We start from the raw sequence: 57,671 nt of genomic DNA on the forward strand, positions 1-57,671 counted from the left end.
CCGCGCCCCCCCCGCCGCCGCGCCCCCCCCCCCCCCCCCCCCCCCCCCCCCCCCCCGGGGGGGGGGGCCCCCCGCCGCGGGGGGCCCGCCCCCCCCCCCCCCCCCGCGCGGGTGTGAGAGTGCCGTGGTGCGGGATCGCGAGCGGTGAACCGCCCCTCTCGCGGGGGCGGTCACCGACAGGCGTCAGTGGTGACGGTGGCCCTCGTGGTGACCGCGTCCCCACATGGCGGTGTCGAGGACCCGGCCGTTGTCGTTGCGCAGGGTGGCGGTGTCACGGTGGTTGTCCCAGACGTAGTCGCGGCGGTCCTGGTAGACGTCGCGGCTGGTGTCGTGGCCCATGCCCGTGTGGACCTTGACCGCCGAGTGGCCCTCAAGGCGCATGGCGTGGAAGCGGTAGCGGGCGCCGTCGCTCGCCGTGAGGGTGAAGCCGCGCAGGTTGACGGCGTGACGCCCGGTGTTCATGACCTCCACCCACTCGCCGTTGAGGCTCCGGTTCGAGCGGTCGTCGCGGCCCGGGCTGTTGTACTGCACCTGGCCGATGACCACGGTGGAACGGTCGGCGTGCCGGTGGTGGCCGTCCGCCGCGGCGGGCAGGGCGGCGGCCCCGATCAGGGTGCCCGCGGCGAGGGCGGTGGCGAGGATACGGCGGTTGGTACGCGAAGCAGTCATGTGCGTGCTCTCTCAAGGACAAGCCCCGGACAGGCTTTGGTCGGACCGGTGACGGGGCGGGCCAGGTTCCCGGCTGGTGCCGAGGAGCCACACTCTGTCCCGCCGGATCGATCAAGGCCCGCCGACCCGACGCTTTTTACGAATTCAGGACATTTCCGTAACTACTCCTTATGTCAACTCCCCAGCGTTGGTACGCCACCCACTCGGCCGCGCCGCCGCTCTGTAACAGAGCCACGCGTCACGCGTCGCGCCGACGGACGACCGGCCCCCTGCTCGGACCGGGCGTCAACCCTGGGCAACCGCCGTTACCACCGACCGGGGACGTGGCCGCTTGTGGTGGCGCGGCGGCTGTCGCGGTGGCGCGGTGTGCGGTGCGGTGGGTGTGCGGCGCGGTGGGTGTGCGGTGCGGGCCCGTCGCCGAGCGCCGCGTCCACCCCCGCTCCGGCACTCAGCCCACCGCCGCCGTCCCGCGTTCCAGCCTCGCCACGTGCCTGCGCAGGGCCAGCGAGAACAACCAGGCCGCCAGGAACAGGGCGGTCGCGATGGCCAGGGTGCACCACCGCAGATCCTTCGAGACCACGAATCCCGGGCCGAGGCCGGGGTGTACCGAGTTCAGCAGGACGTGGAAGAACAGCGTCAGGGCGATCAGGTAGAGGCCGTACCACGCCGGTTTGCTCCAGCTCTTCAGGGCGCTTCCGTCCATGCCGGACAGCGGCAGCATGCCGAACACCACGACCTCGATACCGCCGACGACCATCAGCCCCACCGTGCACGCGAGCGCGTGGTGCAGGCCGTCGGGCCGGGCCGTACGACCCGCCTCGACCAAAGGCGTGCCAAGGACCCACACCAGCAGGGAGGCGCTCAGGACGCAGCTGCCTCCGATCATCACCGCCTGCCCCTTCGGCATGGTGTGGCGCGAGGGACCCGGGGCGGGCGGTGTGGTGCCGAGCACCATGTAGACAGCCACCAGGCCGTACACGTACGGCACGGGGAACGCCAGGCCGCGCGAGAGCGCCGCCATCAGCGCCGCGATGACCAGCCCGGCCGGAACCACCCTCAGCTCGGCCCGTATACCGCCCCGCCCGGGGCGCAGCAGGGAGTCCTTCGTCTTCTCGTACGTCACCAGGACCAGCAGGGTGCCCACTGCCGCTCCCAGCACCTTGCCCGCGGTGGATCCGTTCCAGTGGGCGGTGGCGTCGGCCCAGACGACGAGCGCCCCACCGAGCAGGGCGAAGCAGCCCATCCGGACCCAGTCCGGCAGCCGGGCCGCGCTCATCGACACCTGCCGCTCCGCCCGGCGTCGGCGCCACCAGCGGCTGAGCGCGTTGTCCGCCAACTGCGAGGGGAAGGCCTTTTCAAGGAGCAGCACGAGCAGCAGGAACCACGCGGCCATACCCACCGACGCCGCGATGTCCCTGAGCGCCCAGGACACCTCCGCCGGGGTGCGCATACTGCCCACCAGTCCGACCGCGCGGCCGTGGTGCCCGCCCTTCCCGTCCCCGTCGGGTGGTTTCGGGGATCCGCTGGGTCCGGGGGACGGCCCGGGCCCGGCCCCGTCGTCGTGCGAGGCGGTGGGACCGCGGTCGGGCGCGTCCGAGGCGGAGGGGGTGGAAGCGGTGGGCAGCGGTGTGATCCCCGGCAGGACGGGCTTGGGCAGGACGCCGGTCCCGGACTCCTCGTGGTGGGCGGCCGGCGCGCCCTGGGGCAGGTAGTACGCCGTGAAGGGTTCGGGCGGCAGGTCGATGGTCCCGGCCCGTTCCACCGCGCGTCCGGGACAGTCCAGGTCCACCTGCTGATGGCCCCTCAGGTCCAGGGGGACGAAGGCGTGGAGGTCGATGAACCTCCAGCGGCCCGGCGCCGCGTCACCCTTGTACGAGTCCGCGTCCAGCCAGGGGTCGAGCAGCCCCTTGCCGCCGATCAGGATCCTCCCCCAGGTGCAGGCGGCGGGGTAGTCCGTCATATGGATGGTGATCTCGTACTTCCCCGTGGGCGGCCGGGTGACGGGGGGTGGGTGCACCGTGAAGGTCTGCGAGGCGGAGAGGGTTTCCGCGGCCCCCACTTGAGCGTCCACCGGCCGAGCACCCGCCGCGCCTCCGCCACCAGTGGGCGCGGCTTCGCAGGTGGCCGTCACCCTGTACGTACCCGCACCGGCGCCCGCTGGGACGGTGAGGGAACCGGAGAGTTCGCCGTCCGTCCCGGTGCTCGCGCCCGAGCCGGGCAGCGCGGCCGTGTCCCAGAGGAGACGGGCGGGGCTCCGGCACAGGAACCCCGTACCGGCGACTTCCACCTTCGTCCCGGGCGTCCCGGAGCCGGGTGACAGGGTGAGGGCCGGGGTGGGGAGCGGGGGTTGGACCACCGGGGCCGCCACCACCTCGTAGGTACTCCTCTGGGTCATGGCGGGGCGTCCGTCGCAGGTCGCGATCGTCTCGTACCGTCCCGGCCGCGCCTTCTCGGACACCTTCACCGGCTGCGAGAACCCGCCGGAGGCGTCGGTGCGGAGGGCGATCGGGGGTGCTGTGCCTCCGGTCAGGGTGAGCGTGCCCGCCCGTGTCTCACCGTCCGTCCCGCAGTCGAACCGACTGCCGGACACGACCACGGACCCGCCCTGCTGCACCTTCCTCGGGTCCACCGAGAGGAGCGGCGGCAGAGCGGGAGGGTGGGTGACCGGCGAGGTCGGCGGGGGCTTGATGGGTTGTGCCGTGGACTTGGACGGCTTGGGCCGGGACGGGACGGGCTCGGAGGGGCCGGGCTGAGGCGTGGTCGTATCCGGTCCGGACGGTGAGGTCGGCCCCGATGGTGCCACCACCTTTGAAGGTGACTGGGCTGCCAGGGACTTGGTGGGCAGGGACCCAGCCGCGGAGGGCGAGAGGGCGGGTTCCGACAGCGAACGTTGCCGGGCGGCCGCCGCGGCCACCAGCCCCGTAACACCCCGCACACCACTCGCGTGGCCCGGTGTCGCCAGGCCCACGAGCGACACCGCTGTGAGCAGCACCGTCACTACCGCCACCGGTAATCCGCGCGTCTTGCGCCTGCGTCCCACAGCGTCCCCCTCGTAACCGCACGGCCTCCTCGGCCGTCCCCGTTCGGGTGCACTTGTTTGACGCTCCGGCGCCACCTCTTCGTTTCCCTCTCGGGTACGGCGCACGGAAGTGCGGGGGGCGGAAAGAGGCACTCTCCGCACGCCCCCAGGGCCGACAACCGTGTCCAACCCGCCGCCTCCGCGACGTCGGTGTGCGGCCCGCGGTGTCTCCAACGTGTGAATCTTGTGCACACCCACCTGTGCTGTTGCCGCAGAGATGGGTAGCATCCGGCGGCAACATCCAGCACGAGGAAAGCGAATTCTCATGGCGGACGAGCCGGACACCACCACACTCAAGGACCAGTACGCGGCGCGCGTCACCGCCGACCTGGAGGCCAACCAGCAGGACCAGGCACGCATCCGCGCGGAACTCGAGACGCTGAAGGGGCAACTCGAAGCCCTGGAGCGGGACCACGGTCTGCTGCAAACCATGCAGCACACCCTCGTCAGCACCGCCGGCGCGGCGGCGCAGGCGTCGGCGGCGGCCGAAACGGGCAAGGCGACGCGCAAGCGCACCACCAAGGCGCAGTCCACCACCAAGGCACCGGCCCCCGCCGCGGCGTCCGCCTCCGCTGCCACACCCACCGCGGCGGTGCCCAAGCCCCGCAAGGCACGTGCCCAGAAGCCGGAGGCGAAGGAGGCCGAGGAGGCGGCGGCGAAGCCCAGGACCACCAAGGGGGCCAAGGGCGCCAAGGCGGCTCAGAGCCCCAAGAAGGCCGCCGCCCAGGCGAAGAAGTCGACCCGTAAGAGCGCGGAAGGCGGTGGGCCCACCCTGCGTGAGGTGGTGCTCGGTCTCTTCGCGGGCCACCAGGAGCCGCGTACGGTCGCGGACATCCTCACCGAACTGACCACCGCCCACCCGGACCGCAAGACCAGCCCCCAGGTGGTCCGCAACACCCTCGAAGCCCTCGTCGCCAAGGGCGAGTTGGAGCGCGAGCGCAAGCAGGGCTCCGTCTTCTACACGGCCCGTGGCGCCTCGGCCAGTGGTGTCCCGGCGCCCGCCGAGAAGTCGGAGGAGAAGACCGAGGCTCCCACCGCCGGGGCCGAAGCCGTGGCCGCCCCCGCCACGGCTTCCGCGCCGGCGCCCGCGACCGTCTGACGGGAACGCGCGGCCACCACGTCGTAGCCACCCCGGTGCCCAGCTTTCCGCAACGGGGTGGCCACGTCCGTCTCAGCCGCTCTCGCTCATTCCCGGCCGTAACCCGGCTCGGGGTTCACGGTGATCATCCCGTCCCCCGCACCGGAGCCGACGGAGCCATCCGAACCGTCCGAGCCATCCGAGGCGTCTGAACCACCGGTTTCCTGCCCCTGCCCCTGCCCCTGCCCCTGGTCCTGGTCCTGGCCCTGGTCCTGACCTTGGCCTTGGTTCTGCCCCTGCTCCTGACCTCCGGCCCCGATCGTCGCCCCCGTGGCCGCCAACGCGCTCGTCACCGGCTGGAAGAACGTCTCGCCTCCCGCGGTGCAGTTTCCGCTGCCGCCGGAGGTGAGTCCGATCGCGTTGCCGTCGGCGGTGAACAGGGACCCACCGCTGTCGCCCGGCTCGGCGCACACGTCGGTCTGGATCAATCCGCTGACCGTGCCCTCGGGGTAGTTCACCGTGGCGTCGAGGCCGGTGACCGTGCCGTCGTGCAGACCGGTCGTGCTGCCCATGCGCAGGACGCGCTGCCCCACGGTCGCGTCGGCCGCGCCGGTGATCTCGACCGGCTTCCCCGACCCCGTGTCGACCGCGCTGGGTGCCTGCGTGCCGGCGTCGTCGTAGGTGAGCAGGGAGAAGTCGCCGGTGCCGGGGAAGGTCGCCTTCTGGACGGTGGCGGCGGGGGCTCCGCCCGCGCTCAGTGACCACTGCTTGGACGCGACACCGCAGTGGCCCGCCGTGAGAAACCCCGGCCTGCCGTCCTGGGTCGTGACGTTGAAACCCAGCGAGCAGCGCGCGCCGCCGCCGAAGATGGCGTCACCGCCCTCGCTGAACGCCTTGAACTGCCCGGCCGACTTCTGGATCCGGGCGGTGTCCGCGCCGAGGGCGCGTACGGCCTTCTCCAGTCTGGTCCACCGCGCTCCCTTCACTGTCCGGTCCGCCGAGACCACGATGCGGTTGGTCCGGGGGTCGACGGCCCAGGCGGTCCCGGGGATGGTCGCCGTCCGGGCGAGGGTGTGCGCTGCCGAGCGGAGTTCGGCCGCGCTGTTGCGGACCGCGCGCGGAACCGCCCCTGCCTTCTTCACCTGGGCGTCGGCGTTGCGGTCGTTACCGGCGATGTTCACGATGACCCGCTGCTTGGCGGGGTCGTAGTACGAACCCGCGAAGGTGTCGCCGAGCTGTTGGGCGAGTCCGCGTACCGCGACCGCCGCCGCGGCGGTGTTCGTCCTTCCGTTCGCGGCCCCGGGCGGGGATGCGGACTGTGGCTGTGACGCGTTCGCACGTGGGAGCAGTACGGCCGCCGCGATGAGGCCCGCCGCCCCCGCCCCCGCCATCACGGCCCGCCGCTTGGGTATGCGCCTGTGAGTCAACTCGCCGCCTCCTGGGATCTGTTCCGTAACCGATCGGAATCGGTGGAAGGTGTGCGGTCCTAGGTACGGATGGGGCGGCTGTGGTGTTCACCATCGTTGCGAAAGAACACCCTTGGCGTCGGATCGGCAAAGGTCGGTGTGGCGCCCGTGGCACTCGGCCCAGGGACGACAACCGCGTACGGACCAGGGCTTCGGCCCGCCCCATCACCGGCCCGCGAACCTCCCGCTCACCTCGGTCAGAAGACGGCGTGCGTCCGCGCCGAGGTGGGGACCCGCGAGCCACGCGGCCGGGCGGGAGCCGAGCGAGGTGTTGGAGACGAGGACCAGTCCTCCGTCACCGCGGCGCACCAGCCAGCCACCGCCGGACGATCCCTCGGTCATGGTGCAGCCCATGCGGTACATGTCCGGCTGTTCGGCCGCGACCGAGAACGATCCCGGCCGGTCGGCGCAGTGGAAGAGGGACGAGCCGTCGAAGGGGCGGCCGGCCGGATACCCCACGATGTCGACGGGGCTCCGGGACCCGGACAGCTCGGCGTCGAAGCCGACGTCCGCCGCCGCCCCGGCCGTCTCCTCCAGCGACCTCGTCCGCCCGGCCGCCTGGCGTACGTGCAGTACGGCGAAGTCGAAGGCCGCCCCCGCTCCGGCGCCGGCCGTACCCTGGTCGATCCACTGCTGGGACGTCTGCGCCCAGTCCGCCCACCAGATGCCCAGCGGCGCGGCACTGTTGGTGGAGTCCGCCGCCACGGGGCCGCGCTTGTCGAAAGCGGGGACGAAGACGATGTTCCTCAGCCATCCGCCGTCCTTGCCGGAGTGGACGCAGTGCCCGGCCGTCCACACCAGGTTGGACCGGCCGGGGTGGACGGGGTCACGCACCACGGTGCCGGAGCACGCGGCGGGGCCCTTGGGTGTGTCGAAGAAGAGACGGCCCGCGGTGGGTTCGTGGTCACCGTACGGGCGGGAGACGGGGCGTGCGGGCACGGCGTCCGGCTCGGGGTCGGAGACACCGCGGGGCATGTGCCTGCCGTCGAAGGCACGCTCGCCCTCGGTGGCGCCCGCCATCCGCTCCGGCCCCCACAGTTCGTCCACCACGGGGTTGACGAAGTCCGCGGCGCCCCGCAGCCACCTCCCCACGCTCCAGTCCTGCCAGCCGCCGGGCGTCCGGCCCGGGTCGGCCCGCCGCGCGGCCCCGGCCGGCCCGGCGGAGCCGATCGGGCCCGAACCGCCGTGCGCACCGGTGGAGTTCTTGGTGACGGTGTACGCGAGTCCACCGGCCACCACGGCGACGAGCAACCAGACGGCCGGCCCCCGGAGGCGACGGCGGAGACGGCCGACCATGCGGAGACGGCGAAAAGGCATGGGCTCCTCCTCGGACGCGACACGCTACTGCCCGGTTGATACGGCACCGCGCCCCCGGGCGTTCAACCGCGCGGGCCGTTCGGCCGACCGGAGGGTGGCGGGCCCCGGCCGTTCACGCGCCCCGGACCGTTCCTGTGCCGGGGCCCGGCGGCCGCCCCGCCTCAGACGACGTCCAACCGCACCGAGATCCGCTTCAGCCTGCGCAGTTCGTTCTCGCTGAGGCCGCCCCACACCCCGCGCTTCTCGTTGTTCGACAGGGCCCACTCCAGACACGCGGCGGTCACCGGGCATCTGCGGCAGATCGCCTTGGCCTCGGCCAGCTGCTGGTCCGCGCAACGCCTGCTGTACGACGGGAAGAACAGCTCCGGGTCCTCAGTACGGCACGCCGCACGCTTTCGCCAGTTCACAAAAAGACTCCCTCCTCGGCAACGAGTGACGCGATCGACTCCCGTAGGGGTCTTGCGCGTTGTTACGTCGGCCGCTGACGGACCGTTCAACGTGAACCGCGTCCGGGGAGTGCGCCTCACCGCCGGACGAATACACCGATGCCGTTGGCGACCGCGCGTTCGAAGCTGCCGGGCGGCCGGTTCCGTACGACGACGCCCGGGTCGTCCGGGCCACGGGTGGCCAGGGTGGAGGAGCCGCCGCCGTCCAGGTTGACCGCGTCGTCGGCGCCCATGTCCGCTAGCAGCCGGGCGAGTTCGGGCAGGGTGAGGCCCGCGTCGCTCTCGGCCGCGCCGTTGAGGGTGACGAGGTAGAGACGGTGTCCGTGGCCGCCGATCCCCGCGCCGGTGCGTGTGGCGGCCGTGCGGTCGTCGAGCCCCTCCAGCGGGGTACCGGCCCGCAGCACCGGCATACCGCCCACGGCGAACGCCAGCGGCCCCTGGGAACTGCGCAGCCGGTAGCCGAGCGTGGCCCGGTCGCCCGGCCTGAGCGCGCGCAGGGCCGACGCCCCCTGCTCACGCCCCACCAGGACGGCCGTACCGGCCGGGATCGGTCCCGAGCCCAGGGTGTCGGAGGTACTGATGACGCGCCCCCGCCGCACCGTCACCTCGTACGTGTCCGTGGTGCAGGGAGCGCCGCGCACCGCGTCGGTCCCGCACGCCGCCCGCGCCCGCGAGGCCGGGCCCCACTTCGTGGTGAAGGCACCCACCCCGTCCACCGGCACGGCGTACTGGTTGAGTCCGGCCAGGCGCAGCCGGCCCCGGCGGGTGTCGACCGCGCCCTCCAGCGTGAGCCGGTCCAGGCGTCCGGTGCGGGCCGGGCCGACGCCGATGACGTCCCGGGCGCTGGTGCCCGGTGGCAGGGCGGGGCCGAACCGCTGGCCGTCGGGGACGGCGGCCTTCAGCGTCCGGCCGGAGGCGACGGCCGGGCCGGAGGGGGCGCCGGTGGCCTCCACTCCGGGGTGCTGGGTCTCGCTGATGTTGAAGAAGTCCCCGTTGACGGCGGCGACCGCGCCCCGGGCGTCGGCCATCGCGGTCACCTTCTCCCGGGCGGCCACCGCACCGGGGGTGAGGAGGTCCACCTGGACGTGGGGGTTGTTCAGCTCCGCCACCACGAGGTGACCACGCGTCAGCCCGTGGGACGCGGTGACGGTGAAGCTCCGGTAGGAGACGCCGGGGGCGACGGCCACCGAGCGCCCGTACCCGACGGCCGGAGCGCCCCGCGCCGCGCCCGGTACGAGCGCGCCCTGGGCCATGACCATCCCGAGCGCGGCGATCCCCGTCACCGCCGTGCGTGTCCAGCCCCAGGACCACCCCATCGCGCCTCATCTCCTGAGACCCACTCGGCATCGGCGGTCGCAGCCTAGCGAGGAGCGCGGCGGTCCACGGGCAGGCTCGACGCGATGGCCGGAAACACCCCCCGGCGGCCGTCCGGCGGCCATGACGGCTCAGGGACCGGGCGCAGCCGCAGTACGCTGGACAAGCGTCCAGCTCCCCCGGGAACGGTGCTGCACCCGGCCGCGTCCCCCACGGTGGCGAAGCGGAAATCTCGGCAGACCTGGAGAAGCACATGAGCACTTCACCAACCGGGGACACCCCGGGTGAAGTTCATGGCACCCCGCCCCCGGCGCCCGCGACGGTGGTGACACCGGAGATCACCCACGCGGAGTGCCGCAAGTGCGGGACGCGTGTGGCCGGGCTCGACGGGCGGTACGCCTGTGGGGTGTGCGGGTGGACCAACGACTGGTCCGAGGGGCACCGGCCGCTGCCGCGCGCCGAGGACGACCCCGACTTCCCCGGTCCGGGCGTCGTCCCGGACAACCCCCTGGCGGACTGAGCCGGACCGGGCCCCGCCTCCATCGGCAGCCGCCCCGCACCCCACCGGGCGGTACTCGCGGCGGCGGCGCTGGTGCGGGCCTGGCGGACCACACCCCGTACGCACTGATCGTGCTGCTCGTGTCGCGGGTGCGGCACCGCCACCGGCGCCCGCGCTGCCCTGTTCGCGGCGGTCGCCCTGGCGGCCTGGTCCGCGGGGAGTCGGGCGGTGCCGCTCGTCTCACGCCGACTGCTGGTGCCAGGCGTCCTGGAAGTTGCGGCGTGCGCGGTGCAGCCGGGAGCGGACGGTGCCGACGGGGAGGGCGAGGGTCCGCGCCATCTCCTCCTCGTTCATGCCGTAGACGGCGCGCAGCATGAGGACCTGCCGGTGGTGGTCGGGCAGCCGGTCCATGGCGTCGCAGATGTGGACGGTGTCCAGGGGGTTGCCGTCCAGGGCACGGTCGGTCAGGTCGTCGGTGGGGCCCTGGCTGAGCCGTTTCGAGGTGCGGACCGCCTCCCGTACGGTGACGGCGCGGACCCATCCGTAGAAGGCCTCGGGTTCGCGCAGCCCCCGGATGCCGCGGAATATGGCGAGCATGGCCTCCTGGGCGGCGTCGGAGCTGTGGCTCTGGGCGATCGGCAGACAGAGCCGGCCGACGAAGGGGGCGATGTGCAGGAGGATGTCGTTCATGGCCCGGTCGTCCCCGGCCTGGGCGCGCGGCAGCAGGGCCGTGGTGACGGGGGCCTGCGTGTCGTTCAAGGTGGTCACCGCGGAAGTACTCCTGGACTCGGTCTGCTCGTACGGATGCGGGGCGGGCGCGGGCCGGGTGTCGGCGGCGCGCATCTCAGGCGGGCACCGCCACCGCGCCCTCGGTGTCGTCGCGTCCGGCGGCGAAGGCGAGCAGGGAGGTGTGCAGGGCGGAGCGCAGCTCCTCCATCTGCTCGTGGGTGAAGCATCCGGCGCTGTAGGGGAGTTCGATGCCGAGCCTGCCGTCGAAGGAGACCACGCAGACCATCACCGGGCCGCGTCCCGCTTCGGGGAAGTAGTGCTCGCGCGCGGGGGCGAGGCGTACGTCGGTGACCTCGAGGCCGGCGGGGGCGGCCGGGCCGGGGACCCGGCCCATGTTGGTCACGATGACGCTGGTGGCGAGGAGCGCGGGGTGCCGCGGGACCTGGGGCAGGAGGTGGAGCTCCTGGAGGTGGTCGCCGCGTTCGAGGGCCGTGTGCAGGTGCTCGGTGATCCGGCGGGCCAGCGCCAGTGGGTCGGCGTCGTGTGCCACGTCGAGCACGTCCAGGCAGGAGGTGACCGCGGGCACCATCACCTCGCGGGCCAGCGGCGGGGTGAGCCGGGAGCGCAGGTCGACGGGGGACATACAGCCGAGCGTGCGCGTCCCGGGCTCGCCGGTGAGGCGGTGGCGGACGGCGGTCAGCGCCGCGGCGGCGATCAGTCCGTGCACCGACACGCCCTCGGCCTTCGCGAAACGCAGCAGCCGCGCGGTGTCCTCGCGCTCCAACACAACGCGCCCGACCGCCAGTTCGGGTTCTCCGGGGGCGCGCTCGGCGCCCACGGCCTCGTACGGCAGCAAGGCGACGGGCCGCTGCCGGGTTTGCTCGATACGGCGCGCGAGATACTCCTCGGCCTCCGGCGCGGAGGCGGCGGGCAGCAGTTCGGAGACGGGTGCGGGCCACTGCTCGTCGCACTCCCCCGCCGCGCCGGGCGCTTCACCCCCGGCCAGCCTGGTGTAGGTGTCCCACAGCGCGTTCTGGAGGGCGATGGCGCTGTGGCCGTCGGTGATGGTGTGGTCGACGCTGAGCATCACGGTGTGCTCGTCGCCGCCGCGCAGCAGGACGGCCCGGACCAGGGGGCCGCCGACGGGCAGCGGGGTGTTGAACTCCTCGGTGAAGGAGCGGGGTTCGCCGTCGCGCACCAGCAGTGCCGGCACCTCGTGCGCCGCCAGCGGCTGGAGCACGGGGATCCCGTCCTCGGTGGCGATCCGGCAGCGCAGCGAGGGGTGCTCGGCGACCTTGGCGGCGAACGCCGCGGCGAGCAGCTCCTCGTCGAGGTCACCGCGGACGGTGCAGGAGAGCACGGCACGGCTCCGCTGCGCCACATAGAGGGTTTCGACCGGGCATAACCTGCGCTGCATCCCCATGACCTTTCGACTTTCCTTTCCCGGCGGTACACCGGGCCCGGCCGCGCCCCGGCCGCCCGGAAAAGGCCGCTCGCACGGATTGAAGGGAGCGGGGCGCAGGCATACGAATACGGAATCCTTCTCCCATTGCGCCCCGGCCGTATTGCCCGATGCACGGATCCCGAATCGCGCTTCAGTGAAGCCGCAATTCCATTCTCCCGCAAGGGCTTCGGGAAAGCCTGTGAAGTGACCTATCCCTCAACCGCCGCGGGACAGGCCCGCTTCCGCAGTCGGGGCAATACCCACACCGCCCCGAGCACTAACCGGACCGGAGCCCTCTGCTGCGGAACGGAGGGCGATTTGGCTCAACATCGGCTCTCGAAGGAGCCCACCCACCGCTCGTATACAGCGACTTCCCCCAAGGGGCACTTGCCAACAGCACGGTCTCGCGGCACGGTATGGCCGGTTCATCAACGCAAGGTCAACTCCAGAAGCTGGCCAGATCCGTACCACCGTGTTCATGACACCCAATGGCCTCCAGCGCTCAATATCGCGGCTTTTGACGGTCCGTCGGAAGACACGCCCGGCAGATCATCCCCTTGACCCGTCGACTTCCCCTCATGCAGGGTTGCTGTTCCGAGGAGGGTCGCGCCCCGTCACGGCACTGCCTGCTCTCACCGGAGTTCCGCACCCGCGGCGGCATTCCTGTGATGCATTCCCCATTCCGTTCCCGTGCCCATTTCCGCTCTTCCGGCGGGCGGATCGCGCAACGTCGCCCAGCGGCTTCCCGGCGAGGGCCCGCCGGCTCCTTCCGCGTGCCGAGAACGTCAAAGACGCCTAATGAGGGTTGGTGCCATGTCTGTCCAGGAGGACACCAGTAGCCCGCTGACCGGGGCCCAGCAGGGGCTCTGGTACGCCCAGCGGCTCGACCCCGCGAACGCCGCCTACAACACCGCCGAGTACGTGGAGATCCACGGCCCCGTGGACACCGCGCTCTTCGAGACCGCGCTGCGCCGCACGGTCGGTGAGGCGGGCACCTTCGCCCTGCTCTTCACCGAAACGGCCGACGGGCCGCGCGCAACGCCGACGACGGGGGACGACTGGCCGCTGCACCTGGTGGACGTCAGCGGTGCGGACGACCCGCGCGCGGCGGCCGAGGCCTGGATACGCGCCGACATGGCGACGGCGGCCGACCTCGGCGCGGGCCCGCTCTTCACCCAAGCCCTCTTCACGGTGGCCCCCGACCGCTTCTTCTGGTTCCTGCGGGCCCACCACATCCTCCTCGACGGCTACAGCTACAAGCTCGTCGCCCGGCGGCTGTCCGAGGTCTACACCGCGCTCGCGGACGGCCGGGAGGTGCCCCCGGCTCCGTTCGCCCCGGTGAGCCGGCTGCTCGACGAGGAGAGGGCCTACCGCGCCTCCGACCGGTTCGTCCGCGACCGTGCCCACTGGACCGGCCGGTTCGCCGACGCCCCGGGCGCCACCGGGCTCACCGAGGGCACCGCACCGCCCGCCGCCTCCTTCCTGCGCCGCACCGCGCTGCTCTCCACCGCCGACACCGAGCGCCTGGCCATCGCCGCCGCCCGGCTGGGCGGGGCACGCAACGACCTCGTGGTCGCGGCCGTCGCCGCCTATGTGCACCGGGTCACCGCCGAGCGGGACATCGTGCTGGGCCTGCCCACCATGAGCCGGCTCGGCTCCACGGCGCTGCGCACACCCGGCACGGCGTCCAACATCCTGCCGCTGCGCCTGGCCGTCACCCCCGCCACCACGGCCGGGGAACTGGTCGCGGCGGTCGCCGCCGGGTTGCGCGACTTACGCAGGCACCAGCAGTACCGCGCCGAGGACCTGCGCCGCGACCTCAAACTCGTCGGCGGGGCGCGGCGGTTGTACGGACCGGTCGTCAACCTCGTCCCGTTCGACGAGGAACCGCCCTTCGGCGGGCACCGCACCACCTCGCACCATCTGTCCGGCGGCGCCGTCGAGGACCTCCAGATCAGCGTCCGGCCCGGCGCGGGCGGCGACGGTCTGTGGATCGCCTTCGACGCCAACCCGGCCCTCTACACCGAAGCCGAACTCGACGAGCACCGAAGGCGGTTGCTGCTCCTGCTCGACCAGCTCACCGAGGCCGACACCACCCTGCCGCTGGCGCGCACGAGCCTGCTGCTCCCCGGCGAGAGCCCGGTCCACACCCCCGTCGAGCCCGTGCGCACCGCCCCCGACGCCGTGCTGGCCACCCGCTTCGAGGCCCAGGCCGCACGCACCCCGCACGCCGTGGCCGTCACCTGCGAGGGCGCCTCACTGACGTATGCCGGGCTCAACGCCCGTGCCAACCGGATCGCCCGCCTCCTCGTCGAGCGCGGGGCCGGCCCCGGCGAGGTGGTGGCCCTGGCGCTGCCCCGCTCCCTGGAGCTCGTGGTCGCCCTGCTGGCCGTGCTCAAGTCCGGCGCCGCGTATCTGCCGCTGGACCCCGGCTATCCGGCCGAACGCATCCGCGCGGTGGCCGGTGACGCCGTACCCGCTCTGCTCGTCACCGACGCGGCCACCGCGCCGGCCCTTCCCCCGACCGGCGCCACCGCTCTGGTCCTGGGCGACCCGGACCTGGAAGCCGACCTGGCCGGGCGGCCCGACACCGACCTCACCGACGCCGAGCGCACCGCGCCGCTCTCCCCCGGCGACCCGGCGTACATCATCCACACCTCCGGCTCCACCGGCCGCCCCAAGGGCGTGGTGATCCCGCACTCCAACGTCGTGCGGCTCTTCGAGACCTCCGCCGCCCACTTCGACTTCGGCCCGGACGACGTGTGGACCCTCTTCCACTCGTACGCCTTCGACTTCTCCGTCTGGGAGATCTGGGGGCCGCTGCTGCACGGCGGCCGGCTCGTCGTCGTCCCGTACGCCACCAGCCGCTCCCCGCGCGACTTCCTGCGGCTGCTGCGCGAGCAGGGCGTCACGGTCCTCAACCAGACGCCCTCCGCCTTCCAGCAGCTCGTCGAGGCCGACCGGGAGGCCGGCGACGGGGACGGCCCGCTCGCCCTGCGCCTGGTGGTGTTCGGCGGCGAGGCCCTGGAGCCCGCGCATCTGCGTCCCTGGCTGGAGCGGCACGGCGACGCCTCCCCCGCCCTGGTCAACATGTACGGGATCACCGAGACCACCGTGCACGTCACCCATCAGCGCGTCACCCGCGAGCTGATCGAGGACCCGCGCGGCCGCAGCGTGATCGGCACCCCGCTGCCGGACCTGCGTGTCCACGTCCTCGACCACTGCCTCCAGCCCGTCGTGCCGGGGCGGGTGGGTGAGATGTACGTGGCGGGACCCGGACTCGCCCTCGGCTACCTCGGCCGCCCCGAGCTGACCGCCGAGCGGTTCGTCGCCGACCCCTTCGGCGCCCCGGGCGAGCGGATGTACCGCACCGGTGACCTGGCCCGGCGCGCGGCCGACGGCACCCTGGAGTACGCGGGGCGCTCGGACCACCAGGTGAAGATCCGCGGCTTCCGTATCGAACCCGGCGAGATCGAGGCCCTCCTCGTCGGCCACCCGGACGTGGCCCGCGCCGCCGTGGTGGCACAGGAGTCGCGGGGAGCGGCCGACCGGATCCTGGTGGCCTACGCCGTCCCCGCCCCCGGGGCGCGTCCCGAACCGGCGCTGCTGCGGGCCCATCTGGCCGGGTCGCTGCCCGAGCACATGGTGCCCAGCGCGTGTGTGGTCCTGGACGCGCTGCCGCTGACCGCCAACGGCAAGCTGGACACCAAGGCCCTGCCCGCCCCCGACTTCGCCGCCGCGGCCACCGGCCGGGCCCCGGCCTCCGGCTCCCAGACACTCGTGTGCCGCCTCTACGAGGAGCTGCTGGGGCTGTCCGAGGGGACGGTCGGTGCCGAGGACAACTTCTTCGACCTCGGCGGACACTCGCTGCTCGCCACCCGGCTGATGACCCGGCTGCGCGCGGCCACCGGCGCCGAGGTCTCCATGGCCGACTTCTTCGCCCGCCCCACCCCGGCGGCGCTGGCCGACCGCGTCCCCGCCGGGGGCGGCCGGGCGGCGAGGCCGCCGCTGGTGCGCGCGGAGCGGCCGGATCCGCTGCCGCTGTCGGCCACCCAGCAGAGCATGTGGTTCCTCAACCGGCTGGACGGGGCCGCCGCCACGTACAACATCCCGCTGGTCGTCCCGATGGAGCGGGAGATCGACGTGGACGCGCTGCGCGCGGCGCTCGCCGACGTCACCGACCGGCACGAGAGCCTGCGCACCCTGCTGCCGGAGACCGGCGGCGCCCCGCGCCAGGAGATACACCCGCCCGGCTCCCCGCGTCCCGTACTGCACGTCGTGGACTGTCCCGCGCGGGAGGTGGAGGCGTATGTCGCCCTGGCGCGCGGACACCGCTTCGACCTCACCCGGGACCGGCCGCTGTGGGCCGGTCTCTACGGGACGGGAGCGGCCCGGACACTGGTGGTCGTCCTCCACCACAGCGCGGCCGACGGCTGGTCGCTGCGCCCGCTGGCCGAGGACCTGTCCACCGCGTACGCCGCCCGCGCCGAGGGCCGCGACCCGGGCTGGGACGAACTGCCCGTCCAGTACGCCGACTACACCCTCTGGCAACGCGCGCTGCTCGAAGGGACGGACGGACACGAGGGGTTGAGTGGGCGTCAGCTCGCCTTCTGGAAGGAGGCGCTCGACGGTCTGCCGGTGGAGCTCCCGCTCCCCACCGACCGGCCCCGCCCCCAGACCCCGGCCCGCCGGGGCGCCCATCTCACCCTCGACGTCGCCCCCGGTCCGCACCGCGCGCTGCTGCGGCTCGCCGACGAGAGCGGCGCGAGCCTGTTCATGGTGCTGCAAAGCGCCCTCGCCGCCCTCCTCACCCGCTGGGGCGCGGGCACGGACATCCCCATCGGCACCCCGGTGGCGGGACGCGCCGACGAGGCACTGGACGACCTGATCGGCCTGATGGCCACCTCGCTGGTCCTGCGCACCGACACCTCCGGCGACCCAACCTTCCGCGAACTGCTCGCCCGCGTACGGGACGTCGACCTCGCCGCCTACGACCACCAGGACCTCCCCTTCGACCGGCTCGTGGAGGAGCTCAACCCGCCCCGCACGCCCGCCCGCCACCCGCTCTTCCAGGTCATGCTGGCCCTGCAGAACAACACCGAGGCCGTGCTGCGGCTGGGCGGCAACGAGGCGCCGCTGCGGCCCAGTGCCACCGGCACCGCCAAGTTCGACCTGTTCGTGGACGTGGTGGAGCACCGCGGCGAGGACGGCTCCGCGAACGGACTCGTCTGCCACATCGAGTACGCCGCCGACCTGTTCGACCACACCACCGTGGACCGCGCCGCCCACGCCCTGCACGCGCTCCTGGCCACTGTCGCGGACGACCCCGGGGTGCGCCTCGGCGCGCTGCCCGCCCCGGATCGCGCCACGGGGTCCGAGGAGCCGGCGGACACGGCGTTCGACGCGGCGGAGCTGGAGCGCGCGCTGCTCGCCCGGGGCGATCTGCGCGACGCGGTCGCCGTGCGGGATGCGGACGGCCGGGCGGCCGTGTTCGCCGTGCCGACCCGGGCCGCCGCCGCCGAACAGGCGGCCCGCACCCTGCGGCGCACCGCAACGGACTCCGCACCCGCCCCTCGGATCGCGGCCGTCAGCGATCTGCCCAGGCACGCCGACGGCACCCTGGACACCGAGGCCCTCGGCCGGCTGCCCTTCATCGACACCGAGGCCGCCGAGCGGTGGGAGCACGGCCTGGCCGCCCTGCCGGGCGTGCGCGCGGCGACCGTGGCCCTGGAGGAGATCACCGAGCCGCTCGGCCGGCTCTACGTCGGCTCCTCCGGCGTACGCGCCGACGCCCCCGCGCACTCACCCGGTGACAGCGCCGCCACCGCCGTGCCCGCGCTCAGCGAGGGGCCCGAGCTGCCGGAGCCCACGGTGGGCAGCTGGGCCGAGGCGCTGCGGCGGGCGGCCACGGGCGGCCCCCACGCCGAGGTCGTCCACGTCCGTGCCGACGGCAGCGAGACCCGGCGCAGCTATGCCTCGCTGATCGAGGAGGCCTCCCGCGTCCTGGGCGGTCTGCGCAAGCTCGGGCTGCGCCCCGGCGACCAGGTGATCCTCCAGTGCGAGGACACCGAGGACTTCCTCGCCACGCTGTGGGGCTGCGTCCTGGGCGGCTTCGTGACCGTACCGCTGACCGTCCCCGTCTCGTACGCGACGGCCTCGGCGCCCGTGGCGAAGCTGGAGGGGGTGTGGGAGATGCTGCACCGCCCCTGGGTGATCACCTCCGCCCCGGGTGAGGAGGGGCTGCGCGACCTGGCGCGGCGGCGCGAGTGGCAGGGGCTGCGGCTCACCACGACCGACGCGCTGCGCGCCGGACCGCCCGACCAGGACTGGCACCCCGCGCGGCCCGACGACGCGGTGCTGATGCTGCTGACCTCGGGGAGCACCGGGCTGCCCAAGGCGGTCCGGCTCAGCCACCGCAACGTGCTGACCCGGGCCGCGGCCACCGCCACCCTCAACTCCCTGACCGAGCACGACGTCTCGGTCAACTGGATCCCGCTGGACCACGTCACCGGTGTGGTCATGTTCCATCTGCGCGACGTCTATCTGGGCTGCCGCCAGGTGCACGCGCCGACCTCCTGGATCCTGGAGGACCCGCTGCGCTGGATGGATCTGGCGCACCGGCACCGGGCCACCGTCACCTGGGCGCCCAACTTCGCCTTCGGCCTGGTCAGCGAGCAGGCACACCGTATGTCCGGGCGGCCCTGGGACCTCTCCCCGATGCGGCTGGTGATGAACGCGGGCGAGGTCGTCGTCGCGGCCACCGCCCGGCGCTGGCTGGAGGTGATGAAGCCGTTCGGGCTGCCGCAGGACGTCATGCACCCGTGCTGGGGCATGTCCGAGACGTCGTCGGTGGTCACCGACACCGTGCTCGCGGCCGAACCGCTGCCCGGGGAGGAGGCGTTCGTCAGCTGCGGGCTGCCCTACCCCGGCTTCGCCATGCGGATCGTGGACGACCAGGACCGTGTCGTCGCCGAGGGCACCGCGGGCCGGCTCCAGGTCCGCGGCACCACCGTGACCTCCGGCTACCACGACAACCCGAAGGTGAACGCCGAGTCGTTCACCCCCGAGGGCTGGTTCGAGACCGGTGACCTGGCGTTCCTGCGCGCGGGCGAGCTCTACATCACCGGCCGCGCCAAGGACGTCATCATCGTCAACGGCGTCAACCACTACAGCCACGAGATCGAGACCTGCGTCGAGGAACTGCCCTTCGTGGTACGGAGTTTCACCGCGGCCTGCGCGGTGCGCACCGACCCGGCGGCGGGCACCGACGAGCTCGCGCTCTTCTTCCACCTGGAGGAGGGCACGGACACCGAGCGGGCGCTGCGGGCGATCCGGGGCAAGGTGACCCGCGAGATCGGCATCAGCCCGGCGCATCTGATGCCGGTCGAGGCGGCCGTGATCCCCAAGACGGAGATCGGCAAGATCCAGCGCACCCAGTTGCGCAAGCGGTTCGAGGCGGGCGAGTTCGACCCGGTCGCCCAGGCCTCGGAGATCCTGCTCGGCAGCACCGCGACCGTGCCGGACTGGTTCCTGCGCCCGGTGTGGCAGCGCGCCGAGCGTGTCCACGCCCCGGCCGCGCCGGGCGGCCACACCCTGGTGCTGGCCGGGCGCCACACCCCGGCCGCCGAGGTGGCGGACGCCGTCGCGGACCTGCTGCGCCGGGGCGGCGGCCGGTGCACGGTGGTCACCGCCGGTGCGGAGTTCACCCGGAGCGACGCCGCCTCCTACCGGGTGCGCGTCGATGCCGCCGAGGACTACGGCCGCCTGCTGGACGCCCTCGCGGCGGACGACCGCCCCGTGCAGACCGTCCTGCATCTGGGCGCGCTCGGCGACGGGAGCGGTGAGCCGGAGAGCGTGGACGATCTCCTTGAGGCCCAGCGCGACGGCGCCGACGCGCTGCTCTGCCTCGCTCAGGCCCTGTCCACCCGTCACGAGGACGGCCGCCGGGTCGCCCTGTACTTCGTGGGCGCCGGCTGCCAGGCGGTGGGTGCGCACGAGCGCGCCTCCTACGCCCACGGGGCCGTCGGCGGGCTCCTCAAGAGCCTGCGCGAGGAGCTGCCCTGGCTGAGCACCGTCCAGGTGGACCTGGCGCCCGGGGGCAGCGCCGGCGAGCGGGCCGGGGTGCTGCTCGCCGAGGCCGCGGCTCCCGTGGCCGACGCCGAGGTGGCTTTCCGCGACGGGCAGCGCTGGATCCGCCGTCTGACCCCCCTGCCCGACCCGCCGCCTCGTGCCCCCGCGCCCGCCGTCGAAGGGTTCTGCCTGGTCAGCGGCGGTCTGGGCGGGGTCGCCGGACGCCTCGCCGAGCACCTGCTGAAGACCCCCGGCACCCGGCTGCTCCTGGTCGGGCGTACCCAGCTGCCCGACGAGGACGCCTGGGACAAGCACCTCGCCGAAGGCGGGCCGCTCGCCCGCCGCATCCAGACGTACCGGAGCCTGCGCGAGCTGGGCGAAGTGCGGTACGCGAGCGCCGACATCACCGACCCGGACGCGCTGCGCGCCGTTGCCGACGAGGCGAGCGCGGCCTGGTCGCTGCCGTTGGGCCGGATCGTGCATCTGGCGGGCCGCTTCGAGCAGCGGGCGGTGGCCGATCTTTCCCTGGACGAGTGGCGGGCGGCGCTCGCCGCCAAGGTCACCGGCGGCTGGGTGCTGCACCGCCTCGCCCAGGAGCGGTCGGTCCGCTCCTTCGTCTCCTTCTCCTCGGTGAACGGCTACTTCGGCGGCTCCATGAGCAGCTCCTACGCCGCCGCCAACGCGTTCCTCGATGCCCTCGCCGCCCATCAGCGCGGCGCCGGTCTGGACGCGCAGAGCCTGGCCTGGAGCATGTGGGACGAGCTCGGCATGAGCGAGGGCTATGGACTCAAGTCGCTGACGGAGGCGCGCGGTTACCGGGTCCTGGACGCCCCCGCCGCCCTGCGCTCCTTCGACCTGGCCCGCACACTGGACGAGCCGCACCTGCTGATCGGCACCGACCGGTCGCTGCCCTGGGTGCGCGGCCACGTCCGGGCGGCACCGCGCCCGGTGCACCGCCTCGCGGGCCGGGTGGCCCTGGAGGACGACGCGGACATCGGCGCGCTGTACACGGCGGCCGCGACGTGTGCCGAGGCGGCCGGGGCGGGCGGCGACTGGGTGCTGCGCGCGGCAGGCTCCTCCCCGGCCGAGGCACCGGGGAGTGACGACCCGGCCGAGGGGCCGCGCCGGCTGGAGAAGATCCTCAGCGCCATCTGGTGCCGTGTCCTGGAGCGCGACCGGGTCGGTGCCGAGGAGAACTTCTTCGACCTCGGTGGCCACTCGCTGCTCCTGGTCCGCGCCCAGGGCGCGGTCAACGAGGAGCTGGGCTGCGAGCTGAGCGTGGTGGACCTGTTCACCCACCCCAGCGTCCGGGCCCTGGCCCGCCACCTCACCGCCATCGGCGTCGGGACCACCGCCACGGATACCGCACCGACGGCGGTGGGCAGCGCCCCGCCCACCGGACTCGACCGCGTACGGCAGCGGGCCGAGCGCCAGCGGGCCGCGCGGGCCGCCCGCCGCCCCGCCCCGAACACCCCGCACACCGAGCACGAAGGACCCCGCAACGATGGATGAGACAGACCGGCCGGAGTACGGGCCCCAGACGGCGGTCGCGGTCGTCGCCATGGCGGCACGCTTCCCCGGCGCCGACACGGTCGAGGAGTTCTGGGAGAACCTGGCGGCCGGCCGGGAGTCGATCCGGCCCGTCACCGACGAGGAGTTCCTCGCGGCGGGCGGCGACCCCGCGCACCTGTCCGACCCCGACCTGGTGCGGATGGCCTCGGTGGTCGAGGGCATCGACCGCTTCGACTCCGCCTTCTTCGGCTACAGCCCGGCCGAGGCCGAGGTCGTCGACCCGCAGCAGCGCCTCCTGCTGGAGTGCGCCTACCACGCCCTGGAGGAGGCGGGATACGCGGGCGGACACGGCGACCTCCAGGTGGGGGTGTACGCGGGAGCGGGCGACAGCCGCTACTACCCCGGGCACGTCCACCCCCGCTTCGCCGGGCAGAGCGCCTCGGTGGCCCTGGTCCACGCCGCCACCGGCAACTCACTGGGCACCCTGGCCACCCGTATCTCCTACGAACTGGGGCTCACCGGGCCCAGCCTCTCCCTCCAGACGGCGTGCTCCACCGCCCTCGTCGCGATCCACACCGCCTGCCAGGACCTGATCGACTACCGCTGCGACGTCGCCCTGGCGGGGGCCGCGTCGCTCAACCCGTCGGCGCTGCTCGGCTACCGGCACGTGCCCGACGGGCCGTTCTCTCCGGACGGCCGCTGCCGGGCGTTCGCCGCGGACGCGGCGGGCACCTCCTCGGGCGACGGTGTCGGCATGGTCGTCCTCAAGCGCCTGGAGGACGCCCTCGCCGACGGCGACCGCATCCGCGCGGTGGTGCGGGGTTCGGCCATCAACAACGACGGCCGCCGCAAGGTCGGGTTCACCGCGCCCAGCACCGAGGGCCAGGCGGAGGCGATCCTCGCCGCCCAGGTCGCCGCGGGCGTCGACGCCGACTCGATCGGCTACGTGGAGGCCCACGGCACCGCCACCAGGATCGGGGACCCCATCGAAGTGGCCGCCCTGACCCGGGCGTTCCGCGAGAGCAGTGACCGCGAGCGGTTCTGCGCCCTGGGGTCGGTCAAGAGCAACATCGGGCATCTGGGCGCCGCCGCCGGGATCGCCGGATTCATCAAGATCGTGCTGGCGCTCGAGCACCGGCAGATACCGCCGACCCTCCACTTCGAGCGGCCCAACCCGCTGATCGACTTCGCGACGAGCCCGTTCCGGGTGCCGACCGCGCTTGAGGAGTGGGCCTCCGGGGCCGCGCCGCGCCGGGCCGCCGTCAGCGCGTTCGGCGTCGGTGGCACCAACGCCCATGTGATCGTGGAGGAGGCACCTGCCACCGCACCCGCCGCGGCGCCGATCCGCGAGCAGGACGAGCGGTGGCACGTCCTGCCGCTCTCCGCCCGCACCCCCGGTGCCCTGCGCGGCCAGGCCGCGAACCTCGGCCGCCATCTGACCGCACACCCCGGCCTCGACCTCGCCGACGTCGCCCACACCCTGCGCGTCGACCGCCCCGCCATGCCCCACCGGGCCGCGGTGGCCGCGCGGAGCACCGAGCAGGCCGCGCGGGTCCTGCTGCACCCGCTCCAGGCCCCCGCCGAGGTGCGCGGCGAAGAGGCCCCGCCGGTGGCCTTCCTGCTGCCCGGCGGCGGCACCCAGTACATCGGCATGGGCGCGGAGCTCTACCGGGAGCTGCCGGTCTACCGGGACGCCGTGGACCGCTGCGCCGCCGTGCTGCGGCCCGTGACCGGCCGTGATCTGCGCACCGCGCTGTACGAGCACACCGAACCCGGCGGCGTGGACGCCTTCCTGGCCCTGGTGGTCACCGAATACGCCCTGGCCACCGCGTTGATGGAACACGGTGTACAACCGGCCGCGTTCATCGGGCACTCGCTGGGCGAGTACACCGCCGCCACGCTCGCCGGGGTGATGACCCTGGAGGAGATGCTGCCGCTGGCCGCGGAGCGGATCCGGCTCATCACCTCGGCGGGGGGCGCCACCGTCGGCGTCGCCCTGGGCGAGGAGGCCCTGCGCGGCTACCTCACCGGCGACCTGTCGCTGGGCGCCGTCAACGGACCGGCCGCCTGTACGGTCGCGGGGCGCGAGGAGGCCGTGGCGGCGCTGGAGGCACGGCTGCTCGCGGACGGGGTCGCCTTCCGCCGGCTGCGGATGCCCGCGGCCGCGCACTCCCACGTCCTGGACCCGATCCTGCCCGGCTTCGCGGACGCCCTGCGGACCGTGACGCTGCGGGCGCCCACCATCCCGTACATCACCAACGTCACCGGAACCTGGGTCACCGACGAACAGGCGAGGAGCGTCGGGCACTGGCTCGACCACACCCGCCGCACGGTCCGGTTCGCGGACGGCGTGGCCGCTCTGTGGGAGCGCGGCAACCCGCTCTTCGTCGAGATCGGCCCCGGCGACGGCCTCGCCAAGCTGGCCGCCGCCCGGCTCGGGGACGCACCCGTGACGACGGTGCCCACCATGCGCCACGCCAAGGCGGCCAGCCCCGACGGACAGGTCTTCGCGGAGGCGCTGGGCCGGCTGTGGAGCGCGGGCGTGCCCGCCGACATCACCGGCCCCGCTCGGGCGCGCGAACCGCGCCGGGTGCCGCTGCCGGGGTACGCCTTCGACCGGCGCCGCCACTGGATCGAGGCGCCCGGAGCCAGGGCGCCCGCCGCGCGGCACGACGAGCCGCAGGGGCAGAGCGTCTCCGGCCGCACGCCCCGGCCGTATCTGACCACCGAGTACGCGGCGCCCCGCACCGCGCGGGAGCGCGCCGTGGCCGGGCACTGGGAGGAGGCCCTGGGCATCGAGGGCATCGGTGTCCACGACAACTACTTCGACCTGGGCGGCGACTCCATGCGCGCCGTGATGCTGGCGGGCCGGATGCGCGCGGAAGGCGTCCTGGACGTCCCGGCCGCCGCGTTCCTGTCCGCGCCCACCGTCGCGGGGCTCGTGGCGCTGGCCGGGCGGGCGGGCGCCGCCGGGCGGGACGCGTTCGCGCCGCTGCTGGCGCTGCGCGCCGACGGCGACCAGCGCCCGCTGTTCTGTGTGCACCCGGGCGCGGGCATCGCCTGGCGCTACACCGGGCTGCTGCCCCATCTCGGCGCCCGGCAGCCGGTGTACGGCCTCCAGGCGCACGGCCTGGACGGCACGGCACCGCCCGCCGCCGACGCCAAGGAGATGGTCGGCTCCTACCTCGCCCGGCTGCGCGAGGTGCAGCCGCACGGCCCGTACCGGCTGCTGGGCTGGTCCTACGGCGGCTTCGTCGCCCACGCCATGGCCATCGCGCTGCAACGCCAGGGCGAGGAAGTCGAGTTGCTGGCGATGCTGGACGCGCCGCTGACCGGGGCCGAGAGCACCGATGCGGCGGCGGCCGAACGCCAGGTGGCGTCCCTGCTCGTGCGGGTCGCGGGGCTGGAGATGCCCGAGGGCGGGGCGGACGTCGAGGAGGTGCTCCGGCTGATCGGCGAGGACGGCGCGGAGCGCGGTCCCTCGCCGGTGACCCGCGAGGAGGCCCTCGCGATCGCCCGGGTGATGCGCAACAACCTCGCCATCGCGGGCGGCTTCGCCCCCGAGGTGTTCCACGGCGACGTGCTCTTCTTCAGCGCCACCGAGGCCGCCGGCGACACATCAGCCGCCGCCGACCCGTCCGATGTGTCGCTGGCGGCCGGGAAGGCCGACAGCTGGCGCCCGTACGTGAGCGGCGTCCTCACCGACCACGCCGTGCCCTGCGGCCACTACGAGATGACCGAGCCGGAGCCGATGGCCCGCATCGGCGCGGCGCTGGCCGCCGCCCTGCGGCCCGCCTCCGGATGACCACCCGCACACCGCGCCGCACACCCGCTCGTGCGGCGACGAAGGGAGCAGCCTTGCCCAGTCCGTTCGACCCCGCCTACGGGGACGAGCCGTCGCACCTGGTGCTCGTCAACGCGGCGGGAGAGCACTCCCTGTGGCCCGCGTTCGCCGCCGTACCGGCCGGATGGGAAGCCACCGGCCCCGCCGCCGCCCACGGCGTCTGCCTCGCCCGCCTGGCGCGGGCCCACACCCACCCGTACCCCGCAACCCCCTCAGGAGCCACCCCGTGACCCAGGACCTGTACGAACTCGGTGACGCGCCCCCGCTCGGCGAGGCGCCCAAGCGCATGTACGCCTCGCTCATCCGGCCCGAACGCTACGGGCAGCCCATCGACGCCTTCCGTACCGAGGTCGTGGACGTGCCCCCGGTCGGGCCCGGCCAGGTCCTCATCAAGGTGATGGCGGCGGGCGTCAACTACAACAACGTCTGGGCCTCGCTCGGCGACCCGGTCGACGTCATAGCCGCCCGGCGCAAGCGCGGCGCCACCGAGGACTTCCACATCGGCGGCTCCGACGCCTCCGGCGTCGTCTGGGCCGTCGGCGAGGGCGTACGGCTCAGGCCCGGGGACGAGATCGTGCTGCTCGCCAACGTGTGGGACGAGAGCGCCGAGGACATCCGGCTCGGCGCCGACCCCTCCACCTCCGCCTCGCAGAGCGTGTGGGGGTACGAGGAGAACTACGGGTCGTTCGCGCAGTTCGCGGTGGTCGACGAGTACCAGTGCCACCCCAAGCCGAAGCGGCTCTCCTGGGCGGAGGCCGCCTGCTACATGGCGACCGCCGCCACCGCCTACCGCCAGCTCTTCGGCTGGGAGCCGCACACCGTGCGCCCCGGCGACGCGGTGCTGATCTGGGGCGGGGCGGGGGGCCTGGGCTGTATGGCGATCCAGTTGGTCAAGCAGCGCGGCGGCATCCCCGTCGCGGTCGTCTCCAGTGACGAACGCGGCGAGTACTGCGTGCGGTTGGGGGCCAAGGGCTATATCAACCGGCGTGACTTCGACCACTGGGGCCGGCTGCCCGACGCCTCCGACGAGGACGCCATGGCCCAGTGGCTCAAGGGCGCCCGCGCCTTCGGGCGCCGCTTCTGGGAGGTCCTCGGCGAGCGCCGGGCGCCCAGGATCGTCCTGGAGCACTCGGGCGCCGACACGATCCCGACCTCCATGTACCTGTGCGACAACGCGGGCATGGTCGTCATCTGCGGAGGCACCACCGGCTACAACGGCGACGTGGACCTGCGCTTCCTGTGGATGCGCCAGAAGCGGCTCCAGGGCTCCCACGTCTCCAACGCCCGCGAGGCACGCGAGGTCACCACGCTCATCGACCGTGGGCTGCTCGACCCGTGCCTGTCGCTGACGCTGGGCTTCGAGGAGATCGGCAGGGCCCACCAGCTGATCCACGACAACCGACATCCGGCCGGGAACATGGCGGTGCTGGTCAACGCCAGGGCGTGACGCTCGATCCGGGCCGCCGCGCCACGGGGGCGGCGGTCCAGCTGAACACCCCGGGGCCTGCCGGGCGCACCTGGACGTCGAGGGTGTGTCCGGGGAGCCCTCTCGGCCAGGCGCGGAAGCCGCCGGGCACCGGACGCGTCCCGATCGCGAGCAGAGTGGCGGGCGCCCGCCCGGCGGGGAGCAGGGCGGCGAACGCCTTGAAGGCCGCCTCCTTGGCCGAGAACACGGCGAGGAGTTGACGCGCCGCCGTCGGGGCGGTTGTACCGTCCGGCCAGGTCCGTTCGTCGGGCGCGAGGACGATGTGCGCGGCCTTCAGGGGCAGTTCGCGCAGTTCGAGGTCGCACCCCACCGCGTGGAAGTGCGTGGCGGGCGCGGCCAGGGCGACGGCGAGGCCGCCGGAGTGGCTGATCGAACCCACCCGCCCGGCGGGGAACCGGGGCCGTCTGCCGTCGCGGAGGATCTCCGGTACGGGGTGCCCGGGCTCGGCCAGCGCCCGGCGGGCGGCGAGGCGTCCGGCCAGGAAGTCACGGCGGCGCGGCGGCGGCATGGCGGCGGCCGCCGCCCGCTCCCACGGCCCCGCCGGGCACGCCTGCGGTTCGCCGGCGCGGGCCAGTCCGGGCGAGAGCCCCTCGGCACGCAGGGCGGGGCGCAGCAGGAGCAGCGCGTGCTCGGCGGCTGCCCGGCCGGAGTCCGGGTCCGGGCGGGTGACACCGAAGGCCGGATCCGGGCGGGTGACACGGGCGCCCGGCGCCCGGTCCGCCACCTCGCCGCGCCCCGCGGCTTCACGCACGCAGCAGCTTCTTGATGATCTTCCCGGCCGGGTTGCGGGGCACCCGGTCGATGAACTCGATGCGCCGGGGCCGCTTGTAGGAGGCGAGGCGCTGCGCGAGATACGTCTGCAACTCGGCCGCCCCGGTGCCCTCCTCGACGACCACGTACGCCAGCGGAACCTCACCGAAGTCCTCGTCCGGCACCCCGACGACCGCCGCGTCACGTACCGCCGGGTGGGCCTGGAGGGCGCGCTCGATCTCCGAGGGGTAGACGTTCTGCCCGGCCCTGATGATCAGGTCCTTGCTGCGGTCGACGAGCCGGATCAGTCCGTCCCGGTCGATGTGCCCGAGGTCGCCGGTGCGGATCCAGCCGTCGACGGTGATCTCGGCGGTGGCGGCCTCGTCGTTCCAGTAGCCGCGCATCAGCCCGGGCCCGCGCACGCAGATCTCACCGATCGCCCCGGGCGCCACCTCCTGGCCGCGCTCGTCCAGGGCGCGCGCGGACATCCCCGGGACGACCCGGCCGGCCGGGATCACCTCGGGCAGCGCGTCGGGCGCCGGGTGCTCCTCGGGGCCGAGCGTGACGAACGGGCCGCCGACCTCGGTCATCCCGTACACCTGCCGGAATCCGCAGCCGAGCCGTTCGACGGCCTCGGCGTAGATGTCGGGCGGCATGGGCGCGGCGCCGTAGAGGATCTCGCGCAGGGTGGAGAGGTCCGCCGTGTCGGCGGACCTGGCGCGCAGCAGGAAGCGCAGCATCTGCGGGACGAGCCAGACGTGGGTGGCGCGGTGGGTCTCGATGGCGGCGAGCGCGGTCTGCGGCTTGAAGCCGGGCATCAGGACGATGGTCGCGCCCGCCGCCATGTAGGTCAGCGAGACGACCATGCTGCCGTGGTAGAGCGGGCAGCAGTTGACCAGCACCATGGCGTCGGCGGGCCGGGCCACGGCGAGCCAGCCGAGCGCGATGGCGCGGAACGAGGCGTGGTCGACGGTGACGCCCTTGGCCTGCCCGGTCGTCGCGGAGGTGTGCAGGACGGCCGCGGGGGCGTCGTCGGGGACGGCGGCGAGCTCCGGGCCGCCCTCGGCGCCGAGCGCGGCGAACGCCTCGTCGTCCAGGCGGATACGGGTGCGCACCGGCAGGTCGGGATGGCGGGCGAGCAGCGCGGCCTCGCCGATCACGGCGACGGCGCCGGTGCGTTCGACGATCCCGGTCACCTCCGCCGGGGTCAGGCTGTGGTTGAGCGGGACGAAGAGCGCGCCGACGCGGGCGAGCGCGAAGTACGTCTCCATGACCTCGATCCGGTCCAGGGAGAGCACGGCGACGCGGTCACCGGGGCGGATGCCGAGCCCGGCGAGTCCGTGGGCGAGGGCGAGGGTGCGGTCGTGGAACTGCGCCCAGGTGACGGAGCGGTGCTCGTCCACCAGGGCCGTCCGGTCGGGGAAGCACTGGCGGTTGCGCTCCGCCAACTGGGTCAGCCACATCAGGCGGCGCCCGGCCGCGGGGTGGCGGCGTCGCGGCCGGCGATGAACCGCTCGTAGTCGGCGATGGTGGTCAGGCCCTCCATGTCCTCGGCCGTCACCTCGACGCCGGTGCGCTGCTCGATGAGCAGGATCAGCCGGACGAGGTCGCCGGAGTCGATCCCGCTGGCGCTGAGGTCCTCGTCGTCGCCGATGGCCTCGGCGAACTCCGGTGTGCCGGTCAGCTCGACCAGCATCGTCCTGATGGTGCTCATGGGCGTACCCCTCTCGTTGCACGGACTACCGAAGAGAGAGGCGTGGCCGGTCCCGCGCACTCCCCCAGCCCCGCGTGACCTTCGTCACGGGCCGACGGCATGTGCCCGGGGATTGGGCGCCCGGGGCCGGACCTCTTCCTCTGTGAAGGCACCGCCACCGCGGCGGTACGGGACGAGGGGGGGGCGACGGCGTGGAGCAGTTCAACGCGCACTTCGAGGCGCTGCTCGCGGCCGGGGAGCAGATCGAGCCCCGGGACTGGATGCCCGACGGCTACCGGCGGATGCTGATCCGGCAGATCTCCCAGCACGCGCACTCCGAGATCATCGGTATGCAGCCCGAGGGCTCCTGGCTGACCCGGGCCCCGTCGCTGCACCGCAAGGCCAGTCTGCTGGCGAAGGTGCAGGACGAGGCGGGGCACGGGCTCTACCTCTACTCGGCGGCGGAGACCCTCGGGGTGTCGCGCGCCGAGCTCCTCGACGCGCTGCACAGCGGCCATCAGCGGTACGCGGCCACCTTCAACCACCCGGCCCTGACCTGGGCCGACACCGGCGCCATCGCCTGGCTCACGGACGGCGCGGCCGTCGTCAACCAGGCGCCGCTGTGCCACACCTCCTACGGCCCGTACGCGCGAGCGATGCGCCGGGTGTGCCAGGAGGAGGCGTTCCACGTCCGCCAGGGCTATGACGTGCTGTGGTCGCTGTGCCGGGGCACACCCGAGCAGAAGCAGATGGCGCAGGACGCCGTCGACCGCTGGTGGCTGCCGGCCGTGGCCCTGATGTTCGGGCCGCCGGACACCGCGGCGGGCGGCGCGGACGACCGCACCGCGGCCATGGGCGCCGCCGTCTCGCGGCGGTCGATGGCCTGGGGCATCAAACAGCACACCAACGACGAGCTGCGCCAGCGGTTCGTCGACAACGTCGTGCCGCAGGCCGAGCGGTTGGGGGTGAGCCTGCCCGACCCGGCGATCCGCTGGAACGAGAAGCGGGGCCACTACGACTTCAGCCCCATCGACTGGCAGTTGTTCCGCGGCGCGCTCGGCGACGGCTCGCAGTGCAGCCGTCGGCGGCTCGCCCACCGGGTGGCCGCGCACGAGGACGGTGCCTGGGTGCGCGAGGCGGTCGACGCCTACGCGGCGGGCCTGGCCGGCGAGGCGGAACAGGACGACGAGGGAAGGCGCGTGGCATGAGCGAGCGGTCCGCACGGGTGCTGACTCCGTGGGAGGTGTTCATCCGGCCGCGCCGGGGCCTGGCCCACCAGCACGTGGGCTCGGTGCACGGCGCCGACGCCGCCATGGCGCTCGCCAACGCCCGTGACCTGTACACGCGCCGGGGGGAGACGGTGTCGGTGTGGGTGGTGCGCTCCGACGCGGTGCACGCCGCCTCACCGAGCGAGAAGGACCCGTTCTTCAGCAACGCCGCCCACAAGCCGTACCGCTACCCCGAGCACTACGTCCCGCTCAACGAGGAGAGCGGCCATGACGGTTGAGACCTCCCGTACGGACGCCGACCTCGCCGCCTACGTCCTGCGGCTGGGCGACGACGCGCTCGTGCTGTGCCAGCGGCTGTGCTCCCTGGTGACCCGGGCTCCCACCATCGAGGAGGACCTGGCGCTCGCCAACATCGCGCTCGACCTGCTCGGCCACGCCCGCACCCTGCTCGCCCACAGCGGCCGGCTCGACGGCACCGGCCGCGACGAGGACGAGCTGGCCTACCACCGCACCGAGCGCCAGTTCCGCAACGTCCTCCTGACGGAGCTCGCGCCCGCCGACTTCGCGGTGACGATCGCCCGCCAGCTGGTGTACGCGCACTACAGCACGCTGCTGTGGAGCGCCCTGGAGAAGTCCCGCGACGACACCCTGTCGGCCTTCGCCGTCCGCGCCGCCCGCGAGGCGGAGTACCACCGGATGCACGCCGACCAGTGGACGGTGCGTCTGGGCCGGGGCACCGGGGAGAGCCGTCGCCGGATGCGGGCCGCACTCGACGTGGTGTGGCCGTACGCGGCCGAGCTCTTCGAGACGGACGCCCTGGTGGAGCGGCTGGACGCGGACGGGACCGCCGTCGCCCCGGCGCGGCTGCGCGAGGAGTGGGAGCGGCAGATCACCGCCGTCCTCGACGACGCGCGCCTCCCCCCGCCCACGCCCTCGTGGCGGGCGACGGGCGGCCGGGAGGGGCTGCACACCGAGGAGTTCGCGCCGCTGATGGCCGAGTTCCGGTCGGTACGCCTGCAGTACCCGGGAGGCACCTGGTGAGCGCCGTTCCCCTGGACCCCGACGAGGTGCGGGCGCGGGTCGGCACCGTGCCCGACCCCGAACTCCCCATGATCACGCTGGCCGATCTCGGTGTCGTCCGCGAGGTCGCGGCGGCGGCCGACGGCGCCCTGGAGGTCGTCATCACCCCGACCTATCTGGGCTGCCCGGCCATGCCCGCGATCGAGGCCGGGATCCGGGCCGCGCTCACCGAGTGCGGCCACCCCGGCGCCCGGGTGCGGCAGGTGCTCGCGCCCGCCTGGACCACCGACTGGATCACCGACGAGGGCCGCCGCAAGCTCGCCGAGCACGGCATCGTGCCGCCCGGCTCCGCCCGGGCCCCGCTGCCGGTCCGGATCGGTCTGGGCGTGCCCTGCCCGCACTGCGGCTCGGTGGCGACCCGGCCGCAGAGCCCGTTCGGGGCGACCCGCTGCCAAGCCGTCCTGGTGTGCACCGCGTGCCGGGAGACCTTCGCGCATCTGAAGGCGATGTGACGCACGATCATGACGACAGCGACGACGGGCGGCGCGCCGGCGCCCGCACGCCGGGCGACCGGCTGGTACCGGCTCCCGGTCACCGCGGTGGAGGCGGTGGGCGAGGAGTCGGTGGCGATCGGCCTGGCCGTGCCCGGTCCGCTCACGGAGGTCTTCGCGCACCGCGCCGGCCAGCACGTGGTCGTACGGCACCGGCCCGAGGGGCGGGAGCTGCGGCGCAGCTACTCGGTCTGCCTTGCGCCCCGTGACCCGGCGGGGCTGCGGATCGTCGTCAAGCGCCTGGGCGCGGACGGCTTCGCCGAGTACGCCACCACCCGCCTCGCCGTCGGCGACACCCTCGAACTCGGCCCGCCCACCGGCGACTTCCACCTGGCGGACGTGCCCGGCGCGCACCATGTGCTGGTGGCGGGCGGCAGCGGGATCACCCCCCTGCTCAGCATGGCGGCGGCCGCCCTGAGCCAGGACCCCTTCTGCCGGGTCTCGCTGGTGTACGCCAACCGCAGCGCCCAGTCGGTGCTCCTCGCGGACGAGCTGACCGACCTCAAGGACGCCCACGTCGGCCGGTTCTTCGCCCTGCACGTGCTCTCCCGCGAGCAGCGCGGGAGCGAGCTGCTGTCGGGCCGGATCGACGGGGCCCGGCTGCCCCGGCTCCTGGCGCTGCTGGGCGCCGAGCCCGACGCGCGCACCCACTTCTACCTGTGCGGGCCGTGGGGGCTGGTGAAGACCGTCCGTGAGGCGCTCGGCCGGTGGGGCGCGGACGAGGCGCGGGTGCGCTTCGAGCTCTTCTCCACCGGCGGCGGCCTGCCGCCCGCTCCCCCGCCCGAGCCGCTGGGCCGCACCGGCCTCATCTCGGCCCGGCTGGACGGCCGCACCACCGAGACGGTGATGCGGCCCGAGGACCGGGTGGTGCTGGACGCGGTCCTGCGGGCCCGGCCCGAGACCCCGTACTCCTGCCGCGACGGCCTGTGCGGCAGCTGCCGCGCCAAGGTGGTCCACGGCAGCGCGGTGATGGACCGTCAGTACGCGCTCGGCCCGGCCGAGTTGGCGGCCGGCTACACCCTGCCCTGCCGGGCGCGGCCGGAGTCGGACGCGATCGCGCTCGACTTCGACGCCTGAGACACGCCCCGCCGCCGGACCCCGGCGCCCGGACACAGCACGTGCATGGCCGTTTCCCCGGCCGCCGCGAGGACCGCGCGGCCCCCGAGATCACAGGAGTGTGGAGCATGACCAGTACGGGCAGGCTGAGCGACCGGACGGCGCTGGTGACCGGCGGCAGCCGGGGGATCGGCCGGGCGATCTCGCTGCGGCTGGCCGCCGAGGGCGCTCTGGTGGCCGTCCACTACGGATACCGCACCGAGGCCGCCGAGGAGGCCGTGGCCGAGATCGAGGCGGCGGGCGGGCGGGCGTTCGCGCTCCGCGCCGAGCTCGGCGTGGCGGGCGACGCCGAGGCGCTGTGGACCGCCTTCGACAAGGGGCTCTCGGAGTACGGGGCCCGGCCCGGCCTGGACATCCTCGTCAACAACGCCGGCGTCACCCTGCCGAAGCGGATCTCGGACGTGAGCGAGGAGGAGTACGACCGGCTCTTCGCCGTCAACGTCAAGGCCCCCTTCTTCGTGATCCAGCAGGGGCTCGGGCGGCTGCGCGACGGCGGCCGGATCATCACCATCTCCTCCGGCGTCACCCGGATCGCCATGCCGAACATCTCCGCGTACGCGATGACCAAGGGCGCACTCGACACCCTGACCCTGGCCCTCGCCCCGGAGCTGGGCCCGCGGGGGATCACCGTCAACGCGGTGGCGCCCGGCTTCACCTACACCGAGATCAACCCGACGCTGAAGGTGCCCGAGGTGCTGAACGCGTACGCCGCCGCCTCCGTCTTCAACCGGATCGGCCGCCCCTCGGACATCGCCGACGTGGTGGCGTTCGTGGCGAGCGACGACGCGCGCTGGGTCACCGGCCAGTGGCTGGACGCGACCGGGGGCGCCCACATCGGAATGCCGGCCTGACCCTCCGGCCCGCCCACGACCTACGGAGACCCATGACCGAGCAGACCAGCGACCCCGCCCCGCCCTCGGCCGCCGAGGCGCCGCAGACGCGGTTCGAGGGGACGACGCCGTACGAGGACTACATCCACGCCTCGCTGCTGTCCACCCTTCAGCGACCGCTCTCCCAGGATCCGGGCGAGATGGCGTTCATCGTCACCACCCAGGTGATGGAGCTGTGGTTCACCCTCATCGTGTACGAGTGGCGCGCGGCGCGGGACGCGTTGCTCAAGGACGACCTGGAGCAGGCCATGGAGGCGCTGCGCCGCAGCCGCCGCTCGCACCGGGCGCTCAACGACTCCTGGACGCCGCTGGCGGCGCTGACCCCGGCCCAGTTCAACGGGTTCCGCGAGGCGTTCGGCGAGGCCTCCGGCTTCCAGTCGGCGATGTACCGGCACATGGAGTTCCTGCTCGCCGACAAGTCCCGCTCCATGGTGCAGGCGCACCGGGGGCACCCGGCGGTCCACGCCGAGCTGGAGCAAGCGCTGTCCGAGCCGTCGCTCTACGACGAGGTGCTGCGCTTCCTCCACCGGCGGGGTCTGCCCGTGCCGGAGCACGTGGTGGAGCGGGACGTGACCGAGGCGTACGAGCCGGACTCCTGGGTCGAGGAGGTGTGGCGGCAGATCTACGCGGGGCCGCAGGACGACCCGCTGGTGCGGCTGGGCGAGGAGCTCACCGAGGTCGCCGAGCTGGTGCTGCGCTGGCGCAGCGACCATCTGCTCGCGACCCGCCGGGCGATGGGCGCCAAGGCGGGCAGCGGCGGCTCCCCGGGCGTGGTGTGGCTGGAGAAGCGCGCCCGCCGGTCGGTCTTCCCCGAGCTCTGGACGGCGCGCAGCCATGTCTGAGACGCCTGCGCGCCGCAGCCCCTCGGCGTTCGCGCTGGAGGAGGAGCGCCGGGTGCTGGGCATCCGCCCGGTGCTGGCCCCCGTACACCGCACGTACGGCCCGCACCCGCACCAGGTGTACGACCTGTGGCCCGCCGAGGACCCCGACGCCCCGCTGGTGATGCTGCTGCACGGCGGCTACTGGCGCTACGACCGGATGCATCTGACCCCGTTCGCGGCCCATCTGGCGCGCCACGGGTTCACCACGGTCCTGCCGGGCTTCCGCCGCTCGGGCGGGGCGGGCGGCTACCCCGCCACCTTCGACGACATCGCGCTCGCCGTGGACACGATCCCGCGGGGCCGGCCGTTCGTGCTGGCGGGCCACTGCTCCGGCGGCCATCTCGCGCTGTGGGCCGGGGCGCGCGGCCTGCTGCCCGAGAGTTCGCCCTGGTACACGACCCGGCTGCCGGCGGCGGTCCTCGGCCTAGCCCCGATCACGGACCTGGCGGCCACGATCCGCGACGACCTCAGCGACGGCGCGGGGCTGCAGCTGCTGGGCGGCCCCGACGAGGTGGCGGCGCGGCTGCCGCTGGTCGACCCGCTCACGCTGCTGCGGGGCCGGGGGACGACGGGGGTTCGGACGGTGGTGCTGCACGGGGAGGCGGACGAGGAGGTGCCGCTGGGGCAGTTCGCCGACTACCTGGCGGCGCACCGGGACGCGGAGCGCGTGGTGCTGCCCGGGACCGGTCACTACACGCTCATCGAGCCGGGCTCCCAGGCGTCGGCGGCGGTGATCGAGACACTGGGACGGCTGGCTCCGGCGTCCGGCTGAGCACGGCGCCCGGCGCCCGGCGTCCCGCGCGGTGCGTCCGGCGTCCCGCGGTGCGTCGGGCGGGCGCCGCCTGGGGCTGGGCATCGACGCCCACCCTCGGCCTGCTCGTCGGTTCGCTGGTGACCGCGCAGCTGGTGCGGGAGCCGCGGGCGACGGGGTACGGGCTGGGCGCCTCCATCGTCGTCAGCGGGCTGTGCCTGCTGCCCGACTCGGCCGGGACGGCGAGCGCACCCTGCCGCGTGACCGGTTCCGCGAGCAGATCACCGCACGGCCGGCCGAGCTGCTCGCGGGGCGGGACGCCGAGCTGCGGGCCGAGCCGATCGCCGGGCAACTGCCGGGGCTCGGGGCGACCTTGAGCCTGCACCCACGAGTCGTCCGTGGGATGGGGCACTGTGGGGTGCGCGCCCGGGTGCGTGCCCGGACAGGCGGGGATCGAGGGAGAGGGCCGCTTGATGAACCAGCCATTCGGTTTCTACCAGAACGAGATCTACTTCGAGGGCCTCGGCGGTGTGGTGCCACGGTTCCCGTTCACCTACGAGGAGTTGGAGTCCCGGGCCGAGGCGGCGCTCGGACCGTCGCTGTGGTCGTACGTGGCCGGCGGCGCGGGCGATGAGCGCACCCAGCGGGCCAACGCCTCGGCCTTCGAGCGGTGGGGCCTCTACCCGAGGATGTTCGTGGGGGCGGCGGAACGGGACCTGACCGTCGACCTGTTCGGCATGACGCTGCCGTCACCGCTGTTCATGGCGCCGATCGGCGTCGTCGGGCTCTGCGCCCAGGACGGGCACGGGGATCTGGCGACGGCCCGCGCGGCCGCCCGCACCGGCGTCCCGATGGTCGCCTCGACGCTGAGCGTCGACCCCCTGGAGGAGGTGGCCGCCGAGTTCGGCTCCACGCCGGGCTTCTTCCAGCTGTACACGCCCACCGACCGGGAGCTGGCCGAGAGCCTGGTACGGCGTGCGGAGACGGCGGGGTTCAAAGCCGTCGTCGTCACTCTGGACACCTGGGTCACGGGGTGGCGCCCGCGCGATCTGAGCACCGGCAACTTCCCCCAGCTGCGCGGCCACTGCCTGGCCAACTACACCTGCGACCCGGTCTTCCGGGCCGCCCTGGAACGCACGCCGGAGGAGGATCCGAGGGCCGCCGCCGGGCGCTGGGCGCAGCTCTTCGGCAACCCGCTCACCTGGGACGACCTGCCCTGGCTGCGGTCACTGACCGAACTGCCGCTGATAGTGAAGGGCATCTGCCACCCCGAGGACGCGCGGCGCGCCAGGGACGGCGGGGTGGACGGCCTCTACTGCTCCAACCACGGCGGGCGCCAGGCCAACGGCGGGCTGCCCGCGCTCGACGCGCTGCCCGGGGTGGTCGAGGCGGCCGAGGGCCTGCCCGTCCTGTTCGACTCGGGGGTGCGCACCGGGGCGGACGTGGTGAAGGCCGTCGCCCTGGGCGCCACGGCCGTGGGTGTCGGCAGGCCGTACGCGTACGGGCTGGCCCTGGGCGGTACGGACGGGGTCGTCCACGTCCTGCGCTCACTCCTCGCGGAGGCGGATCTGCTGATGGCGGTGGACGGCTATCCCGCGCTCGCCGACCTCACCCCGGACTCCCTCCGGCGGGTTCTCTGAGGCCCCGCACCGGCCGCGCCCCTCGGCCCGGTCCGGCGGCACCGGCCCGTGCGGCCGGGCCGGTGCGTGCGCGGCCGGGAGAACGTCAGCGTGCCGAGGCGGTCACGCCGACGGCTTCCAGCCGGGCCGGATCGGCCCGCAGGATGGCCTCCTGGGTGAGCCGCAGCGGCGGGCCCGGCTCGACGCCGAGCTCCTCGCGGATGACCCGGCGCGCGCTGCGGTAGACGCCGAGGGCGTCGCCCTGGCGGCCCACCCGGTACAGGGCCGCCATCAGCTGCCGGTAGAAGGGCTCGCGCAGCGGGTGCTGGACGACCAGTCCCTTGAGCTCCTCTATCACCGCGTGGTGGCGGCCGAGCGCCAGGGCGGATTCGATATTCAACTCGATGCAATTCAGCCGTTTCTCGTCTGCCACGGCGGCGAACGAGCTGATCTCCGAAGACCCCGACATGCCGTCCAGAACGGGCCCCCGCCACAGCGCGAGGGCATTTCTCAGACACTCGGACGCGGCCGGGTAGTCGGCCGCAAGGTAACGGGCCCGGCCGCTTTCATACAGCCTCTCGAAGGTACGGACATCGAGTTGGTTCTGGCTGACGTCGAGAATGTAACCGGGGGAAACGGTGACGATCGGCGAAGCGCGGCCGGGGGCGGCGAGCAGCTTGCGCAGCTGGGACACATAGACCCGCAGGCTGGCCGCCGCACAGCGCGGTGGATGCTGTTCCCAGAGCTCGGCCATGAGTTTGTCCCCCGGAACCGTCTCCCCCGCACGGATCGTCAGCAGAGCCAGCAGCTTGGCGATCTTCGGTGGCGCCGGCGTCAGATCAACGTCGCCGCAGGTCACCCGGAGCCGCCCCAACACCTCGTAGCGCAGCGGATGAGTGGGTCGTGCATAGGACAGGGACACGTGACGCAACCCCCTTGAATGCATGCCAGGCATTCAACTAGTTCGGATCTCCCCGTTCACCCCGGGCTCTCGCGCCCACGATGCACGCGATTGCCGATAAACATCGTAGTCGAGCAGTCGTTACGTAACCATTAAAAGGGCGCTAACACCTGGAGCGCAGCATCCACGAGCCATTTCGGCCATCAATCAGCGGGAATTCGATTACTAATTCCGGGCGCCGTATACGGACGACGGAGGCGGGCGGCCCGGGTGTCACCGGGACCGCCCGCCTCGGGCGCGGGAGCGGATGCGCTCAGACGGACGGCGCGGGTCCGGGCTCGGGGGCCCCGGCCTTCGGCGTCTCGGCCAGCCAGGAGAAGACCCGGTCGTGGAAGAGGGTCATGGAGCCGGAGTGGCAGTGCGCTCCCCCGCCCTCGTCCGCGCTGAAGACATGCAGCGTCTTGGGGCTGTTGAGGCCGGTGTACACCTTCTTCGCGTGTTCCAGACCGGCGAAGAACATGTCCTCCTCGGCGTCGAGCACCAGGACCGGACAGCGCACCCGCCCGATCACGTCGGCCAGGCTGAACGCGGGCATCCGGCGCAGCAGTTGGGCCGGGCTGTGCGCGCCGAACGTCCACATCGCCTGCCGCAGCAGCCAGCGCGTGAAGGTCTGCTGGACGGCGATGCCGTACATCACCGGGTTGGCGAAGTCGTCGCAGCCCTGCTCCACCCACTCCAGGACGAACGGCGGCAGCCACACCACGTCACCGAGCTGCCAGACCGCGTCGTGGACCACGCACCCGGCGAGCCGGTGCTCGAACGCGGCGGCCCGGACGGCGAGCAGCCCGCCGAGACTGGTCCCCATCAGGGTGACCCGCTCGGGGTCCACCCCCGGCTGGGCCAGCGCGAAGTCCACGACAGGTGTGACCACCTCCTCCCAGTCCGGCCGGAAGGTGAGCCCCTGGTCGCGCAGGACCGAGCCCTGGCCGGGGCCCTCGAAGCAGAGGCAGTGGTAGCCGCGCGCCTGGGCGGCGGCCGCGACGAAGAAGTAGCCCTCTTCGAGCGTGGAGTCGATGCCGCCGTGGTGAACGAGGGTCGGACGGGGTCCCTGGGAGTCGTCGGCGCGGTAGAAGTACCCCGGCAACGAGCCGTCCCCGTACGGGATGCTGACGAACTCCGGTGGGCGCTCCATCAGTTGGGCGGCCTGCGCGAAGGTCTCCTTGGAGAGCCGCATCAGCCGCGCCGCCTCCGGGTCGTGCGGGGGGTCGTCGCGCAGGAAGAACTCGGCGGTGCGGTAGTAGGTGTGGGCGCGCAGCAGGGCGGCCCGGGCGTCGACGTTCCGGTCCCGGGCGAGGGCCGCGGTGGCGAGGCCGTGGACGCGCTCGGCCAGCGCGGTCCACTCGCGCCGCCAGGCGTCGGTGTCCCCGTCGGGGATGCGCGAGGCGACGGCGATCACCTCGCCGAGCTGCGCGCCGCCGAAGTCGGCGTAGCCGGCCGCCCGTAAGGCCTGGTAGTCGAAGGCGGGGTCGTCGAAGAGGAACTTCATGGGTGCGGCTCCTGGTGGGGAGGCGGTTCGGGGCCCGTCCGGGGGGCGGGCGGATGGCCCTGCGCGTGCGCGCGGCCGACCAGTGCGTACCGGTGCCCGGCCAGGTGGTGCGCCGGGGCTACCGGGGTGTGGGGCGAGTCCTGGTGCCATCGAGGAAGGTGTCGACGATGGCCTCGGCGAACGCGGCCGATTCCACGGGCCGCTGACGCAGGATCAGCCGTGCCAGCATCGGTCCGGTGAGCAGCTCGATGGCCTGGTCGACGTCGAGTCCGGGGCGCAGCTCCCCTCTCTCGAGCCCGTCGCGCAGCACCTGCCGCATGGCGTCCCTCCGTGCGGCGACCGCGGTGTCCTCGTACCGCTCCACGAGCTGCGGGCGGTGCACCGCCTCCCCGAGGAGGCCGGCGAGGAGGCGGTGCAGATTGGTGTCCTGGCCTCGGTGGCGGATCTGGTCGACCAGGTCCACGAGCCGGTCCCGCAGGGGCAGCCCCTGCGACGGGGTGACGGGTACGTCGAGGCTGCTCAGGGCGGCGAGCACCAGCTCTTCCTTGTTGCGCCAGCGGCGGTAGACGGTGGCGCGGGCCACCCCGGCCCGCTGGGCCACCAGGTCCATCGACAGCGCGCCGAAGCTGCGCCCCTCGCCCAGCAGGCCCAGGGTGCTCTCCAGGATCGCGCGGTCGGCGGCGGGGTCGCGCCGGCGCCCGCCGCGGGCGGTGTTCCGGCCGGGCGGCGGGGAGAGGGGCCGCAGGCCGGCGGGCGCGGCGCCCTCGGCCTCCGGTGGAACGGGTGGGGGCATGCTCAGACCTCCGTGGGGTGGTGGACTGCGGCGGTTTCCTCCGCTCCCGCGTGGCCGTCCGGGGTACGGGCGGGCAGCAGGAACAGGCTGAGGAGGGCGCCGAGGAGGGTGACTCCGGCGGCGACCAGTGCGGTGAGGTGCATCGCGGAGACGAACGCGTCGACGGCGTGGTCCGCGAGAGCGGCGCCGTGCGGGCCGAGCCCGTCGGCGACGGCGAGGCTGCTCTGCACGGACTCCCCGGCCCTGTCCCGCAGGTGGTCCGGCACGTCCGCCAGGTGTCCCGACATCCGCGAGCGGTAGGCGGTGGAGAGCACCGAGCCGAGGACCGCGACGCCGAGCGCCCCGCCCACCTGGCGGAAGGTGGTGTTGACGGCGGAGCCGGTACCGGCCCGCTGCCGGGGCAGGGCCGACATCACGGCGGCCGTGGCGGGCGGCATCACACAGGCGATGCCCACGCCGAGCACGAAGAAGACGGATTCGAGCAGCCAGAGCGAGGTGTGCTCGTCGACGGTGGCCACGGTGGCGAAGGCCAGGGTGGTCAGCAGCATCCCGGTGGCGCACACCGGCCGCACCCCGATCCGCCGGGCCGCCAGCGTCGCGGGCGGTGAGCACGCCAACTGGGCCACGGCCAGCGGCAGCAGGCAGTACCCGGCCTCCAGCGGCGTCCAGCCGCGCACGCTCTGCAGATAGAAGACCAGGAAGAAGGTGGCGCCGAGCAGCGCGAAGAAGACCAGGCCGATCACGGTCACGGCGGCCGAGAAGCGCGGGAGGCGGAACAGCGCCACATCGAGCGCGGGGCGCGGCGCCCGTCGCTCCCAGACGACGAAGGCCGCGAGGACCACGAGCCCGCCGAGCATCGTCGCCCAGACCCGGGGCGCCGCCCAGTCGTCCTTCTCGCCGCCCTGGATCACCCCGTACACCAGCAGCGTCAGACCCGCCACGGACAGGGCGACGCCCAGCGGGTCGTAGCCGCCGCGTCCGGGGTCCCGCGACTCCGGCACGACGATCAGCGCGGCGACGGTGCCGACCACGACGATCGGGATGTTGATGAGGAAGACCGAGCCCCACCAGAAGTGCTCCAGGAGCGCGCCGCCGGTGATGGGCCCCACCGCTACCGCCAGACCGGCCGCCCCGGCCCAGACGCCGATGGCCTTGGCGTGTTCGGCGGGCGGGAAGACGTTCATGATGATCGCCAGGGTGGCCGGCATCACCAGGGCGCCGCCGACGCCGAGTCCCGCGCGGGCGGCGACGAGTTCGTCCGCGCTGCCCGCGTAGGCGGACCAGAGCGAGCAGCCGCCGAAGACGGCGAGCCCGGCCACCAGGGTGCGTTTGCGGCCCCAGCGGTCGGCCAGTACGCCGGTGCTGAACAGCAGGGCCGCGAAGACGAGCGTGTAGGAGTCCACCGACCACTGGAGCGCGCCGGAGGAGGCGCCCAGGCCCTGGGGTGCGGGCTCGGCGAGCGTCTTGAGCGCGACGTTCAGGATCGAGGTGTCGAGGACCACGAGCAGGAGGCTCACCACGAGGACGCCCAGGACCCACCAGCGGTGGGCGGCGGCCCGGTCCTGCTCGGCCGGACGGGATGTGAGCTGAGTGGTCACGGATGCCGCTCCTCGGAAGGAAGAGGGTGCTGCGTGAACTGCCGTCTGTCGCTGTGCGGTCACCGACGCTAGACCCGGCCGCCAATCGAGTCAATGCCGTATCGAAACATCCCTGACTCATATCCGGACGGCTCCGGACGGCCCCGGGGGCCGCGCGGCACTGCGTGCCAACTTGCCCTCCCCGTATGCGCAGACGGGCTCGGTTTGCCCCCTCCACGACACGCTGCGGCAAGACCCGAAGCTGCGACGTGCACCGCAAGGCTGCCTTTACAGGTCCTTTTCACTTCCCGCCAACGATGGTGCGACAGATGGCACTTGGTGCCGCGACAGCCCGACCCGGCGACACCGGACCCAGCGACAGGGGAAGAGATGCACAGGACGTTGACCGAGGCCGTACGTGCCGGAGCGGAGCAGCACCCCGACCGGCCCGCGTTCGTGTACCTGCACGAGGACGGCCGGGCCATGCGGCCCCAGGAGCTCACCTACGCCGAACTGGACCGCCGCGCCCGGCTGATCGCCACCCGGCTGCGCCAGGAGTCGACGGGGGACCCGGACCGGCCGGTGCTGCTGCTCTACCCGCCCACCCTGGAGTTCGTCACCGCCTTCCTCGGCTGCTTCTACGCCGGGCGCACGGCCATTCCGGCGCCGCTGCCGGACGAGCCGGGCGAGCGCATCGCCCGGGTCAGCGGCATCCTGCGGGACGCCTCGGCCGGCGCGGTCCTCACCGTCCCCGAGCAGCGCCAGGCGCTCGCCGCCTGGCTGGCCGCCTCGGGCGAGCGGGACGTGGTGTGCCTGGCGCCGCAGGACGACGGCGAGGACTGCGCGCTGTGGCTCCCGCCCCAGGTCCGCGACGACGACATCGCCTTCCTCCAGTACAGCTCGGGCTCCACCAGCCGCCCCAAGGGCGTCATGGTCACGCACGCCAACCTGGCCGCCAACCAGGAGGCCATCCACCGTTCGATGCTGACCGGGCCCGGGGTCGTCACCGGCAGCTGGCTGCCGCTCTACCACGACATGGGCCTCATCGGGATGACGCTGCACCCGCTGTGGATGGGCGGCACCAGCGTCCAGATGTCGCCCGTCTCCTTCATCAAGCAGCCGCACCGCTGGCTGCGGATGATCCACGACTACCGCGTCGAGGGCACCGCCGCGCCCGACTTCGGCTACGAGCTGTGCGCCCGCCGCACCACCGACGAGCAGGCCGAGGGGCTCGACCTGTCCAGCCTGCGCGTCGCGCTCAACGGCGCCGAGCCGGTGCGCGCCGCCACCATCCGCACCTTCACCGCCCGCTTCGCCGCCCACGGGCTGCGCCCCGAGGCGCTGTTCCCCTGCTACGGCCTGGCCGAGAACACCCTGCTCGCCTCCGCCGGGGACACCACGGGCCGCCACGTCGAACTGGCCGTCGACGCCCATCTGCTGGAGCAGCACGAGCTGCGCCCCGCCCGCCCCGACCGCACCTCCAGGACCCTCGTCGGCTGCGGCGCGCCGGCCGGCAGCGAAGTGCTCATCGTGGACCCGATGACGCACGAGGTGCTGGCCGACGGCCGGGTCGGGGAGATCTGGCTGCGCGGGCCCTCCGTCGCGCGCGGCTACTGGAACCGCCCCGAGGCCACCGACGAGACCTTCCGCGCCGAGACCGCGGACGGCCGCTCGGGCTTCCTGCGCACCGGCGACCTCGGCGGCCTGGTGGACGGCGAGCTCTTCGTCACCGGCCGCATCAAGGAGATGCTCATCCACCACGGCCGCAACCTCTACCCCCAGGACATCGAGCAGGCCGTGCAGGACTCGGGCCCCGCGCTGCGCCGCGGCGGCGGCGCGGTGTTCACCGTCGGGGACGAGGAGGAGACCCGCGGTCACGTCGTGGTGGTGCAGGAGGTGCGGCCCAGCCGCCAGGGCGAACACGACCTGCCCGCCCTCGCCGCGCAGGTCCAGACGGTGCTCAGCCGCAGGTTCCAGCTCCCCGCCGCCAGTGTGGTCCTGGTGCGCCCCGGCGCGGTCCGCAAGACCACCAGCGGCAAGACCCAGCGCACCCTGATGCGCCGTCTCTTCCTCGACGGCGCCCTGTCCGCACTCCACCAGCGCCTGGAACGGCCGGTGGCGGCCCTCGTCGCCCCGGCCGCCGAGAGCGCCGAGCCCGCTCCGCTGGCCGCCCCCGGCCGCTGAGCCCGCCCGGCCCACCGAGCGCCCCCAAGGAAGAGGTTCCTCATGTCCATCGCCCCCGTCACCCGCACCGCGATCCGCCCGCAGACCCCGGTCCTGGCCCCCGCCGACCTGGAGAAGTGGCTCATCGACCGGGTGGCCTTCCATCTGCACCGGCCCGCCCGCGAGATCGACCCGACGACCCCGCTCGCCGACTACGGCATCGACTCGGTGGCCGCCATCGGCATCTGCGGCGAGATAGAGGAACGCCATCTGCTGGCGGTCCCGCCGACCCTCGCCTACGACTTCCCGACGGTACGCGCCATCGCCGGGCACCTGGCCGAGCTGCTCGCCGTGGGGGACGCCGGGGCCGCCTCATGAGCGCACCCGAACCGGTCGCGGTCGTCGGGCTCGACTGCCGCTTCCCCGGGGCCCGGGACGCCGGCGAGTTCTGGAAGCTCCTGATGGAGGGCCGGGACGGCACCCGGCGCGTCCCCGAGGAGCGCTGGGAGGCCGACCGCTACCGGCTCGACGAGGCGGTGGCCCCCGGCGAGGCCCGGCCCCCCGGCCGCTCCAACACGGTACGCGGCGGGTTCATCGACGACCCGGACGCCTTCGACCCCGCCTTCTTCGGGATCTCCCCGCGCGAGGCGGCCGCCATGGACCCGCAGCAGCGGCTCCTGCTCCAGTGCTCCTGGCGGGCCGTGGAGGACGCCACGGTCGCCCCCGAGGACCTGGCGGGCACCGACACCGGCGTGTTCGTGGGGGTGATGGCCAACGAGTGGGCCCATCTCCAGCTCGCCGACTACGACCGGATCACCGCCCGGCACGGCTCCGGCAACGGCTACTTCATGGGTGCCAACCGCGTCTCGTACCACCTGGACCTGAAGGGTCCCAGCCTCGCCGTCGACACGGCCTGCTCGTCCTCGCTGGTCGCCCTGCACCTGGCCGCCGGCGCGCTGCGGGCGGGCGACTGCGGCTACGCGCTCGCCGGGGGCACCAACCTGATCATGACGCCGGTCCTCAACATCTTCTACACCCAGGCGGGCCTGTCCGCGCCGGACGGCCGCTGCAAGCCGTTCAGCGCCTCGGCCGACGGGATCGGCCGCGCCGAGGGCGTCGCCGTCCTGGTCCTGCGCCGGCTCGCCGACGCACTCGCCGACCGCCAGCCCGTCTACGCCGTGCTGCGCGGCACCGGCGTCAACCAGGACGGCCGCAGCAACGGCATCACCGCGCCCAACCGGTGGGCCCAGCAGCAGCTCATCGAGCGGGTGTGGCGGGCGGCCGGGGTCGGCGCCGACGACATCGGCTTCATCGAGGCGCACGGCACCGGCACCCTGCTCGGCGACATGATGGAGGCGCAGGCGCTCGGGCACCTCACCCGTGGCCGCACCGGCGGCAGCGTCGCCCTCGGCTCGGTCAAGAGCAACTTCGGGCACGCCGAGGGCGCGGCCGGGATCGCCGGGGTCGTCAAGACCGTGCTGGCGCTGCACCACCGCACCGTGCCGCCCAGCCGCTTCGCCGAGGACGAGAACCCCCGGCTCCAACTCCCCGACCGGCGCCTGACGTTGCTCAGGTCCCCGCTGCGGCTGCCGTCCGGCACGGTGCACGCCGCCGTCAGCAGCTTCGGCATGGGCGGCACCAACGCGCACGCCGTGCTCGCCTCGCCGCCGCGCGCCGTCCACCGCTCCGGCGCGCGGGTGCCGGGCGTGTTCACCGTCTCGGCCCGCTCGGCACGTCAGCTGGGCCCCAATCTGCTGGCCCAGGCCGACGCGCTGGCCCGGCAGCCCGAGGACCGGCTCGCCCAGCTGTGCTGGACCAGCAACCGGGTCAAGTCCCGGTTGCCGCACCGCGTCGCCGTCACCGCGGGCGACCTGGCGGCCCTGGTGGCGGGGCTGCGCAAGGCGGCCGGGCGCACCCACGACGAGGACGGCGGGGTGCGGCGCACGGCGCCCGCGGTGGCGTTCGCGTTCACCGGCCAGGGCGCCCAGCACCCCGGTATGGCCGCCTCCTGGTACGCCTCCTCCCCCGTCTACGCCCGCCTCCTCGACGAGATCGACGGCCTGCTCGCCGTCCACGTCGGCCGCTCGGTGCGCGACGCGGTCCTGGAGGGCGACGCCGAGGTGCACCGCACGGGCCTGGCCCAGCCCGCGCTCTTCGCGGTCGAGTACGCGATGGCGGGCGCCCTGGCCGACGCCGGGATCCGGCCCGCCGCCGTCATCGGCCACAGCATCGGCGAGTTCGCCGCCGCCTGCGCGGCCGGGGTGCTCGACCCCGCCGACGCGGCCCGCCTGGTCGCCCGGCGCGGGGCGCTGATGGAGGCACTGCCGGACGGCGGCGGCATGCTCTCCGTACCCCTGTCCGAGGCGGAGACGCTGGCCCTGCTCGGTGACGCCGGGCGGGTGTGCGTCGCCGCCGTCAACGGCCCGCGCGCCACCGTCGTCGCCGGTGATCTCGACGAACTCGCCCGGCTGCGCGCCGAGTTGGCGGGCAGCGGCGTCACCGCCCGCCCGCTGACCGTCTCGCACGCCTTCCACTCCCCGCTGATGCGGCCGGCCGTCGGGCCGTTGCGGGCCGAGGGTGCGGGCGTGGCGGTGAGCGCGCCCGCGGTACCGGTCTTCTCCACCGTGTACGGACGGGTCATGGGCGACGCGGAGCGCATGGACGCCGCGTACTGGGCGCGCCAGCTCACCGCGCCGGTACGGTTCGCCGACGCCGCCGCCGAGCTGCTGGCCTCGGGCGTGACCCACGTCGTGGAGATCGGTCCGCGCGCCGTGCTCACCCCCCTGCTCGCCCGGCTTCGGCCCGCCGACGCGGATCCGGTGCACTGCGTGGCCGCCCACCCGGGCGAACGCGCGCCCCGCCACCCGCTGCACCACCTGCTCGGCGAGTTGTGGAGCACGGGCGCCGACCCCACCTGGGACAGCCTGTACCCGGAGGCGGACCGTGTGCCGCGCCGGCTGCCGCCGTACGTCTTCGACGACAGCTTCCGCTCCTGGCGCTCGGCCACCGCCCCCGAACCGCCCGCGCCCCGCCCGCCCGCCCGGGAGGCGGCGCCCGGCACCCCGGCAACGGACCTCACACCGGCGCCGACGGGCGGTGGCGCCCCCCACCGGGTGGCGGAGGTCACCCACCGCCTGGTGTGCCGGATCGGCGGCCACGCCCCCTCGGCGGTACGGGACCGCTCCCGCCTCGCCGAGGACCTCGGCTTCGACTCGATCCAGGTCATGGAGCTCAAGACCCGCGTCGAGAACGAGCTGCCCGAGCTCGGCAGTCTGCCCGTCGAAGAGCTGCTCGCCAGCCTGGAGACCGTGGGCGACCTCAACCGCTATCTCACCGAGCGCCTGCTCGTCCCGGCCGCCTCCGCGGCGGCCACCGAGCCGTCCATCCCGGAAGGACCGCGCACATGAGCCCGTCACCCGCACCCGTCGCCCATCTGGTCTCGGTCGGCACCTGTCTGCCGGGCGAACCGGTGGACAACGCCACCCTGGCCAAGCTCGTCGGCGTGGACGAGCAGTGGGCCGAGCTGTTCATCGGCAACGTCGGCCGGCACTTCGCCGTCGACCTGGAGACCGGCCGGGTCCGCCACTCCCTGGCGGACATCGCCTCGACCGCGGCTGACCGGGCCCTCGCGGCGGCGGGTCTGGAGGCGGTCGACATCGACTGCGTCGTCATGGGCACCGCCACCCCGGACCAGCTGATGCCCGCCACCGTCAACCTGGTGGCGGACCGGCTCGGCATCGACAACGTCCCCACCTACCAGCTCCAGTCCGGCTGCGCCGGGGCCGTGCAGGCGCTCGACGTGGCCCGCACCCTGCTCCTCGCCGGGCGCTGCTCGACGATCCTGGTGATCGGCGGGGACGTCTGCGCCAAGCATCTGGAGACCGACTTCGACGCCGGTTCGCGCACCCCCGCCGAGCTGGTCAACTACATCCTCTTCGGCGACGGGGCGGGCGCGGCCGTGCTCAGCACCGAGTCCTTCGGGGAGCGCGTCGAGATCCGCCAGGTCCTCAACCGCCTGGTGGGCCTGGGCAAGGCCCCGGGGCAGGTCATCGACTGGTTCGGCCTGGGCGACCGGCACAGCGGCCGCACCGCGGTCAGCGAGGACTACAAGGCGATCGAGGCGGCCGTGCCGGTGCTCGCGACCCAGATGTTCTGGGAGCTGATCGGGGACGTGGGCTGGACCGCGGACCAGGTGGACTACCTGCTTCCGCCCCAGCTCTCGGGCCGGATGAGCGACCGCATCTCCGAGGCGATGCCCGCCCCGCTCGCCCGGCGCGTCAACGTGGTGCGCAACGTCGGCAACAACGGCAACGCGCTGCCCTTCCTCCAGCTCGCCGAACTGCTCGGCCAGTGGAAGGGCGGCGGGCGCGCCGTCACCGTGGCCGTGGAGTCCAGCAAGTGGATCAAGTCCGGTATCGCCCTGGAGCGTGCATGACCACCACCGAACCCCTCAACGCCCGGAACAGCGCGAGCAGTTGGCTCGACCCGGAGGCGCTGCGGACCCTGCGCGGCCTGTACGCGGCCGGGCGCCTCGAAGCCGACTACCCCTCGGTGCGGACCCTGCTCGCCCGGCTGCCCGAGGCCCAGCTGCCCGCCGCCGGGCAACTGCTCGCCCGGCTCGACCGCGAGGACGTCGCCCGCCACCACCCGGACGTGCCGGTGGTCACCGTCGCCGTGACCGGCCAGTCCACCATCGCCCCGCTCCTCGCCCCGCTCACCGCGGAGCTGGCGCGCCACGGGCTGCTCCTCGACCCGGTGCTCTCGCCGTACGGCTCGTATCTGGCGGATCTGCTGGGCCCCGGCTCCCCGGGCGGCCCCCGGCCCCGCCTCACGCTGTGCCTGCTGGACGCGCACACCGTCTTCGAGGAGGTGCCGCTGCCCTGGCGGGTCGAGGACGTGGAGGCCGCGGCCCGGTCCCGGCTCGCGCTGCTCGGCCGGGCCGTCCGCGCCCACCAGGACGCCGGGCGCGGGCCGCTGGTCCTCAACACAGTGCCGCTGCTGCACGGCCACGCCCGTCAGCTCGTCGATCTGCGCTCCCGGGCCCGGCTCGGTGTCGTGTGGCGGGAGTTCAACGGCGGCCTGCTCGCCCTCGCCGAGGAGCACCCCGGGGTGATCGTCGTCGACCTCGACCCGCTGGCCGCCCGGGGCACCGCCGCGTACGAGCCGCGCACCGGCCTGTACGCCAAGGCGCGCCTCGCCGAGGGCCTGCTGGCGGCCTACGCCCGCGATGTCGGCCACCTCGTCACCGGGCTGCTCGGCCGGACCCGCAAGTGCCTCGTCCTCGATCTGGACGGGACGCTGTGGGGCGGTGTGCTCGGTGAGGACGGCCAGGAGGGCGTCGAACTCGGCGGCGGTTTCCGGGGCGAGGCGTTCGTCGAGTTCCAGCGGGTGCTCGTCCAGCTCGGCTCCCAGGGCGTCCTGCTCGCCGTCAGCAGCAAGAACGACGACGACCAGGTGCGCCGGGCGCTGCGCGACCACCCCTCGATGCTGCTGCGCGAGGACGACTTCGTCCGCGTCAACGCCAACTGGTCGGCCAAGCACGACAATCTGCGCGACATCGCCGAGCGGCTCGGGCTCGGTCTGGACAGCTTCGTCTTCGTCGACGACAGCACCTTCGAGTGCGGTCTGGTACGGGAGCAGCTGCCGCAGGTCGCGGTGGTCCGCGTCGACGAGGAACCGGCCCTGCACCCGGCCGCGCTGCTCGCGGACGGCTGGTTCGACCTGCCCGTTCTGACCGACGAGGACCGCGCACGGGCCGGGCGCTACCGCACGGAGGCCCGGCGCCAGGAGTTCCGCGAGGACGTCGGCTCCTACCAGGACTACCTCGACGGCCTCGGCATCGAGGTGACGGTCCGCCCGCCGGAGCCCGCGGAGCTGCCCCGGGTCTCCCAGCTCACCCTGCGCACCAACCAGTTCCACCTCGCCCCCGAACGGCTGCAACTGCCGCAGGTGCGGGAGTGGGCCGAGGGCCCCGACCGCACGGTGCTCGTCGTCCACGCCCGCGACCGGTTCGGCGACCACGGCCTGGTGGGCGCGGTGTTCCTGCGCCGCGACGCACAGGACCTGCACATCGACAACTACGTGCTGAGCTGCCGGGTGTTCTCGCGCGGCATCGAGAGCGCCTGCCTGGCGGCCGTCCTGGAGCACGCGGCCGCCTCCGGCGCCCGTGGCGCGCGGGCCCGCCACCGGCCCACCTCGCGCAACGCCGCCTTCTCCTCCTTCTATCCCGACCACGGCTTCGTCCCCACGGGCGTGGCCCCTGACGACCCCACCACCGTGGTCTTCCGCCACGCCCTGCGCGACATCCCGCCCGCTCCCGCCCATCTGCGGCTGCGCACCGCCTTCGAGGAGAGCTGACCATGACCGCCACCGCCATCGCCGACACCACCGGGTTCCGCGCGCTCCTGGAGGACGAACTCGGCATCCGCCTCACCCCCGAGGACCTGGACCGGCCACTGGACGAAGTGGCCGAGTGGGACTCGGTCCATCTGCTGCGTTTGGTCACCGTGGTGGAGAGCGTCACCGGCCGCCGCATCCCGGTGGCCGGTCTCCTGGAGGCCGCGACCTTCCGGCAGATGTACGAGGTGGTGCGCGCGTGAACCCGCCCGCCACGGCCCCGCGGTGCCTCGTCCGGGCGCCGCGCGAGGACGCGCCGCTGCGGTTGTTCTGCTTCCACCACGCGGGCGGCGGCGCCTCGTTCTTCGGCCCCTGGCGGGACCGGGTGGCGGCGGGCGTCGACGTCCTGCCGGTGCAGTTGCCCGGCCGCGAGTCCCGGTTGCGCGAACCGCGGTTCCAGGACGCGGGGACCGCGGCCGGGGCCCTCGCCGGCGAACTCGCCCCGTGGCTGGACCGGCCGTACGCGGTGTACGGGCACAGCATGGGGGCGCTGCTCGCCTTCGCGGTGGTGGCCGCCCGGATGCGGGCGGGCGGCCGGGCACCGCTCGCCGTGTTCGTCGGCGCGTACGGGGCGCCACACCTCACCCCGCCGCTGCCTCCGGCCGATCTGTACGGGGACGCGGACCTCGCCCGTCTGCTGGTGGACGTCGGCGGGCTGCACCCGCAGTTCCTCGGCCGGCCCGACTGGCTGCGCGCGCTGCTGCCCGTGGTCCGCGACGACCTGCGGATCTGCGCCAGCCACCGGGAGGCGGGGCTGCCGGACCCGGACGAGGCGGGGCAGCGGCTGCCGCTCGACATCCGGGCCTTCGCGGGCGCGGACGACGCGCTCGTGGACGCCGGTGCGGTGTACGCCTGGGAGCGGTACGCGCGCGAGTTCCGGCTCACGACGGTGCCGGGCGGGCACTTCTTCCCCCGCGAGGCCCCCGAGCCGTTCTTCGAGGAGCTCAACCGCTCCCTGACCGGGCTGCTCGCCGAAGCCCGGCGGGCCCCGGTCCGACAGGCCCCGGTCTGACGGGGCCCGGTCCGACGGGCCCCGGTCCGACAGGCCGCCGTCGGGCAGGCCGTCTCACCGAGGCCCCACCACGCGCGGCACTCCCGCCATGCGCCGCCGTGCCTCCTCGGCGTTCTTCTCGTACAGGGCGCGCTGCTCGGCCACGCCGGGCATGACCCACAGGGGGCGCGAGGTGCCGTCGGCGAACGCGAGCCCCTGGGTGTCGGGGCGCAGCCCGGTGAGGGTGAGCGCGAACGGCTCCTGGTAGTCGACGGCGCCGTCCGCGGTGAGACGGAAGGGGCGGTCGTGGCCCGGGTAGATGACATCGGCCTCCCGGATCACCCGGTCGATGCTGCGGGCCGCGAGGTCGGCGTCCCAGAAGACCAGCGGGTTGCGGCCGGTGGTGGCCACGTACGCGAAGTGCAGGGCGTCGCCGGTGATCGCGGCCACCCCGGCGTCGGTGTCGACCAGGACTCCGATGCTGCCGGGCGAGTGGCCGGGCAGGGCGATGACGCTGACGCCGGGCATGATCTCCTCGCCGTCCGCCACCTCGCGGACGGGCAGTTGTTCCAGGAGCAGCCCGGTCCAGGCGGGGGTCGCCCAGTCGTTGGCGTGCGGCGCGTGGGCGTAGCGGCGTTCGTCGCCGTGGAGGAGGAGTTCGGCGCGGGGGAACAGGTCGATGTTCTGTACGTGGTCCCAGTGGGCGTGGGTGAGCACCACGGTGTCGATGTCCCGTGCCGTCAGGCCGTGGGCGGCGAGCGCCGCCCACAGATGGGGGCGCCGCCCGACATGGGCCGCGTCGACCAGGACGGTGCGGGGGCGGCCGGTGGCGTCGGCGCCCCGGACGAGAAAGACCCCGCAGAAGGCGGGGTAGCCCTGGTCGGTGTCGATGGCGAAGCCGGGCAGGAGAATGTCGATCGTCGGCATGGAACTCCCTTGGCCGTGGCCGCCGTCGAGGCGCGGCGGCCGGTCCGGTGTCTCCTCAGCCGTCGGCCGCCTCGTGGAGGGCGGCGCGCAGCGCCTGGAGGCTGTGCGGGTTGGCGAGGGTGGACAGGTCGCCGGGCGCGTCCCGGGTGGCGCAGTCGCGGATGAGGCGGCGCATGACCTTGCCGGTGCGGGTGCGCGGCAGTTCGGGCAGGGCGACCACCCTGCTCGGCCGGAAGGCGGGTCCGAGCGCCTCCGCCACGCGCCCCCGGATCCGCTCGGTCTCGGGCGCCGACAGCGTTCCGTACGCGGGCACCACGAAGCACCAGAGCGCCTCGCCCTTCACCGGGTGCGGCACCCCGACCGCCGCCGCCTCGGCCACGGCGGGGTCCTTCAGCACGGCCTCCTCGACCTCGTGGGGGCCGAGCCGTTTACCGGCCACCTTCATCACGTCGTCGAGGCGGCCGTGCACGAACCACTCCCCGGCGGAGCGGGACACCAGGTCGCCGTGGGACCAGCGGCCGGGTCTGCGGCCGAAGTAGGTGCGGGCGAAACGCTCGGGCGCGCGCCACAGCCCCCGGGTCATGCCCGGCCAGGACTGGCGCACCACCAGCTCGCCCGGCTCGCCCTCGCCCACTTCGGCGCCGTCCGCGTCCTCGATGGCCGCGTCGATGCCGAGACACGGCCCGGTGAAGCCGCACGGTGTCTGCGGGACGGTGGGCGCGGACGCCAGGAGCGAGCCGCCCACCTCCGTACCGCCGCTGATGTTGATCACGGGGCAGCGGCCGCCGCCGACCTCTTCGAAGTACCAGCGCCAGGCGTCCTCGGTCCAGGGCTCGCCGGTGGAGCCGAGGATGCGCAGCCGTGGCGCGGCGGGTCCCGGGGCGCCGGTGGCCATCAGGGCGCGCGCGAGGCTGGGCGAGCTGCCGAAGACGCTGACCCGGTGCTCCTCCAGGAGGCGCTGAAGGCGCTCCGGGCCGGGGTGGTCGACGGCACCCTCGTACGCGAGGACGCAGGCGCCCGCGAGGGTGCAGCCGATCACGACCAGCGCGAACATGACCCACCCCGGGTCGGTGACCCAGAACGCGACGTCGTCGGGGCGCACATCGAGGTTGTAGCGGACCTCGGAGCCGACCTGCGCGGGGAACCCGCCGTGGGTGTGGACGGCGCCCTTGGGGCGTCCGGTGGTGCCGGAGGTGTACAGCAGGAGGAAGGGCGCCCCGGCCGCCAGCGGGACGGTCTCGGCGGGCTCGGCCTCCGTCAGCGCCCGCCAGGTGGTGGTGGCCGCGGCGGGCGGCGGCGCGGTGCCGGGCGGCTCGTCGGCGACGACCACCAGGTGGGCCACGTCCGGGACCTTCTCCGCCGCGGCGCGGGCGACCGGCAGCATCTCGTACCGTTTCCCGCGCCGGGTGGTGGCCCCGGCCGTGACCAGCACCCGGGCCCCGGCGTCGGCGAGGCGCACCGCCAGGGCGTCGGTGCCGAAGCCGGAGAACATGGGGACGAGGACCGCGCCGATCCGGGCGCAGGCGAAGAGCAGCAGGAAGGCCTCGGGGCCGGGCGGCAGATATCCCGCCACCCGGTCCCCCTCCCCCACTCCCAGGCCGCGGAGTCCCGTCGCGACCCGGGCGCTGAGCCGCGCCGCCTCGCGGTAGCCGAGGCGGCCGCGCGTGCCGTCCTCACGCTCCCACCGCAGCGCGGCCGCGTCCGGGCGCCCGCGCCGCACCTGGCGTTCCAGACAGGAGTCGACGAGGTTGGTGCGCCCGCCGGGGAACCAGCGGGTGGCGGCGATCCCGCCGCGCCCGTCGCGGGCGCGCAGCGGTTCCTCGTGCCAGACGATGCCGATGTCCCGGGCGGCGGCCGTCCAGTACCACTCCGGGTCCGCGACCGAGCGGGCCTGCAGCGCCCGGTAGCCGTCCAGGCCGTGGGCCCGGCAGAACCGGGCGACGTTGCTGTGCTCGGTCAGCTCCCGGCCGGGATACCAGGCGTACTCGCCCATCGTCACGCCTCCGGGTTCTCGACTAGCGCGGCGATGCCCTGGCCGCCGCCGACGCAGAGCGCGACGACGGCGAACCGCCCGCCGGTGCGGCGCAGTTCGTGCGCGGCCTTGAGGAGCAGGATCGCGCCGGTCGCGCCGACCGGATGACCGAGCGCGATCGCCCCGCCGTTGGGGTTGACCCGCTCCGGGTCCAGCCCGAGGTCGTCGACCACGGCGAGGACCTGGGCGGCGAACGCCTCGTTGAGCTCCACCACCGCGATGTCCCCGGCGTCGAGCCCGGCGCGCCGCAGCAGCTTCCTGACGGCTCCGGCGGGCGCGAAGCCCATGATCTCCGGCTCCAGGGCGGTGACCACCACATCGCGCAGCCAGCACAGGGGCACGGCCCCCGCGCCCAGCTCCGCGCCGCGCGTCAGCACCACGGCGGCGGCCCCGTCGTTGATCCCGGCCGAGTTCCCGGCGGTGACCGTGCCTCCCGGGGTGAACGCGGGGTCGAGCCCGGCGAGGCGCTCCACGGTGGTGCCGGGGCGCGGGTGCTCGTCCTGTTCGACGGTGCCGTCCGGGGTGGGTACGGGAATGGTCTGCGCGGTGAACCGGCCCTCGGCCAGCGCCTCGGCGGCCCGCCGCTGACTGCGGGCGGCCCACTGGTCCTGCCGCGCCCGGGAGATGGCGAACCGCGCGGCCACCGCCTCCCCCGTGAGCCCCATCGGGCCCTGGGAGAACGGGTCGGTGACCAGCGAGAACGTGCCGTCGATCCGGGGCTCTCCGGGGAGTTCGCCGGGGGCGCGGTCGCCGTAGTCGAGCAGCGGCTGACGGGTCATCGACTCGTTGCCGCCGGCCACCATCACCTGAGCCTCGCCCAGCGCGAGCGTCTGGGCCGCGGACCAGACGGCCTGGAGGCCCGAGCCGCACAGCCGGTTGACGTTGTACGCGCGGACCCCTGTCGGCAGTCCGGCGGCCAGGGCCGCGCGCCGCGCGTTGAACGCGTCCGGCCCCACCTGCCCGACGCAGCCGAGGACGACCTCGTCGACACTGTCCGGATCGACGTCCGCGCGCAGCAGCGCCTCCCGGACGACCAGGGCGCCGAGCCGGTGCGCCGGGACGGACCGCAGCGCCCCTTTGAAGCGGCCCACGGGGGTGCGGGCCCCCTGGACGACGGCGATGTCGGACAGCATCGGATGTCCCCGCCCCTCTGGCCGGTCGAAGACCGCTGGTGGAGGTGGAGGGCCGCGCCCTCCCGACCGTACGGACGGAACGGAACCGTTCCGGCTCGTAGGCCGCGAACGTACACCCGCCATTCACGGAACGCAACCGTTCCGTTCCGTGCTAGTCTCCGATCATGGCCGCCACCCCTGACGACGACGGGCGCCGCGACGACGACGGGCGCCGCCCGCCCGCGGGCGCGGGGGTGCTGCGCGGGTCCGTGACCGAGACGATCCGCCGCGCGATGTTCGAGGAGCTGGCGGAGTCCGGGTACGCGCGGATGTCCATGGAGGCCGTGACCCGCCGCGCGGGTGTCGGCAAGGCCGCGCTCTACCGCCGCTGGCCGTCGAAGGAGACCATGGTCGTCGAACTCGTCTCGGAGGCGGCGGCCGCCCACATCCCGACGACCACCGACTCGGGGTCGCTCCACGGCGACGTCGAGCGGTTCCTCCGCGAGACCCTGCGCGCGCTGCGGCACCCGCTGGTGGGCCGGATCATCCCCGACCTGCTGGCCGAGTCGGCCCGCAGCGCCTCGCTCCACGAGGCGCTGCACCTGGCCGTCCTCGGGCCGCGCCGGGCGGCCGTCGCCACCCTCCTGGACCGCGCGGCGCTCCGCGGCGAACTGCCGCCCGGCACCGACACGGCCCTGGCCACCGACCTGTTCGGCGCGCCGCTGTACTTCCGCGTGCTGGCGGCGGGCGGCCCCACCGACGACGCCTACGTCACGCGGCTGACGCACGCCGTCGTGGCGGCGGTCGCCGCGAGCCGCTGACCGCCGGACGCGCTCACCCCGGCAGCGGTCCGGCCTCCATGTCGCAGCATCCGCCGCGCCGCATCAGCCGCCCCACCGACAGCCACGCCTCGTCGGCGTCGGCGTCCATGTGACGCTCCGGCGGATCGAAGGCGGCCACCAGCTCCTCGGTCTCGTACGGCATTCCGCCCCGCAGCACGGAGACGGTCCGCACCATCGCGTCGAAGTCCTCGAACGGATCGCCGTCCACCACCGTCAGATCGGCGATCTTCCCCTGTTCCACGGTGCCGAGGTGCCGTTCGACCCCGAAGAGCCGGGCCGGGAGCACGGTCGCGGTGCGCAGGGCCGCCGCCGGGGAGAGCCCGCCGCGGTGCAGCGCGCGCAGCCCCAGGTGCAGCGAGAGGCCCACGGGCACGATCGGCGCGTCCGTGCCGAGCGCGACCAGGCCGCCCGCCGCCAGCACCCTGCGGTAGACGTCCGTCTCGGTGCGCAGGGTGGCGAGCTGGGCCCCGGTCGGCGGCGCCGCCGCCGACTGCCGCACCGCCGCGGCGTCCCACGGCGGCATCACGACGGTGACCCGGGGATCCGCCGCGAGCCCGGGGTCGGCCCCGATGAGGGGCGCCGAGGTGAACGGGGTGGCGATGAGCGCGAAGTTCACCCCGCGCGCCGAGTAGATCTCCACCACGTCCTCGTAGGCGTGTCCCGACGCGGTGGTGGCGTGCCCGGACTCGGCGCGCTGGGTCGCCTGGAGATGGGTCGTCAGGTCCTGGCCCACTTGGACGCCGGGCGAGAGCAGATGACTTCCGGCGCGCACCCCGAGGCGTTCGTGGGCGAACCGTGCCGCCTCCTCCATCACCCAACCCGGCGCTCGGACATAGGTCTTGACGAAGTCCCAGTCGAGCGCGGCGGCCCGCTCCAGCGACCGCCGCAGCCCGTCCCGGGTGCGATGGGCGCGCCCCATGCTGTACGCCACCCGGGAG

43 protein-coding genes (1 of these 43 running past the window's edge) are annotated in these 57,671 nt (G+C 74.1%); 24 read left to right on the top strand and 19 right to left on the bottom strand.

Annotated features, from left to right (window positions below; translation table 11 throughout):
• Positions 1-183: 183 nt before the first annotated feature.
• Both ACZ4MU_RS28900 and ACZ4MU_RS28905 read right to left on the bottom strand, forming a co-directional pair.
• Entirely contained in the window at positions 184-669 is a 486-nt protein-coding gene (locus tag ACZ4MU_RS28900) for a lamin tail domain-containing protein (protein ID WP_467882122.1), read from the bottom strand.
• 448 nt (positions 670-1,117) lie between these two features.
• On the bottom strand, positions 1,118-3,472 hold the full coding sequence (locus ACZ4MU_RS28905; protein WP_467882124.1) for an FGLLP motif-containing membrane protein: 2,355 nt from the start codon (positions 3,470-3,472) through the stop codon (positions 1,118-1,120).
• Positions 3,473-4,013: 541 nt separating this feature from the next.
• On the opposite strand from ACZ4MU_RS28905, the gene ACZ4MU_RS28910 reads away from it, so the two are divergent.
• Positions 4,014-4,847 carry a hypothetical protein gene (locus ACZ4MU_RS28910; RefSeq protein ID WP_467882125.1) on the top strand — a complete coding sequence of 278 codons (834 nt, stop codon included), beginning with the start codon at positions 4,014-4,016 and terminating at the stop codon, positions 4,845-4,847.
• An 86-nt stretch (positions 4,848-4,933) separates the two neighbouring features.
• Here the strand turns inward: ACZ4MU_RS28910 and ACZ4MU_RS28915 are convergent, their stop codons facing one another.
• The 4 genes from ACZ4MU_RS28915 to ACZ4MU_RS28930 form a co-directional block, all read right to left on the bottom strand.
• Positions 4,934-6,253, bottom strand: coding sequence for a S1 family peptidase (locus ACZ4MU_RS28915; RefSeq protein WP_467882127.1), 1,320 nt, complete (start codon positions 6,251-6,253; stop codon positions 4,934-4,936).
• A 204-nt stretch (positions 6,254-6,457) separates the two neighbouring features.
• A complete protein-coding gene (locus ACZ4MU_RS28920) occupies positions 6,458-7,609 on the bottom strand; it encodes a trypsin-like serine peptidase (protein ID WP_467882128.1) in 1,152 nt (383 codons plus the stop codon).
• 161 nt (positions 7,610-7,770) lie between these two features.
• On the bottom strand, positions 7,771-8,016 hold the full coding sequence (locus ACZ4MU_RS28925) for a WhiB family transcriptional regulator (protein ID WP_467882129.1): 246 nt from the start codon (positions 8,014-8,016) through the stop codon (positions 7,771-7,773).
• A gap of 116 nt (positions 8,017-8,132) precedes the next feature.
• Positions 8,133-9,371 (bottom strand): phosphodiester glycosidase family protein, encoded by a 1,239-nt coding sequence (locus tag ACZ4MU_RS28930; protein WP_467882130.1) that lies wholly within the window; start codon positions 9,369-9,371, stop codon positions 8,133-8,135.
• A 251-nt stretch (positions 9,372-9,622) separates the two neighbouring features.
• On the opposite strand from ACZ4MU_RS28930, the gene ACZ4MU_RS28935 reads away from it, so the two are divergent.
• On the top strand, positions 9,623-9,889 hold the full coding sequence (locus ACZ4MU_RS28935) for a hypothetical protein (protein ID WP_467882132.1): 267 nt from the start codon (positions 9,623-9,625) through the stop codon (positions 9,887-9,889).
• 219 nt (positions 9,890-10,108) lie between these two features.
• On the opposite strand, the gene ACZ4MU_RS28940 is transcribed toward ACZ4MU_RS28935, so the two are convergent.
• Positions 10,109-10,636: an RNA polymerase sigma factor gene (locus tag ACZ4MU_RS28940; protein ID WP_467882134.1), complete on the bottom strand. Its 528-nt coding sequence runs from the start codon at positions 10,634-10,636 to the stop codon at positions 10,109-10,111.
• Positions 10,637-10,712: 76 nt separating this feature from the next.
• Complete coding sequence (locus ACZ4MU_RS28945) at positions 10,713-12,020, bottom strand: phthiocerol/phthiodiolone dimycocerosyl transferase family protein (RefSeq protein WP_467882136.1); 1,308 nt, start codon at positions 12,018-12,020, stop codon at positions 10,713-10,715.
• Between the two features lie 834 nt (positions 12,021-12,854).
• On the opposite strand from ACZ4MU_RS28945, the gene ACZ4MU_RS28950 reads away from it, so the two are divergent.
• The 4 genes from ACZ4MU_RS28950 to ccrA are packed head-to-tail and all read left to right on the top strand — an operon-like array spanning position 12,855 to position 26,914.
• Positions 12,855-21,623: an amino acid adenylation domain-containing protein gene (locus ACZ4MU_RS28950; RefSeq protein WP_467882137.1), complete on the top strand. Its 8,769-nt coding sequence runs from the start codon at positions 12,855-12,857 to the stop codon at positions 21,621-21,623.
• Complete coding sequence (locus ACZ4MU_RS28955; RefSeq protein WP_467882139.1) at positions 21,616-25,428, top strand: type I polyketide synthase; 3,813 nt, start codon at positions 21,616-21,618, stop codon at positions 25,426-25,428. The genes ACZ4MU_RS28950 and ACZ4MU_RS28955 overlap by 8 nt, the downstream gene beginning before the upstream one ends.
• 53 nt (positions 25,429-25,481) lie before the next feature.
• Positions 25,482-25,697: an MbtH family NRPS accessory protein gene (locus ACZ4MU_RS28960; RefSeq protein WP_467882140.1), complete on the top strand. Its 216-nt coding sequence runs from the start codon at positions 25,482-25,484 to the stop codon at positions 25,695-25,697.
• 56 nt (positions 25,698-25,753) lie between these two features.
• On the top strand, positions 25,754-26,914 hold the full coding sequence (ccrA, locus tag ACZ4MU_RS28965) for a crotonyl-CoA carboxylase/reductase (protein WP_467882345.1): 1,161 nt from the start codon (positions 25,754-25,756) through the stop codon (positions 26,912-26,914).
• Here the strand turns inward: ccrA and ACZ4MU_RS28970 are convergent.
• Genes ACZ4MU_RS28970 through ACZ4MU_RS28980 form a run of 3 tightly spaced genes read right to left on the bottom strand, consistent with a single transcriptional unit; the run spans position 26,898 to position 29,417 of the window.
• The gene (locus ACZ4MU_RS28970) at positions 26,898-27,704 is read right to left on the bottom strand and encodes a 4'-phosphopantetheinyl transferase superfamily protein (RefSeq protein WP_467882142.1); all 807 of its coding nucleotides are present in this window, start codon (positions 27,702-27,704) and stop codon (positions 26,898-26,900) included. The two genes, ccrA and ACZ4MU_RS28970, sit on opposite strands and share 17 nt — an antisense overlap.
• Entirely contained in the window at positions 27,697-29,166 is a 1,470-nt protein-coding gene (locus ACZ4MU_RS28975) for a class I adenylate-forming enzyme family protein (RefSeq protein WP_467882144.1), read from the bottom strand. Before ACZ4MU_RS28975 ends, ACZ4MU_RS28970 begins: the two co-directional genes overlap by 8 nt.
• Positions 29,166-29,417 carry an acyl carrier protein gene (locus tag ACZ4MU_RS28980; protein ID WP_467882146.1) on the bottom strand — a complete coding sequence of 84 codons (252 nt, stop codon included), beginning with the start codon at positions 29,415-29,417 and terminating at the stop codon, positions 29,166-29,168. The genes ACZ4MU_RS28975 and ACZ4MU_RS28980 overlap by 1 nt, the downstream gene beginning before the upstream one ends.
• Before the next feature lie 191 nt (positions 29,418-29,608).
• On the opposite strand from ACZ4MU_RS28980, the gene paaA reads away from it, so the two are divergent.
• The 10 genes from paaA to ACZ4MU_RS29030 all read left to right on the top strand — a co-directional run bounded on the left by paaA (position 29,609) and on the right by ACZ4MU_RS29030 (position 37,474).
• The gene (gene paaA, locus ACZ4MU_RS28985) at positions 29,609-30,604 is read left to right on the top strand and encodes a 1,2-phenylacetyl-CoA epoxidase subunit PaaA (RefSeq protein WP_467882148.1); all 996 of its coding nucleotides are present in this window, start codon (positions 29,609-29,611) and stop codon (positions 30,602-30,604) included.
• Positions 30,601-30,903 (top strand): 1,2-phenylacetyl-CoA epoxidase subunit PaaB, encoded by a 303-nt coding sequence (gene paaB / locus ACZ4MU_RS28990; RefSeq protein ID WP_467882150.1) that lies wholly within the window; start codon positions 30,601-30,603, stop codon positions 30,901-30,903. The genes paaA and paaB overlap by 4 nt, the downstream gene beginning before the upstream one ends.
• On the top strand, positions 30,893-31,666 hold the full coding sequence (gene paaC, locus ACZ4MU_RS28995) for a 1,2-phenylacetyl-CoA epoxidase subunit PaaC (RefSeq protein ID WP_467882152.1): 774 nt from the start codon (positions 30,893-30,895) through the stop codon (positions 31,664-31,666). The genes paaB and paaC overlap by 11 nt, the downstream gene beginning before the upstream one ends.
• Entirely contained in the window at positions 31,663-32,157 is a 495-nt protein-coding gene (gene paaD / locus ACZ4MU_RS29000) for a 1,2-phenylacetyl-CoA epoxidase subunit PaaD (RefSeq protein ID WP_467882154.1), read from the top strand. Before paaC ends, paaD begins: the two co-directional genes overlap by 4 nt.
• A 9-nt stretch (positions 32,158-32,166) precedes the next feature.
• On the top strand, positions 32,167-33,273 hold the full coding sequence (locus ACZ4MU_RS29005) for a 2Fe-2S iron-sulfur cluster-binding protein (protein WP_467882156.1): 1,107 nt from the start codon (positions 32,167-32,169) through the stop codon (positions 33,271-33,273).
• Positions 33,274-33,380: 107 nt separating this feature from the next.
• On the top strand, positions 33,381-34,163 hold the full coding sequence (locus ACZ4MU_RS29010; RefSeq protein ID WP_467882157.1) for an SDR family oxidoreductase: 783 nt from the start codon (positions 33,381-33,383) through the stop codon (positions 34,161-34,163).
• A gap of 32 nt (positions 34,164-34,195) precedes the next feature.
• Positions 34,196-35,044 carry a tryptophan 2,3-dioxygenase gene (locus tag ACZ4MU_RS29015; RefSeq protein WP_467882159.1) on the top strand — a complete coding sequence of 283 codons (849 nt, stop codon included), beginning with the start codon at positions 34,196-34,198 and terminating at the stop codon, positions 35,042-35,044.
• Complete coding sequence (locus ACZ4MU_RS29020; protein ID WP_467882160.1) at positions 35,037-35,855, top strand: alpha/beta hydrolase family protein; 819 nt, start codon at positions 35,037-35,039, stop codon at positions 35,853-35,855. The genes ACZ4MU_RS29015 and ACZ4MU_RS29020 overlap by 8 nt, the downstream gene beginning before the upstream one ends.
• Before the next feature lie 50 nt (positions 35,856-35,905).
• Entirely contained in the window at positions 35,906-36,211 is a 306-nt protein-coding gene (locus ACZ4MU_RS29025; RefSeq protein WP_467882162.1) for a hypothetical protein, read from the top strand.
• Between the two features lie 96 nt (positions 36,212-36,307).
• On the top strand, positions 36,308-37,474 hold the full coding sequence (locus ACZ4MU_RS29030) for an alpha-hydroxy-acid oxidizing protein (RefSeq protein ID WP_467882163.1): 1,167 nt from the start codon (positions 36,308-36,310) through the stop codon (positions 37,472-37,474).
• Between the two features lie 85 nt (positions 37,475-37,559).
• Here ACZ4MU_RS29030 and ACZ4MU_RS29035 read toward each other — a convergent pair whose 3' ends face one another.
• From ACZ4MU_RS29035 to ACZ4MU_RS29050, 4 genes are all read right to left on the bottom strand, one after another.
• The gene (locus ACZ4MU_RS29035) at positions 37,560-38,375 is read right to left on the bottom strand and encodes an AfsR/SARP family transcriptional regulator (RefSeq protein ID WP_467882165.1); all 816 of its coding nucleotides are present in this window, start codon (positions 38,373-38,375) and stop codon (positions 37,560-37,562) included.
• Positions 38,376-38,667: 292 nt separating this feature from the next.
• Complete coding sequence (locus ACZ4MU_RS29040; protein WP_467882167.1) at positions 38,668-39,900, bottom strand: alpha/beta hydrolase family protein; 1,233 nt, start codon at positions 39,898-39,900, stop codon at positions 38,668-38,670.
• Positions 39,901-40,018: 118 nt separating this feature from the next.
• A complete protein-coding gene (locus ACZ4MU_RS29045; RefSeq protein ID WP_467882169.1) occupies positions 40,019-40,693 on the bottom strand; it encodes a TetR/AcrR family transcriptional regulator in 675 nt (224 codons plus the stop codon).
• A 2-nt stretch (positions 40,694-40,695) separates the two neighbouring features.
• On the bottom strand, positions 40,696-42,291 hold the full coding sequence (locus ACZ4MU_RS29050; RefSeq protein ID WP_467882171.1) for a DHA2 family efflux MFS transporter permease subunit: 1,596 nt from the start codon (positions 42,289-42,291) through the stop codon (positions 40,696-40,698).
• A gap of 369 nt (positions 42,292-42,660) precedes the next feature.
• Between ACZ4MU_RS29050 and ACZ4MU_RS29055 the strand changes: the two genes are divergently transcribed.
• The 7 genes from ACZ4MU_RS29055 to ACZ4MU_RS29085 are packed head-to-tail and all read left to right on the top strand — an operon-like array spanning position 42,661 to position 51,841.
• Positions 42,661-44,454 (top strand): fatty acyl-AMP ligase, encoded by a 1,794-nt coding sequence (locus ACZ4MU_RS29055; protein WP_467882173.1) that lies wholly within the window; start codon positions 42,661-42,663, stop codon positions 44,452-44,454.
• Positions 44,455-44,496: 42 nt separating this feature from the next.
• Entirely contained in the window at positions 44,497-44,811 is a 315-nt protein-coding gene (locus tag ACZ4MU_RS29060; protein ID WP_467882175.1) for an acyl carrier protein, read from the top strand.
• Complete coding sequence (locus ACZ4MU_RS29065) at positions 44,808-47,840, top strand: type I polyketide synthase (protein ID WP_467882176.1); 3,033 nt, start codon at positions 44,808-44,810, stop codon at positions 47,838-47,840. Before ACZ4MU_RS29060 ends, ACZ4MU_RS29065 begins: the two co-directional genes overlap by 4 nt.
• The gene (locus tag ACZ4MU_RS29070) at positions 47,837-48,868 is read left to right on the top strand and encodes a beta-ketoacyl-[acyl-carrier-protein] synthase family protein (protein WP_467882178.1); all 1,032 of its coding nucleotides are present in this window, start codon (positions 47,837-47,839) and stop codon (positions 48,866-48,868) included. Before ACZ4MU_RS29065 ends, ACZ4MU_RS29070 begins: the two co-directional genes overlap by 4 nt.
• Complete coding sequence (locus ACZ4MU_RS29075; protein ID WP_467882180.1) at positions 48,865-50,790, top strand: HAD-IIIC family phosphatase; 1,926 nt, start codon at positions 48,865-48,867, stop codon at positions 50,788-50,790. The genes ACZ4MU_RS29070 and ACZ4MU_RS29075 overlap by 4 nt, the downstream gene beginning before the upstream one ends.
• Positions 50,791-50,792: 2 nt before the next feature.
• The gene (locus tag ACZ4MU_RS29080; protein ID WP_467882182.1) at positions 50,793-51,032 is read left to right on the top strand and encodes an acyl carrier protein; all 240 of its coding nucleotides are present in this window, start codon (positions 50,793-50,795) and stop codon (positions 51,030-51,032) included.
• Positions 51,029-51,841, top strand: a complete 813-nt coding sequence (locus ACZ4MU_RS29085; protein ID WP_467882184.1) for a thioesterase II family protein — start codon at positions 51,029-51,031, stop codon at positions 51,839-51,841. Before ACZ4MU_RS29080 ends, ACZ4MU_RS29085 begins: the two co-directional genes overlap by 4 nt.
• 54 nt (positions 51,842-51,895) lie before the next feature.
• Here the strand turns inward: ACZ4MU_RS29085 and ACZ4MU_RS29090 are convergent, their stop codons facing one another.
• The 3 genes from ACZ4MU_RS29090 to ACZ4MU_RS29100 are packed head-to-tail and all read right to left on the bottom strand — an operon-like array spanning position 51,896 to position 55,912.
• Complete coding sequence (locus tag ACZ4MU_RS29090; protein ID WP_467882186.1) at positions 51,896-52,747, bottom strand: MBL fold metallo-hydrolase; 852 nt, start codon at positions 52,745-52,747, stop codon at positions 51,896-51,898.
• A gap of 55 nt (positions 52,748-52,802) precedes the next feature.
• Complete coding sequence (locus ACZ4MU_RS29095) at positions 52,803-54,740, bottom strand: AMP-binding protein (protein WP_467882347.1); 1,938 nt, start codon at positions 54,738-54,740, stop codon at positions 52,803-52,805.
• 2 nt (positions 54,741-54,742) lie between these two features.
• Complete coding sequence (locus tag ACZ4MU_RS29100; protein WP_467882188.1) at positions 54,743-55,912, bottom strand: thiolase family protein; 1,170 nt, start codon at positions 55,910-55,912, stop codon at positions 54,743-54,745.
• A gap of 164 nt (positions 55,913-56,076) precedes the next feature.
• Between ACZ4MU_RS29100 and ACZ4MU_RS29105 the strand changes: the two genes are divergently transcribed.
• Entirely contained in the window at positions 56,077-56,712 is a 636-nt protein-coding gene (locus ACZ4MU_RS29105) for a TetR/AcrR family transcriptional regulator (RefSeq protein ID WP_467882190.1), read from the top strand.
• Positions 56,713-56,725: 13 nt separating this feature from the next.
• Here the strand turns inward: ACZ4MU_RS29105 and ACZ4MU_RS29110 are convergent, their stop codons facing one another.
• Positions 56,726-57,671: the final stretch of an amidohydrolase family protein gene (locus ACZ4MU_RS29110; RefSeq protein ID WP_467882191.1), read on the bottom strand. Its footprint extends 2,261 nt past the window's final position; the window shows 946 of its 3,207 coding nt (coding positions 2,262-3,207); the start codon falls outside the window, past its right edge; the stop codon is at positions 56,726-56,728.

The organism is Streptomyces sp. NPDC026377 (assembly GCF_055567715.1).

What these genes read in the sequence shown, in the direction of transcription:
- ACZ4MU_RS29105 (WP_467882190.1), top strand. Translation starts at nt 56,077, where the DNA reads ATGGCCGCCACCCCTGACGACGACGGGCGCCGCGACGACGACGGGCGC.
- ACZ4MU_RS29065 (WP_467882176.1), top strand. Translation starts at nt 44,808, where the DNA reads ATGAGCGCACCCGAACCGGTCGCGGTCGTCGGGCTCGACTGCCGCTTC.
- ACZ4MU_RS28910 (WP_467882125.1), top strand. Translation starts at nt 4,014, where the DNA reads ATGGCGGACGAGCCGGACACCACCACACTCAAGGACCAGTACGCGGCG.
- ACZ4MU_RS28945 (WP_467882136.1), bottom strand. Translation starts at nt 12,020, where the DNA reads ATGGGGATGCAGCGCAGGTTATGCCCGGTCGAAACCCTCTATGTGGCG.
- ACZ4MU_RS28920 (WP_467882128.1), bottom strand. Translation starts at nt 7,609, where the DNA reads ATGCCTTTTCGCCGTCTCCGCATGGTCGGCCGTCTCCGCCGTCGCCTC.
- ACZ4MU_RS29075 (WP_467882180.1), top strand. Translation starts at nt 48,865, where the DNA reads ATGACCACCACCGAACCCCTCAACGCCCGGAACAGCGCGAGCAGTTGG.
- ACZ4MU_RS28950 (WP_467882137.1), top strand. Translation starts at nt 12,855, where the DNA reads ATGTCTGTCCAGGAGGACACCAGTAGCCCGCTGACCGGGGCCCAGCAG.
- ACZ4MU_RS29005 (WP_467882156.1), top strand. Translation starts at nt 32,167, where the DNA reads ATGACGACAGCGACGACGGGCGGCGCGCCGGCGCCCGCACGCCGGGCG.
- paaB (WP_467882150.1), top strand. Translation starts at nt 30,601, where the DNA reads ATGAGCGAGCGGTCCGCACGGGTGCTGACTCCGTGGGAGGTGTTCATC.
- ACZ4MU_RS29055 (WP_467882173.1), top strand. Translation starts at nt 42,661, where the DNA reads ATGCACAGGACGTTGACCGAGGCCGTACGTGCCGGAGCGGAGCAGCAC.
- ccrA (WP_467882345.1), top strand. Translation starts at nt 25,754, where the DNA reads ATGTACGCCTCGCTCATCCGGCCCGAACGCTACGGGCAGCCCATCGAC.
- ACZ4MU_RS29045 (WP_467882169.1), bottom strand. Translation starts at nt 40,693, where the DNA reads ATGCCCCCACCCGTTCCACCGGAGGCCGAGGGCGCCGCGCCCGCCGGC.
- ACZ4MU_RS29095 (WP_467882347.1), bottom strand. Translation starts at nt 54,740, where the DNA reads ATGGGCGAGTACGCCTGGTATCCCGGCCGGGAGCTGACCGAGCACAGC.
- ACZ4MU_RS28975 (WP_467882144.1), bottom strand. Translation starts at nt 29,166, where the DNA reads ATGTGGCTGACCCAGTTGGCGGAGCGCAACCGCCAGTGCTTCCCCGAC.
- ACZ4MU_RS29015 (WP_467882159.1), top strand. Translation starts at nt 34,196, where the DNA reads ATGACCGAGCAGACCAGCGACCCCGCCCCGCCCTCGGCCGCCGAGGCG.
- ACZ4MU_RS28900 (WP_467882122.1), bottom strand. Translation starts at nt 669, where the DNA reads ATGACTGCTTCGCGTACCAACCGCCGTATCCTCGCCACCGCCCTCGCC.
- ACZ4MU_RS28930 (WP_467882130.1), bottom strand. Translation starts at nt 9,371, where the DNA reads ATGGGGTGGTCCTGGGGCTGGACACGCACGGCGGTGACGGGGATCGCC.
- ACZ4MU_RS29080 (WP_467882182.1), top strand. Translation starts at nt 50,793, where the DNA reads ATGACCGCCACCGCCATCGCCGACACCACCGGGTTCCGCGCGCTCCTG.
- ACZ4MU_RS29060 (WP_467882175.1), top strand. Translation starts at nt 44,497, where the DNA reads ATGTCCATCGCCCCCGTCACCCGCACCGCGATCCGCCCGCAGACCCCG.
- ACZ4MU_RS29010 (WP_467882157.1), top strand. Translation starts at nt 33,381, where the DNA reads ATGACCAGTACGGGCAGGCTGAGCGACCGGACGGCGCTGGTGACCGGC.
- ACZ4MU_RS28980 (WP_467882146.1), bottom strand. Translation starts at nt 29,417, where the DNA reads ATGAGCACCATCAGGACGATGCTGGTCGAGCTGACCGGCACACCGGAG.
- ACZ4MU_RS29020 (WP_467882160.1), top strand. Translation starts at nt 35,037, where the DNA reads ATGTCTGAGACGCCTGCGCGCCGCAGCCCCTCGGCGTTCGCGCTGGAG.
- ACZ4MU_RS29070 (WP_467882178.1), top strand. Translation starts at nt 47,837, where the DNA reads ATGAGCCCGTCACCCGCACCCGTCGCCCATCTGGTCTCGGTCGGCACC.
- paaC (WP_467882152.1), top strand. Translation starts at nt 30,893, where the DNA reads ATGACGGTTGAGACCTCCCGTACGGACGCCGACCTCGCCGCCTACGTC.
- ACZ4MU_RS29100 (WP_467882188.1), bottom strand. Translation starts at nt 55,912, where the DNA reads ATGCTGTCCGACATCGCCGTCGTCCAGGGGGCCCGCACCCCCGTGGGC.
- ACZ4MU_RS29040 (WP_467882167.1), bottom strand. Translation starts at nt 39,900, where the DNA reads ATGAAGTTCCTCTTCGACGACCCCGCCTTCGACTACCAGGCCTTACGG.
- ACZ4MU_RS29090 (WP_467882186.1), bottom strand. Translation starts at nt 52,747, where the DNA reads ATGCCGACGATCGACATTCTCCTGCCCGGCTTCGCCATCGACACCGAC.
- ACZ4MU_RS28935 (WP_467882132.1), top strand. Translation starts at nt 9,623, where the DNA reads ATGAGCACTTCACCAACCGGGGACACCCCGGGTGAAGTTCATGGCACC.
- ACZ4MU_RS29030 (WP_467882163.1), top strand. Translation starts at nt 36,308, where the DNA reads ATGAACCAGCCATTCGGTTTCTACCAGAACGAGATCTACTTCGAGGGC.
- ACZ4MU_RS28955 (WP_467882139.1), top strand. Translation starts at nt 21,616, where the DNA reads ATGGATGAGACAGACCGGCCGGAGTACGGGCCCCAGACGGCGGTCGCG.